Origin of the sequence: Actinacidiphila acididurans (genome assembly GCF_016918855.1) — a bacterium.
In the GTDB taxonomy this organism is placed as follows: Bacteria; Actinomycetota; Actinomycetes; order Streptomycetales; family Streptomycetaceae; genus Actinacidiphila; species Actinacidiphila acididurans.
Genome location: NZ_JADKYB010000013.1, coordinates 226,284 through 283,954, shown reverse-complemented (window position 1 = coordinate 283,954; position 57,671 = coordinate 226,284). Strand labels below are relative to the sequence as shown.

The 57,671-nt window shown below is 72.1% G+C and carries 47 protein-coding genes (2 of these 47 cut by a window edge); 23 read left to right on the top strand and 24 right to left on the bottom strand.

All coding sequences use genetic code 11. The features are described from left to right. Both ITX44_RS24450 and ITX44_RS24445 read left to right on the top strand, forming a co-directional pair. On the top strand, nucleotides 1-53 hold the 3' portion of the coding sequence (locus ITX44_RS24450) for a sialidase family protein (protein WP_205359491.1). Its footprint begins 1,126 nt before the window's first position; only the last 53 of its 1,179 coding nucleotides appear in the window; the start codon falls outside the window, past its left edge; its stop codon occupies nucleotides 51-53. A gap of 332 nt (nucleotides 54-385) precedes the next feature. Then, nucleotides 386-2,761, top strand: coding sequence for a chitobiase/beta-hexosaminidase C-terminal domain-containing protein (locus ITX44_RS24445; RefSeq protein WP_236061430.1), 2,376 nt, complete (start codon nucleotides 386-388; stop codon nucleotides 2,759-2,761). 118 nt (nucleotides 2,762-2,879) lie between these two features. Here ITX44_RS24445 and ITX44_RS24440 read toward each other — a convergent pair whose 3' ends face one another. The 6 genes from ITX44_RS24440 to ITX44_RS24415 form a co-directional block, all read right to left on the bottom strand. After that, complete coding sequence (locus ITX44_RS24440; protein ID WP_205359490.1) at nucleotides 2,880-4,007, bottom strand: sugar ABC transporter substrate-binding protein; 1,128 nt, start codon at nucleotides 4,005-4,007, stop codon at nucleotides 2,880-2,882. Between the two features lie 362 nt (nucleotides 4,008-4,369). Next, nucleotides 4,370-5,200: a M55 family metallopeptidase gene (locus tag ITX44_RS24435; protein ID WP_205359489.1), complete on the bottom strand. Its 831-nt coding sequence runs from the start codon at nucleotides 5,198-5,200 to the stop codon at nucleotides 4,370-4,372. Then, complete coding sequence (locus ITX44_RS24430; RefSeq protein WP_205359488.1) at nucleotides 5,197-6,144, bottom strand: glycosylasparaginase; 948 nt, start codon at nucleotides 6,142-6,144, stop codon at nucleotides 5,197-5,199. Before ITX44_RS24430 ends, ITX44_RS24435 begins: the two co-directional genes overlap by 4 nt. Nucleotides 6,145-6,381: 237 nt before the next feature. Next, complete coding sequence (gene glpK / locus ITX44_RS24425) at nucleotides 6,382-7,899, bottom strand: glycerol kinase GlpK (protein WP_205359487.1); 1,518 nt, start codon at nucleotides 7,897-7,899, stop codon at nucleotides 6,382-6,384. 117 nt (nucleotides 7,900-8,016) lie between these two features. Continuing rightward, nucleotides 8,017-8,883, bottom strand: a complete 867-nt coding sequence (locus ITX44_RS24420; protein WP_205359486.1) for an MIP/aquaporin family protein — start codon at nucleotides 8,881-8,883, stop codon at nucleotides 8,017-8,019. A 223-nt stretch (nucleotides 8,884-9,106) separates the two neighbouring features. After that, nucleotides 9,107-9,634: a GNAT family N-acetyltransferase gene (locus tag ITX44_RS24415; RefSeq protein WP_205359485.1), complete on the bottom strand. Its 528-nt coding sequence runs from the start codon at nucleotides 9,632-9,634 to the stop codon at nucleotides 9,107-9,109. A 345-nt stretch (nucleotides 9,635-9,979) separates the two neighbouring features. Between ITX44_RS24415 and ITX44_RS24410 the strand changes: the two genes are divergently transcribed. The 6 genes from ITX44_RS24410 to ITX44_RS24385 all read left to right on the top strand — a co-directional run bounded on the left by ITX44_RS24410 (nucleotide 9,980) and on the right by ITX44_RS24385 (nucleotide 16,573). Then, on the top strand, nucleotides 9,980-10,792 hold the full coding sequence (locus ITX44_RS24410) for an SCO2525 family SAM-dependent methyltransferase (RefSeq protein WP_205359484.1): 813 nt from the start codon (nucleotides 9,980-9,982) through the stop codon (nucleotides 10,790-10,792). 103 nt (nucleotides 10,793-10,895) lie between these two features. Beyond that, nucleotides 10,896-12,737, top strand: a complete 1,842-nt coding sequence (locus ITX44_RS24405; RefSeq protein WP_205359483.1) for an SCO2524 family protein — start codon at nucleotides 10,896-10,898, stop codon at nucleotides 12,735-12,737. 4 nt (nucleotides 12,738-12,741) lie between these two features. Further along, nucleotides 12,742-13,659 (top strand): SCO2523 family variant P-loop protein, encoded by a 918-nt coding sequence (locus ITX44_RS24400; protein WP_205359482.1) that lies wholly within the window; start codon nucleotides 12,742-12,744, stop codon nucleotides 13,657-13,659. Beyond that, the gene (locus ITX44_RS24395; protein ID WP_205359481.1) at nucleotides 13,656-14,618 is read left to right on the top strand and encodes an SCO2522 family protein; all 963 of its coding nucleotides are present in this window, start codon (nucleotides 13,656-13,658) and stop codon (nucleotides 14,616-14,618) included. Before ITX44_RS24400 ends, ITX44_RS24395 begins: the two co-directional genes overlap by 4 nt. 1 nt (nucleotide 14,619) lies before the next feature. Then, nucleotides 14,620-15,591, top strand: coding sequence for an SCO2521 family protein (locus ITX44_RS24390; RefSeq protein ID WP_205359480.1), 972 nt, complete (start codon nucleotides 14,620-14,622; stop codon nucleotides 15,589-15,591). Nucleotides 15,592-15,631: 40 nt separating this feature from the next. Then, the gene (locus ITX44_RS24385; RefSeq protein WP_205359479.1) at nucleotides 15,632-16,573 is read left to right on the top strand and encodes a hypothetical protein; all 942 of its coding nucleotides are present in this window, start codon (nucleotides 15,632-15,634) and stop codon (nucleotides 16,571-16,573) included. Nucleotides 16,574-16,687: 114 nt separating this feature from the next. On the opposite strand, the gene pntB is transcribed toward ITX44_RS24385, so the two are convergent. Together pntB and ITX44_RS24375 are read right to left on the bottom strand one after the other, a co-directional pair. Beyond that, a complete protein-coding gene (pntB, locus tag ITX44_RS24380; RefSeq protein WP_205359478.1) occupies nucleotides 16,688-18,160 on the bottom strand; it encodes a Re/Si-specific NAD(P)(+) transhydrogenase subunit beta in 1,473 nt (490 codons plus the stop codon). 6 nt (nucleotides 18,161-18,166) lie between these two features. After that, nucleotides 18,167-19,729, bottom strand: coding sequence for a Re/Si-specific NAD(P)(+) transhydrogenase subunit alpha (locus ITX44_RS24375; RefSeq protein WP_205359477.1), 1,563 nt, complete (start codon nucleotides 19,727-19,729; stop codon nucleotides 18,167-18,169). A 291-nt stretch (nucleotides 19,730-20,020) separates the two neighbouring features. Between ITX44_RS24375 and ITX44_RS24370 the strand changes: the two genes are divergently transcribed. Continuing rightward, nucleotides 20,021-22,240, top strand: a complete 2,220-nt coding sequence (locus tag ITX44_RS24370; RefSeq protein WP_205359476.1) for an NADP-dependent isocitrate dehydrogenase — start codon at nucleotides 20,021-20,023, stop codon at nucleotides 22,238-22,240. A gap of 143 nt (nucleotides 22,241-22,383) precedes the next feature. After that, a complete protein-coding gene (locus tag ITX44_RS24365) occupies nucleotides 22,384-23,217 on the top strand; it encodes a slipin family protein (RefSeq protein ID WP_236061500.1) in 834 nt (277 codons plus the stop codon). Nucleotides 23,218-23,311: 94 nt separating this feature from the next. Here ITX44_RS24365 and ITX44_RS41395 read toward each other — a convergent pair whose 3' ends face one another. Continuing rightward, a complete protein-coding gene (locus ITX44_RS41395) occupies nucleotides 23,312-24,538 on the bottom strand; it encodes a DUF5947 family protein (RefSeq protein ID WP_236061429.1) in 1,227 nt (408 codons plus the stop codon). A gap of 517 nt (nucleotides 24,539-25,055) precedes the next feature. On the opposite strand from ITX44_RS41395, the gene ITX44_RS24355 reads away from it, so the two are divergent. After that, nucleotides 25,056-25,538 carry a hypothetical protein gene (locus ITX44_RS24355; RefSeq protein WP_205359473.1) on the top strand — a complete coding sequence of 161 codons (483 nt, stop codon included), beginning with the start codon at nucleotides 25,056-25,058 and terminating at the stop codon, nucleotides 25,536-25,538. A gap of 52 nt (nucleotides 25,539-25,590) precedes the next feature. Further along, nucleotides 25,591-26,016 carry a CBS domain-containing protein gene (locus tag ITX44_RS24350; RefSeq protein WP_205359472.1) on the top strand — a complete coding sequence of 142 codons (426 nt, stop codon included), beginning with the start codon at nucleotides 25,591-25,593 and terminating at the stop codon, nucleotides 26,014-26,016. Nucleotides 26,017-26,052: 36 nt separating this feature from the next. Here ITX44_RS24350 and ITX44_RS24345 read toward each other — a convergent pair whose 3' ends face one another. After that, complete coding sequence (locus ITX44_RS24345) at nucleotides 26,053-26,772, bottom strand: GntR family transcriptional regulator (protein WP_205359471.1); 720 nt, start codon at nucleotides 26,770-26,772, stop codon at nucleotides 26,053-26,055. A gap of 122 nt (nucleotides 26,773-26,894) precedes the next feature. Between ITX44_RS24345 and ITX44_RS24340 the strand changes: the two genes are divergently transcribed. The 5 genes from ITX44_RS24340 to ITX44_RS24320 are packed head-to-tail and all read left to right on the top strand — an operon-like array spanning nucleotide 26,895 to nucleotide 31,848. Continuing rightward, nucleotides 26,895-28,352, top strand: coding sequence for an MmgE/PrpD family protein (locus ITX44_RS24340; RefSeq protein ID WP_205359470.1), 1,458 nt, complete (start codon nucleotides 26,895-26,897; stop codon nucleotides 28,350-28,352). Nucleotides 28,353-28,375: 23 nt separating this feature from the next. Next, the gene (locus ITX44_RS24335; RefSeq protein WP_205359469.1) at nucleotides 28,376-29,359 is read left to right on the top strand and encodes an isocitrate lyase/PEP mutase family protein; all 984 of its coding nucleotides are present in this window, start codon (nucleotides 28,376-28,378) and stop codon (nucleotides 29,357-29,359) included. Continuing rightward, nucleotides 29,350-30,615: a 3-isopropylmalate dehydratase large subunit gene (locus ITX44_RS24330; protein WP_205359468.1), complete on the top strand. Its 1,266-nt coding sequence runs from the start codon at nucleotides 29,350-29,352 to the stop codon at nucleotides 30,613-30,615. The genes ITX44_RS24335 and ITX44_RS24330 overlap by 10 nt, the downstream gene beginning before the upstream one ends. Next, complete coding sequence (locus tag ITX44_RS24325; protein ID WP_205359467.1) at nucleotides 30,603-31,151, top strand: LeuD/DmdB family oxidoreductase small subunit; 549 nt, start codon at nucleotides 30,603-30,605, stop codon at nucleotides 31,149-31,151. The genes ITX44_RS24330 and ITX44_RS24325 overlap by 13 nt, the downstream gene beginning before the upstream one ends. A 4-nt stretch (nucleotides 31,152-31,155) precedes the next feature. Next, nucleotides 31,156-31,848, top strand: a complete 693-nt coding sequence (locus tag ITX44_RS24320) for an MBL fold metallo-hydrolase (protein WP_205359466.1) — start codon at nucleotides 31,156-31,158, stop codon at nucleotides 31,846-31,848. Between the two features lie 59 nt (nucleotides 31,849-31,907). On the opposite strand, the gene ITX44_RS24315 is transcribed toward ITX44_RS24320, so the two are convergent. Next, nucleotides 31,908-32,342: a hypothetical protein gene (locus ITX44_RS24315; protein ID WP_205359465.1), complete on the bottom strand. Its 435-nt coding sequence runs from the start codon at nucleotides 32,340-32,342 to the stop codon at nucleotides 31,908-31,910. 23 nt (nucleotides 32,343-32,365) lie between these two features. Between ITX44_RS24315 and ITX44_RS24310 the strand changes: the two genes are divergently transcribed. Next, the gene (locus tag ITX44_RS24310; RefSeq protein ID WP_205359464.1) at nucleotides 32,366-33,589 is read left to right on the top strand and encodes an RNA-guided endonuclease InsQ/TnpB family protein; all 1,224 of its coding nucleotides are present in this window, start codon (nucleotides 32,366-32,368) and stop codon (nucleotides 33,587-33,589) included. 150 nt (nucleotides 33,590-33,739) lie between these two features. Here the strand turns inward: ITX44_RS24310 and ITX44_RS24305 are convergent, their stop codons facing one another. The 6 genes from ITX44_RS24305 to ITX44_RS24280 all read right to left on the bottom strand — a co-directional run bounded on the left by ITX44_RS24305 (nucleotide 33,740) and on the right by ITX44_RS24280 (nucleotide 42,056). Next, nucleotides 33,740-34,675: a DUF6895 family protein gene (locus ITX44_RS24305; protein WP_205359463.1), complete on the bottom strand. Its 936-nt coding sequence runs from the start codon at nucleotides 34,673-34,675 to the stop codon at nucleotides 33,740-33,742. Nucleotides 34,676-35,031: 356 nt separating this feature from the next. Continuing rightward, nucleotides 35,032-35,544 (bottom strand): metallophosphoesterase family protein, encoded by a 513-nt coding sequence (locus ITX44_RS24300; RefSeq protein ID WP_205359462.1) that lies wholly within the window; start codon nucleotides 35,542-35,544, stop codon nucleotides 35,032-35,034. A gap of 33 nt (nucleotides 35,545-35,577) precedes the next feature. After that, nucleotides 35,578-38,433: an NHLP bacteriocin export ABC transporter permease/ATPase subunit gene (locus ITX44_RS24295; RefSeq protein ID WP_236061488.1), complete on the bottom strand. Its 2,856-nt coding sequence runs from the start codon at nucleotides 38,431-38,433 to the stop codon at nucleotides 35,578-35,580. 145 nt (nucleotides 38,434-38,578) lie between these two features. Beyond that, nucleotides 38,579-40,699 carry an NHLP family bacteriocin export ABC transporter peptidase/permease/ATPase subunit gene (locus ITX44_RS24290; protein ID WP_236061428.1) on the bottom strand — a complete coding sequence of 707 codons (2,121 nt, stop codon included), beginning with the start codon at nucleotides 40,697-40,699 and terminating at the stop codon, nucleotides 38,579-38,581. Nucleotides 40,700-40,812: 113 nt separating this feature from the next. Further along, nucleotides 40,813-41,613, bottom strand: coding sequence for an HlyD family efflux transporter periplasmic adaptor subunit (locus ITX44_RS24285; RefSeq protein WP_205359460.1), 801 nt, complete (start codon nucleotides 41,611-41,613; stop codon nucleotides 40,813-40,815). Between the two features lie 218 nt (nucleotides 41,614-41,831). Continuing rightward, nucleotides 41,832-42,056: a type A2 lantipeptide gene (locus tag ITX44_RS24280; protein WP_205359459.1), complete on the bottom strand. Its 225-nt coding sequence runs from the start codon at nucleotides 42,054-42,056 to the stop codon at nucleotides 41,832-41,834. Nucleotides 42,057-42,690: 634 nt separating this feature from the next. On the opposite strand from ITX44_RS24280, the gene ITX44_RS24275 reads away from it, so the two are divergent. Next, complete coding sequence (locus tag ITX44_RS24275) at nucleotides 42,691-44,088, top strand: cellulose binding domain-containing protein (RefSeq protein ID WP_205359458.1); 1,398 nt, start codon at nucleotides 42,691-42,693, stop codon at nucleotides 44,086-44,088. Between the two features lie 105 nt (nucleotides 44,089-44,193). Here ITX44_RS24275 and ITX44_RS24270 read toward each other — a convergent pair whose 3' ends face one another. From ITX44_RS24270 to ITX44_RS24250, 5 genes are all read right to left on the bottom strand, one after another. Continuing rightward, nucleotides 44,194-45,345, bottom strand: coding sequence for a cellulose binding domain-containing protein (locus ITX44_RS24270; protein ID WP_372440981.1), 1,152 nt, complete (start codon nucleotides 45,343-45,345; stop codon nucleotides 44,194-44,196). A gap of 236 nt (nucleotides 45,346-45,581) precedes the next feature. Beyond that, nucleotides 45,582-46,508, bottom strand: a complete 927-nt coding sequence (locus tag ITX44_RS24265) for a carbohydrate ABC transporter permease (protein WP_205359456.1) — start codon at nucleotides 46,506-46,508, stop codon at nucleotides 45,582-45,584. Beyond that, nucleotides 46,505-47,425, bottom strand: a complete 921-nt coding sequence (locus tag ITX44_RS24260; protein ID WP_236061427.1) for a carbohydrate ABC transporter permease — start codon at nucleotides 47,423-47,425, stop codon at nucleotides 46,505-46,507. The genes ITX44_RS24265 and ITX44_RS24260 overlap by 4 nt, the downstream gene beginning before the upstream one ends. A gap of 92 nt (nucleotides 47,426-47,517) precedes the next feature. After that, on the bottom strand, nucleotides 47,518-48,822 hold the full coding sequence (locus tag ITX44_RS24255) for an ABC transporter substrate-binding protein (protein WP_205359525.1): 1,305 nt from the start codon (nucleotides 48,820-48,822) through the stop codon (nucleotides 47,518-47,520). 655 nt (nucleotides 48,823-49,477) lie between these two features. Then, nucleotides 49,478-49,948, bottom strand: a complete 471-nt coding sequence (locus ITX44_RS24250; RefSeq protein WP_205359454.1) for a hypothetical protein — start codon at nucleotides 49,946-49,948, stop codon at nucleotides 49,478-49,480. Nucleotides 49,949-50,434: 486 nt separating this feature from the next. On the opposite strand from ITX44_RS24250, the gene ITX44_RS24245 reads away from it, so the two are divergent. Continuing rightward, nucleotides 50,435-51,436, top strand: coding sequence for a beta-ketoacyl-ACP synthase III (locus ITX44_RS24245; protein ID WP_205359453.1), 1,002 nt, complete (start codon nucleotides 50,435-50,437; stop codon nucleotides 51,434-51,436). A gap of 187 nt (nucleotides 51,437-51,623) precedes the next feature. On the opposite strand, the gene ITX44_RS24240 is transcribed toward ITX44_RS24245, so the two are convergent. After that, nucleotides 51,624-52,241 carry a TetR-like C-terminal domain-containing protein gene (locus ITX44_RS24240; RefSeq protein ID WP_205359452.1) on the bottom strand — a complete coding sequence of 206 codons (618 nt, stop codon included), beginning with the start codon at nucleotides 52,239-52,241 and terminating at the stop codon, nucleotides 51,624-51,626. Between the two features lie 851 nt (nucleotides 52,242-53,092). On the opposite strand from ITX44_RS24240, the gene ITX44_RS24235 reads away from it, so the two are divergent. The 3 genes from ITX44_RS24235 (at nucleotide 53,093) to ITX44_RS24225 (ending at nucleotide 56,585) form a co-directional block, all read left to right on the top strand. Beyond that, the gene (locus ITX44_RS24235; protein ID WP_205359451.1) at nucleotides 53,093-54,388 is read left to right on the top strand and encodes a phosphodiester glycosidase family protein; all 1,296 of its coding nucleotides are present in this window, start codon (nucleotides 53,093-53,095) and stop codon (nucleotides 54,386-54,388) included. A 73-nt stretch (nucleotides 54,389-54,461) separates the two neighbouring features. Further along, nucleotides 54,462-54,908 carry an RNA-binding S4 domain-containing protein gene (locus ITX44_RS24230; RefSeq protein ID WP_205359450.1) on the top strand — a complete coding sequence of 149 codons (447 nt, stop codon included), beginning with the start codon at nucleotides 54,462-54,464 and terminating at the stop codon, nucleotides 54,906-54,908. Nucleotides 54,909-55,397: 489 nt separating this feature from the next. Next, nucleotides 55,398-56,585 (top strand): thiolase family protein, encoded by a 1,188-nt coding sequence (locus tag ITX44_RS24225; RefSeq protein WP_205359449.1) that lies wholly within the window; start codon nucleotides 55,398-55,400, stop codon nucleotides 56,583-56,585. 102 nt (nucleotides 56,586-56,687) lie between these two features. Here the strand turns inward: ITX44_RS24225 and ITX44_RS24220 are convergent, their stop codons facing one another. Next, a protein-coding gene (locus ITX44_RS24220) for a nucleotidyl transferase AbiEii/AbiGii toxin family protein (protein ID WP_205359448.1) crosses the window boundary here: on the bottom strand, nucleotides 56,688-57,671 show its 3' portion. 321 nt of this gene lie beyond the right edge of the window; only the last 984 of its 1,305 coding nucleotides appear in the window; its start codon lies off the right edge, out of view; it ends in the stop codon at nucleotides 56,688-56,690.

The window sequence follows — 57,671 nt, the reverse complement described above, 5'->3', positions numbered from 1 at the left end:
CGTACCAGCGCATCGACTTCCGCACGGTGCCGCTGGGCTGCGCCCGCCGCTGACCCCTTCCCGGCACCGGTCCCGTGGCCCGAGCGGCCCGCGTGAGGTGACAACGTACGCCCTGCGGCGGGGCAATTGTGTTCACAGGATGAATCCGGCACAGCTTCTTGACGTGTCGCCGGGCCCACTTGAGACTGCCATACGGACCGGGGAGCCCCTTGATCCGCAGAGTGAGAGCGTTTTCAGCAAGCTGAATCCAAGGGGTTGACACCCTGACGGTTGCCGTATGCCCCGGTCCACCCACAGTTGCCCAGAGCAGCACCGAGCGCGTCCACCCCCACATCCGCGCGAGCCCGGCGTTCACTTCACGAAGCCGGGTGAAAGGACCCCCCACATGATCAGAGACCTCTCCCGGGGCGCGGGTCCCGGGCAGCGCCGGTCGCGGCGCGGCCTGGCCGTACTCGCCGCGCTGGCCATGGCGCTGGCCGCCCTGGTCGGCCTGACGGGCACGTTCTCCGCTTCCGCCGACTCCTCCGACTACACCCAGAGCGTCGCCTCGTCCGGCACCAGCGCGGCGACGGTGACGTTCACCCCGACGACCACGTCCTCGTACGTGATCATCCACTACCAGATCAACGGCACCAACCAGCAGAACGTCCAGATGACCGCCTCCGGCGCCGCCTGGACGTACACGGTGCAGAACCTGACCAGCGGGCAGGTGCTGTCGTACTCGTTCACGTACACCAAGAACGGGCCGCAGTACGACACCCCGTGGTTCACCTTCACCCAGGGCGGCGGTGGCACCACCACCCCGCCCCCGCCGGGCTCGGTGGCCACGCCGACCTTCAGCCCCGCGGGCGGCACCTTCACCACCGCGCAGAGCGTGACCATAGCCGACGCCACCTCCGGCGCGACCATCCACTACACCCTCGACGGCTCGACGCCGACGGCGAGTTCGCCCACCTACACCGGGGCGCTCACCATCTCGGCGACCACCACCGTCAAGGCGTACGCGGTCGCCTCCGGCCTCACCGACTCGGCCGTGGCCACCGCCAGTTTCACCATCAGCACCAGCACGGGCGGCGTCTGCCCGACCCAGTCGGACACGCCGGACTTCGGGCCGAACGTGCACGTCTTCGACCCGTCCATGGGCAACGCGGCCATCCAGTCGCAGCTCGACGCCCAGTTCAACCAGATGAAGGACACCAACACCGCCCAGTTCAGCGAGAACCGGGTGGCCGACCTGTACAAGCCGGGCACGTACAACGTCGAGGACAACGTCGGCTTCTACACCTCGGTGGCGGGTCTGGGCCAGAACCCGGACGACGTGACCATCAACGGTGACGTCACGGTGGACGCCTTCAACGCCTCCGACGCGGGCAACGCCACCCAGAACTTCTGGCGGTCCGCGGAGAACCTGGCGATCAACCCGTCCAGCGGCACCGACCGGTGGGCCGTGGCGCAGGCCGCGCCCTTCCGCCGGATCGACGTCCACGGCGGGCTCGCCCTCTACCCGGCCAGCTACGGCTACGCCAGTGGCGGCTACATCGCCGACACCAAGGTCAGCGGCCAGGCCGCCTCGGTCTCCCAGCAGCAGTGGTACACCCGGGACAGCAACCTCGGGAGCTGGGCCGGCGGCGTGTGGAACATGGTCTTCTCCGGCGTCAACGGCGCCCCGGCGAACACCTTCCCCAACCCGCCCGAGACCACCCTCGGCACCACCCCGGTCTCCCGCGACGTGCCGTACCTGTACCTGGACAACACCGGCAAGTACCGGGTCTTCCTGCCGTCCCTGCGCACCAACGCCTCCGGGCCGAGCTGGGCCAACGGCAGCACCCCGGGCAGCTCGCTGCCGATGAGCCAGTTCTACGTGGTCAAGGCCGGTGACACCGCCGCGACCATCAACAACGCGCTGTCCCAGGGCTGCAACCTGTTCGTCACCCCGGGCGTGTACCACCTCAGCCAGACCCTGAACATCACCAAGGCCAACACCGTCGTCCTGGGCATCGGTTACCCGACCTTCGTCCCGGACAACGGCGTCAACGCGATGCAGGTGGCCGACGTGGACGGGGTGCGGCTGAAGGGCCTGCTGTTCGACGCCGGCACCACCAACTCGGCGGCGCTGCTGACGATCGGCCAGTCCGGTGCCTCGGCGGACCACTCCGCCAACCCCACCTCGATCCAGGACGTGTTCTTCCGGATCGGCGGTGAGCGGGCCGGCAAGGCCACCACCAGCCTGGTGGTCAACAGCAACAACACGCTCATCGACCACATCTGGGCCTGGCGCGCCGACCACGGCAACGCGGGCACCGTCGGCTGGACCACCAACACCGCCGACACCGGCCTGCTGGTCAACGGCAACAACGTCCAGGCCACCGGCCTGTTCGTCGAGCACTACCAGAAGTACGAGGTGGTGTGGAACGGCCAGGGCGGCAAGACCATCTTCTTCCAGAACGAGATGCCCTACGACCCGCCGAACCAGGCCGCGTGGATGAGCTCGGCGAACGTCAACGGTTACGCCGCCTACAAGGTCGGCGCGAACGTGACCAGCCACGAGGCATGGGGTCTGGGCAGTTACTGCTACTTCAACGTCAACCCGGCGGTGAACAGCTACCACGCCTTCGAGGTACCGAACAACGCCGGCGTGAAGTTCCACGACGCGCTGACGGTCTCGCTCGGCGGGGTGGGCACCATCACCCACGTCATCAACGACACCGGGGCGGTCACCGCGTCCAACACCACGCCCAGCAACGTCGTCAACTACCCGTGACGCGACGCCCGCTGAGGCACGCATCGATGTGATGTGAGACGAGACGACGCCGGCCGGATCCGCGTGACCCGGCCGGCGTCGGCTGTTTCGGCTCGGCTCCGAGAGCCGCAGGAGCCGGCTACTGGATGCCGTTGTCCTTGCAGAGCTGGGCGTACTGGCCGGTGCAGACCTGCCCGACGCTGTACATGCCGTCCTTGATGACGGTGTCCTTGATGTTGGACTTGGTCACCGAGATGGCGGTGAGCAGCTTGGCGGGCACCTGCTGACCGGAGCCGCTGGTGGCGGAGTTGGTCGCGACCGACGTGAAGTCCTTGCCCTGGAGCAGGTCCACCGCGATCTCGGCGGTGGCGTCGGCCTCCGGCTTGTACGCCTTGTAGACCGTGGCGGTCTGCTGGCCGGCCAGGATCCGCTGGATCGCCGCCAGTTCCGCGTCCTGTCCGGTCAGCGGCACGTTGATGCCCGCGCCCTTCAGGGCGGTGGCGATACCGCCGGCCATGGTGTCGTTGGCCGAGTACACCGCCGCGATGTTGTTCTTGCCCAGCTGGGTGATCGCCGCGGTCACCTTCTGGTTGGCGACGGTGTCCTTCCACAGCCCGGACTGCTCGTAGGCGATCTTCACCTTGCCGTCCAGCACCTTGTGCGCACCGGCCTTGAACTGCGCCGCGTTGGGGTCGGCGTCGTCACCGTTGATCATGACGATCTTCGCGTTCGGGTTGGCCTTCGCGCCGAGCGCGTCCAGCAGCGCCTGCCCCTGGAGCTCGCCGACCTTCTCGTTGTCGTAGCTCACGTACGCCGAGACCGGGCCCTGCGCGAGACGGTCGTACGCGACGACCTTGATGCCCTTGTCGACCGCCGCCTGCACGGAGGACTTGATGCCGACCGCGTCCTGCGCGTCCAGGATCAGGACCTTCACGCCCTTGGTGATCATGCTGTTGACCTGCTGGGCCTGCTTGGAGGCGTCACCGGCGGCGTTGTCGTAGGTCACCGTGCAGCTGGGGCACAGTTCCTTGATCTTCGCCTCCATCAGCGGCTTGTCGAACTGCTCGTACCGGGCGGTGACCGTGTCGGGCAGCAGCAGACCGATGCTCTGGTTGCCCCCGCCGCCGCCGGAGTTGCTGCTGGAGCTGGTACCGGAGCTCGGGGAGCTGTCCGATTTCGAGCCGCCGGTCTTTCCGCACGCGCCCATCGTGAGTGCCAAGGACACCACGGCAGTTCCCACGAGCAACCCGCGCTTGATCCCGTTCATGGAACGTCGCCTCCCGGACAGGGCCGCCACACCGCGGCCCAGGTGCCGGTGAGTCAACCGGCCACCATGACGGTTCGTCAATAAGTGAACGCAAATTGACAGTTGAAGCGAGACCATCCGGTGCGAGCCGCCCAGAGCGCGCTTTCAGTCCGCCCGCGCGGTGGTGCTCACCCGGCTCATCGTCAACATGTGAACTCCGGATCCGAGTATCGGGCGCGCCTTTTCGCCAAAGACGGACGAAGGGCGGGCGAGTTTTGCGGCATACGAAAGCCGGGCGCGGCACAAAGGCCGCGCCCGGCTTCAGGGCTCGTCGCTCGGGGCGGTGTTCCCGTGGGGGTAACGGTGTTCCCCGCCGGGTACGCCTACTCGGCGATGCCCCGGGTGAGGATCACCATGGTGACGAACGTGCGGTACAGCCGGATCGGATCGGTGTCCGTGATGCGGACGGTCACCGGGTCGTCCGGGTCGGCCTCGACCCCGCTGATCCAGGTGGCCATCTCCGCCAGATCCGGGTTGCGCAGCCGTACGGTCAGCGTGGCCGGCAGCTCGATCGCCGGCAGGGCCGCCGACGGCAGCGACTCCACCGCCCGGCGGGCCGCCTCCCGGATCACCTCCCGGGCCTGGAACGGGTGCATGCTGTCGGCGGCGAACCGCGACACCGACGACTTCACCACCGCCGGCACCACCGCCGGGCAGAACGGCTCGGCCTCCGCGGCCGTCGTCTCGTCCCCGGTGATCAGCAGCACCGGCACCCCGTGACCCAGCGCCACCAGCGCGTTGATCCCGCTCTCCCCGGCCGGCACGCCGTTCAGCCGTACCTCCGCGATCGCCACCGGGTTGTACGTGTGCGACAGCGTGGCCCGCGGACCGGCCATCGAGCCGTGATAGGAGACGTAGAAGATGCCGTCGAAGGACGAGTCCAGGCCCTGCATCATGTAGAGCGGCTTGTGCCGCCCGGACAAGTAGCGGGCCCGGCCCGCCAGTTCGGCCGGGCGCAGGTTGGCCATCGTGGAGTGCGAGTCGTTGACCAGGAACTCGTCCGCGCCGCCCGCGATCGCGCCCTCGATCGCCGCGTTGACCTCGGCCTGGAGCAGCGTGCGGTAGTGCTCGTACTCGCTCTGGCCGGGGCGGCACTGCGCCCAGTCCACCACACCCGCCGTGCCCTCCATGTCGGAGGAGAGGAAGATCTTCACAGCACCACCCGGGGACGGAACTCGGGCTCCGTGGACGACTCCGTCATCAGCGCGTACACGCTTCCCTCCTGGCCGGCCGCGCCGCCGTGCCGCCCGTCCGGGGTGAGCGCCAGCGCCCGCAGTTCGGAGCGGTAGTCGTCGGGCAGGGTGGCCGCGTCGGCCAGCGCCGCCCGGCACGCCTGCGCCGGATCCTGCCCGGCGGCCATCAGGTCGACCACGGTCCGCGCCGTGCCGCCGCGCATGCTCAGCTCGCCCCGGCCGGTGCAGGCCGCGCCCCCGGCCCGCAGGTCGCACCAGTTGCCCGCGCCCGGCAGCGCCGAATCGCCCACCCGGCCCGGGTACTTGTACGGGAAGCCCGAGGTGGACACGCCCACGCACATCTCGCCCGAGGCGTCCAGCGCGATGATGTTGATGGTGCCCCACGGCCCGTCGTGCGGGGCGAGCCGGCGGATGAGCTCCAGCGCGCTGCTACGGTAGCGCCGGTCGCCCTCGGTGGCCCCGGTGTTCTCGCCCTCCACCGCCTCGCGGGAGTCGGCGACCTGCTTGCGCCACTGCTCGCGGGAGGCGTCGGTGAGCAGGTCGGCGGTGGTGAAGCCGCACTCCTTGGCGAACAGCGCCGCGCCCTCGCCGACCAGCAGGCTGTGCTGCGGCAGCTTCTCCAGCACCGCGCGGGCCACCGATATCGGGTTGGGGTAGTCGCGCAGCGCGGCCACCGCGCCGAACTGCCGCCCCGAGCCGAGCATCAGCGACGCGTCCAGCTCCACCACGCCCTGCGCGTTGGGCAGGCCCGCGGTCCCGACGTAATGGTCGGCCGGATTGTCCTCGCAGCGGCGCATCGCCGCCTCCACCGCGTCCAGTGCCGAGCCGCCGCGGCGCAGGATGTCCATCCCCGCCGGAAGACCTATTTCACTGCGCTCACTGCCGATGATCACCGCGCCCGGCATGCCGCTCCCGTCCTCGTCGCCCGTCCCCGCCTGCGGTATCCGGACACGGGTGTCCGAATACGTGTATGGCGCAGTCTGGCACTCGGACCCCCTCCACGGATACCCCCGCCCCCTCCCGCGGGGTGCGGAAGGGGGCGGGGGCGGTGGCGTACGGGGTGGAGGAGCGGCGTACGGGGCCGGTCCGCGGTCGGTCCGCGGGCGGTCCGCGAACGGCGGGGGCGGCGTGGCCGGGTGCGGCTAGTCGACCTCCACCCAGTTCAAGGTGCGCTCCACCGCCTTCTTCCAGCCGGCGAAGCCGTGGTCGCGCTGCTCGTCGGACCACTGCGGCTCCCAGCGGCGCGACTCGTGCCAGTGCTCGCGCAGCTCGTCGGTGTCCGCCCAGAAGCCGACCGCCAGGCCCGCCGCGTAGGCCGCGCCGAGCGCGGTGGTCTCGGCCACCACCGGGCGGCTGACCGGGACGCCGAGGATGTCGGCCTGCGTCTGCATGCACAGGTCGTTGGCGGTGACCCCGCCGTCCACCTTGAGCACGTCCAGGTGGACCCCGGAGTCCTGCTCCATGGCCTCCACCACGTCCTTGCTCTGGTAGCAGATCGACTCCAGCGTCGCCCGCGCCAGGTGGCCGTTGGTGTGGTAGCGGGCCAGGCCCACGATCGCGCCGCGGGCGTCGGACCGCCAGTAGGGCGCGAACAGGCCGGAGAAGGCCGGCACGAAGTAGACGCCCTCGCTGCCCTCCACCGTACGGGCCAGCCGTTCGCTCTCCGCCGCGTCGGTGATGGCGTGCATCTGGTCGCGCAGCCACTGCACCGCCGCGCCGGTGACGGCGATCGACCCCTCCAGGGCGTAGATCGCCGGCGCGTCGCCGAACTTGTAGGCGACCGTGGTGATCAGCCCGTGCTCGGAACGCACGGCCTCCTCACCGGTGTTCAGCAGCAGGAAGTTGCCGGTGCCGTAGGTGTTCTTCGCCTCGCCGACGGCGAAGCAGACCTGGCCGACGGTGGCCGCCTGCTGGTCGCCCAGCACCCCGGTGATGGGCACTTCGGTGCGGGTCGGCCGGGTGGTGCGGCTGCGGCCGAACGCCTCCGGGTCGGAGGAGGGGTGGATCGTCGGCAGCATCGCCCGCGGGATGCCGAAGATCTCCAGGAGCTCGTCGTCCCAGTCCAGCGTCTCCAGGTCCATCAGCATGGTGCGGCTGGCGTTGGTGACGTCGGTGGCGTGAATGCCGCCGTTGGGGCCGCCGGTGAGGTTCCACAGCACCCACGAGTCGGTGGTGCCGAACACCGCGTTGCCCTGCTCGGCGGCCTCCCGTACCCCGTCGACGTTCTCCAGGATCCACTTGATCTTGCCCCCGGAGAAGTACGTGGCCGGCGGCAGGCCGGCCCGGCGGCGGATCAGGTCGCCGTGGCCGTCGCGCTCCAGCGCCGAGGCGATCCGGTCGGTGCGGGTGTCCTGCCAGACGATCGCGTTGCCGTACGGCTGCCCGTTGCGCGGGTCCCACACCACCGTGGTCTCCCGCTGGTTGGTGATGCCGATGGCCGCGAGGTCGGCGGCGGAGATGCCGGCCGAGCGGATCGCGTTCTGGATGGCCACGTTGGTCCGCTCCCAGATCTCCACCGGGTCGTGCTCCACCCAGCCGGGACGCGGCAGGTACTGGGTGTGCTCCAGTTGGTGCTTGGCCACTTCGTTGCCGTCGTGGTCGAAGATCATGAAACGGCTGCTGGTGGTCCCCTGGTCCACCGCGCCGACGAAGTCCGGCATGGCTTCCTGCCTCTCGTGGGGGACTGTCCTCTCGGCTGGGGGGACGGTCGGTGTCGGTGCCGGACCGCCCGGGCGGGCGGTCCGGCCTCCTCGCGTCGTCAGACTCGTCAGGGGGTGTCAGGCCTCTTCCGGGGCCGGTACGCGACCGGGCGGCTCGGGTTCGGCTCGGGGCAGGAAGTTGCCGACGAACAGCTTGTACAGGGCCGCTCCGACCAGGCCGCCGAGCAGCGGCGCGACAACCGGCACCCACCAGTAGAGATTGCCCCATTGATCTCGCCAGGCGGTGTTGTAGCCGGTGGCGTAACTGGCCAGCCGCGGCCCGAAGTCACGGGCCGGGTTGATCGCGTACCCGGCGTCGGTGCCCCACGCCATGCCGATCGCCACCACGACCAGGCCGATGATCCAGGGCGCCAGGTTGGCCCGCGGCGGGTTGTTCAGCACATCGGTGAGGGCGAAGATCAGCAGCATCAGGATCGCGGTACCGATGATCTGGTCGCGGAAGGCGCCCCATTCGTGCACCCCGGCCGCCGGGTTGCCGTTGCCGGGCAGGGTGGAGAACACGAACTGCGTCTTGATGGTGTGCCCCGGGTCGGCGTGCCCCAGCACCTCGGTGTAGTTCCAGCGCACGAGCAGGGCGGCCACGAAGGCGCCGAGGAACTGGGCGATCCAGTACGGCAGGACCTTTCGCCAGGAGAACCCCTTGAACGCCGCCAGCGCCAGGGTCACCGCGGGGTTGAGATGGCCACCGCTGAGCCGGGCAGCCGTGTACACGCCGAGCGTGACGCCGATGCCCCAGGCCCAGGCGATGGAGTCGTGGTTGCCCAGTCCGCCGGGGGGACTGGTCAGCGCGCCGCCGGCCACCACCTGGGCGACCACGCCGACGCCGAACAGGATGAGGATCATCGTCCCCGCGAACTCGGCCGAGAGTTCGCCGATCAGTCCGCCGAATCTGGGCTCGGACCTTCGGTCTCGTTCCTCCGCCATGAGTACCCGCTTCCCGCCGGCCGTCCTCCGGCCGGCTGAGGCTGTTTCGGCTGCACTGCTCCTTCCCACGGAACCATGCACAAAGGGGCAATGCCCGTGCGGTTACTCCGATGGAGGGAAGGAACAAGAAGGTGGCCCGGGAAGGGGAATCCGGGCCGCAGGGGGCCGGGAGGGGAGGCCCGGGGAGCCCGTGGGCACGGACCCGGGCACACGGCCCCGCGACTCAGACCAGCGTCAGTTCCATGACCAGCCGGTCCGCGTCCGGGCCGAAGTAGCCCTTGCGGTGCCCGACGGGCCGGAAGCCCAGTGACGCGTACAGATCGATGGCGGTGGCGTTGCCCGGCTCGACGGTCAGGCAGACCGCCGGTACGCCGTGCGCGCGCAGCCGCCGCAGCGACTCCGCCATCAGCCGGCGGCCCAGGCCCTGCCCGCGCCGTCGCGGATCGATGGCCAGGCCCAGGATCCAGCCCTCGCGGTCGGCGTTCACCCCGGCCATCACGTAGCCGTGGAAGCCGCGGCCGTCGTCCAGCACGAACAGGTCGGCGTGGAAGAGGTCGTAGAGCTGGCGGAGGGCGAAATAGGGATAGGCGTGCTCCTTGAAGATCTCACGGTCCAGCCGGTGCAATTCCGGCAGGTCCTCCTCGCCGGCCGGTCTCAGCCGCAGCGGCAGTCCGTCCGCGGTGACGAACAGCGGGGCTGCGACGGGCAGACCGGCCGGACGGCCGCCGGTGCCGGGAAGGGGAGTAGTCATGCCGTTGATTCCGCTCCTTCCGTTCGGTTCGGACAGGTGGCTCGCAGTGGATATGCCATCGGCAATGCGATCCGTTCGAGTGAATTCGCGGTACGGTGTCGTAGCGCGGTGGTACGTGAACTGGTGGCGCAGTTGTGCCTTCCGATCCTGCTGTACCCTGGCAGTCACGGATCAGAACAGCATCACCCCGTGCGAACACGTCCTTCAAGGCAGGATCCGCACTCAATCGGGCAGACGCCCCAGCGCGCCCCTCGTGCGCCCTGCGAACCCGTGACGCGCAGTTGTGCTCCCCGCCCCTTGTGCCAGTGGGTCCGAAGGACCCCTTCCAGGCTCTATCCTTGGACGATGGATCAGAGATCGCATGATGTCGCCCTTGGCGACCCACCCCGGACCAGGCACGAGTTGAATGCGGACGCGCCCTGGGACTCATTCGACCCGGCCGCTTATGTCGATCACAATTACCGGCTCCTGCGGTCGGACGACGAAGAGATCCTGATCGCCGTCCGGGATCATTTCAGCGATCACTTCCGCTCCGCCTCCACTGCTTCCGCGGGCCCCCGCCGCGGAATCGACGTGGGAGCGGGCGCGAACCTCTACCCCGCCCTCGCCATGCTCCCGTGGTGCGACGAGATCACCCTCCTCGAGCGCTCGGCCGCCAATGTGCAGTACCTGCACGCCCAGCGCTCGGACTACGACAGCAACTGGAATCCGTTCTGGGACGTCCTCACGAAGGAGGGCGCGTACCGCGATCTCGCCGAGGACCCGCGCGCCCGCTTCAAAAGGACCGTCGAGATCAGGGAGGGAAATCTCTTCGATCTCGACCCGGACCGGGAACAGTGGTCGATGGGGACGATGTTCTTCGTCGCGGAGTCGATGTCCACTTCGTACGAGGAGTTCCGGACAGGTGTGGAGCGCTTTTTGCGCGCCCTCGAGCCGGGGGCTCCCTATGCGGCCGCCTTCATGGAAGGATCGGTCGGATACGAGGTCGGCAGTCACCGTTTCCCGGCGTGCAGTGTCGGGGAGACCGAAGTAGGGGAGGCATTGACTCCGTTGTCCGAGGGAAAGATCGTACTGCGTTCCATCGGCATGCCGGACGGACCGCTCCGCCCGGGTTACGAGGGAATGATCGTCGCCTGCGGACGCCGCAGTTCCGAATAACCCGGTCGCGGTGCCCCGTTCGCCCCGGGCCGCCGATTCGCCGGACACCGACCAATGATTCACGAGTTCGTCGCACGAGCACCTGACCGAGAGGTGTGGGGGGATGCAGATCAAGCCGCGGCAACACCTGCTGGAAGTGTGGCAGGCGATATCACGCCATTCCTTCACGGACGGTGAATGGGAATGGGGCCGCACCGGCGGCCTCAGCAGCGTGGCCGACGCCGAACGACTGCTGTGCCTGATGTATCCGGCCACCGAAATCCCGGCGTTCCGGCTCGACGAGCCGGACACCACCGAACGCGATGTGCAGACCGCGCTGAAGAACGCCGGCGGGCGGCTGGAGATCCCGGCCAAGATCGTCGGCATCCTCGCCGATTTCATGCGCACCCACACCACGGACGACAAGCGGCCCAGCTTCTCCGGCGGCCACTACTTCAGCCCGCGCGACCCGGAGCACGTCCTGACCGAGGAACAGCGCGCCCTGGGCGTCGTGGACTCCTTCTCCATGTCGATCACGCTGTCGCTGGCCACCCTCGGCTTCCTCAAGGTCTACGAGACCAAGACCCGCCGGGGCGAGATCCGCGCCCTGATCGACGAACTCAGGGCCGCCACCGAGACCCGGCTGACCGCCGCCATGGTGAGCATGCTGCGCTCCTTCTCGGTCAACGTCTTCGACCCGGAGGAGCCGCAGGGCCGCACCCTGTGCAAGCTGCTCGGCCAGGGCCAGGCCTCCGACCGGGTGGTCCTGCAGCAGTTCCAGCGCCGCTTCCGGTCACTGCGCTCCATCATCGGCGACAGCCTGGTGCTCGGCGTCGACGTCGCCGACCGGCTGCGCGACGAGAACCAGCTCTTCGAGTGCGGCTGGTCCTGGAGCCTGGTCAAGGACGCCCCGCTGGTGGAGACCACCGCGGACATCGGACCGCAGCCCGACGGCATCGCCCGGTCCGTCCCCTATCTCTACTTCACGGTGGTCGCCCTCGACGGCATCCAGGACCTGTTCTCCGACCGGACCCTGACCCTGGGCCTGCTCAATGCCGAACAGCAGCGGCTGGCCGACGCGTTACGCCTGCGGTGGGAGATCACCCAGCAGTACTGGTCCGGCATCGCCCGGTTCGGGGACGGCGCCTGGCCGCTGGAGGACATCCCCTGGCGCACCACCGGACAGCGGCAGGAATCGGAGTACTTCTCCCTGTCGGTGGCCGCCATCCTCGTGCAGGACCTGGTCCGCCGGCGGGCCACCGACGACGACCTCACCCGTACCGTCGCCGTCATGGAACGGCTGGCCGAACGCGCCCGCGTCACCAGCCGGATGACGCTGCGGGACGGCGCCGTCCAGTTGCACAGCCCCGGCATCAAGCTCCCCCTCCAGGGCAGCGACGCCGCCGGCCCGCCCATGATGTGGACGATGGGCGACTTCTCGGCCCAGTTGCTCAAACGCACCATCCAGCTGTGCGCGCTGTCCCGGAACCCGTCCTCGCACGACCGGCTGCTGCGGCTGGCCGAGGACATCTTCGACCACGTCTGGCGGCGCCGCATCCGCGAGGGCGAGGGCACCGGCCTGTGGGACAACCCGGGCGCCCTGTACCCCGACACGACGATGGGGGACGCCAGGCTGACCTGGAGCACGACCGAGCGCGTCACCGAGTGCATGGTGGCCGCCCGCGGGCTCTACATCCAGCCGCCCATCCGCAGCGCCGAACTCGCCTCCCTGGCCTCCGCACTGCTCAGCGAGGCCACCCACCTGCTGGGCAGCGAACAGCTCGAACCCACCTCGCACCAGGAGGGATCGCGCGGCACCACCCTCACCGGCGTGGAGGTGAAGCTGCGCCGGGCCCGCGAGATCATCGACCGCCAGCCCGGCACCGCCGCCGCGCTCACCCTGGAGATCCTCGGCGAGCTCGACACCCTGGCGCTGGCCCGGCAGACCGCCTCCCGGGGGGTGTGAGCACGTGCTCGTCTTCGCCGCCTCCGACAAGGGAGGCACCGGCCGCTCGGTCACCAGCGCCAACGTCGCCTTTCGCCGCGCCCTCGCCGGTGACGACGTGGCCTACGTCGACTTCGACTTCGGCTCACCGACCGCCGCCGCGGTCTTCGACGTGCCCGAGGCCATGGGCGGCGTCGAGTCCGGCGGCCTCCACACCTACCTGCGGGGCAAGGCCGCCGAGCCGGTCCGGGTCGACGTGTGGGCCGAGACCGAGCACGAGGTACTGCGCGACCGGCCCACCGGCGCCGGCAACCTGGTGCTGCTGCCGGGCGACCGCAGCGGCGGCGAGTTCGCCGTCGGCAAGGACGTCCTGCGCCGCTGCACCGACCTCTTCCTGCGGCTGAACTCCGAGTTCGACATAGTGGTGGTCGACCTCAGCGCGGGGCGCAGCTTCGCGATGGACATGGCGCTGGAGGTCACCTCCCTGCCGGAGCTGCGCGGGGTCGGCTCCCGCTGGCTGGTCTACCACCGCTGGACCCGGCAGCACGTGATCGCCGCCTCCGGGCTGGTCTTCGGCAGCCGCGGCATCCTCGCCGGCGGTGTGGCCCGCGGCCACGACGAGGAGGACCTGGCCAACCGGATCCGCTTCGTGCGCGCCGCGGTGCCCGACCCCGAGGCCGCGCCCTGGGCGATGGTGCCGCCCGCCCAGTCGGCGTGGATGCGCAAGTGCGACCAGGACCTCAACGAACTGGCCGCGCAGCGCAACGTCGGCTACACCCGCATGCTCGGCTCCATCCCGCTCGAACCCGTCCTGCAATGGCGCGAGCAGCTCATCACCGACGAGGACGTGCTCTCCAGCCGGGTCGCCAACATGGAGACACTCCAGGCGCTCAAGGACCTGGCGCAGGCGCTGGACGACGACGAGGCATGGGGGCCGGCATGACCGACGCCGCCGTCTACCGCGAGACCACCGCCCAGCCGCGCACCCAGTCCGTTCCGCTCGCCCATGTCTCCCTGGAACTCGGCCACTTGTACATGGAGGACTTCGAGGGCGGCGCGGACCGGCTGGCCGAGCACTTCGCCCGGGTCCGGCCGTGGGCCGACGCGGTGCACGCCATGGCCGCGGTCGAGGCGCGCCGGCCCCGGGTGAGCACCTGTTTCCTCATCGACGACTACTTCACCCGCTTCTCCACCCCCGCCGAACTCGTGCCGATGGTGCTGGCCCAGGCAGAGAAGGCCGGGCTCACCATCGACTACCTGGCCCGCGAGTCGGCCTGCGCGGTCGCCGACGGCACCGCGGTCGCCGAGGCCGTCGAGAGCCGGCTGGTCGACTCGCCGGCCCCGGGCAGCGACGGCTCCCGCCCGCCGGCCCGGGAGACCGGCTGGCTGGCCAACGGCGAACGCGCCCCGGGCCTGGAGACCGCACTCGAGGCGATGGCCCACGTGGCGCCCTGGCAGCCGCCGCGCGAGACCGGCGCCCGCCGCCACTCGGTCTTCCTGGACGTCGAGCTGTGGGACGAGAAGGACGGCCGGCGCACCTGGTCCTGCCCTTTCCTGGCCGCGGTGTGGCAGCTGGCCCGGCTCGGCCTGCTCCGCCACCTCGGCGAGCCGGTGCTCAGCCCCCGCAGCTGGCCGGAGGCGCCTTTTCCCCGGGACTGGGACGACCTGCCGCCGGTGATCCAGCTCAACCCGGCAGCCGCGCCCTTCGCCGCGTACCGCACCTGGTCCGCGCTGCCCACCCGCTTCCTGCCGATCGAGCACGCCGTCCGCGTCCTGCTCGACCAGATCGAGGCCGACCCGCAGGCGATGCGGCAGGCCGCCGACCGCGCGGCCGGCGAGGGCCTGCCGCTGCCGGACGAGATCCCCGAGCGCATCTCCTACGTCTTCTACCCGGGGACCTGAGATGACCGCGTGGGGGCGGGCCGCGGATCCGGTGCTGATCTGCGGCGAGGTCCGCACCGGCCTGCTGCAGCACAGCGAGTCCCTGCCCGCCCGCGCCGTCGCGGACCTGCTGCGGTTACGCCCCGACGAGCGGGTACGGATCTCCGAGCGCCCCAACGGCTACGCGGTCTCGCCCGAGGTGCTGACCGGCGTGGACTGCCGGCTCCCGGCGGCCGGCGGCGCCCGTACCCGCGTGGTCGGCACCGTCGCCGCCCGGGCGGTCGTCACCGAGGGACGGATGCTCCAGGCCACCGCGAGCATCGTGGTGGCCGGCCCCGGCCCCGACGTCCGCCACCCCTGGAGCCACTACCTGGCCCGTCCCGGCGTGGTCGAACCCCTCGGGAAACTGCCCGAGCGCGCCGTCGCGGACGGCCTGCTCGCCGGCCGGGCCCGCCCCGGCGAACTCGACCTCGGGGCGGTCGCCGAACGCCTGCTGGCCCGGGTGGCCCGGCACCGCGCCCTGGACCAGCGGGCCCCCTTCAAGTCCCGGCGCACCCGGCTGCGCTGGGTGGCCCTGCGCGCACTGGACGGCGAGGGCCCCTCCCTCGACAGCTTCACCCTCGCCGAGGACGGCCTGCGCACCGTCGAACTGCGGCTGCCCGCCCGGGTGTCACCGGCGGCCGCCGCGGCACTGTGCGAGGACCTCGCCCTGCACGACTGGCTGCTGACCACCCTGGTCCGGATGGTCGAACGCAGCCGGCTCGGCTCGGCCGACGCACCCGAGGCCGTACTGTCCCTGCGGCCCGCCGTCGACCATCTGCTGCATCTGTGGATGCCGACCGCACATGTGGACCGGACCCTGGCCCCGCTGTGGGACGTACTGGAGCGGGAACCGGGATTCACCCGGCAATGGCAGACCCTGGTCCAGCGCATCCGGGACCAACTGGCTCTGCAGGCCATCACCTTGCGCCGGGACGCCCTGACCGCCCACTGACGGGCGTACCCGCGTGATCCCATCGGGGGGAGAAGACACCATGGAAGGAACGTCAACCGGGGGGATTCCCGCGGCTGTTCACCCCACGCCGCCGCGTTTTCCGCCGTTCCTGCTCAAGACCCTCTTCACAGCGGTCGTCGGCGGCGTCACCTACGCCCTGACCAACATCGCCAACCAGCCCGAGGTGTGGAAGCTGACCGCCTCCATCTTCCTGGGCGGCGCGGCCCTCATCGTCCAGTACATGGTCGACTTCGAGGGCCGTCTCGGCTCCGTCGAGGACACCCTCGCGGAGCACAACGCCGAGATGAAGGAACTCGTCGCCCGCGGCTTCGCCCGGATCAACGAGGTCACCGAACTCTTCGGCCTGGTCGACCGGTCCACGCTGCAGACCGAGAAGGTCACCAAGCTGCTGCTCAGCGCAACCGAGGCGGGGTCGGGGGCGCCGCCGATCATGCAGTCGTTCATCAGCAAGCAGATCACCGGCCTCACCGACCTGATGGAGGCCCTGACCCGCAAGCTCGTCGACTACGAGGGCGAGGACCACGACTGGATCGTGGCTCTGACCCAATGCGCCAACAACACCATCGACGCCACCAGCACACCCGTGGACCGCGGCTTCTGGACCAGCGAACTGGGTCAGCGCTATCTGCGGGCCCAGCGCGACGCCATCAAGGAGCGCCAGGTGCGCATCCGCCGGCTGTTCATCGTGCGCACCCCGGAGGACAACGGGCCGGAGCTGGGGCAGCTCTGCGACGACCAGCAGAGTCTGGGCATCGAGGTCCGGGTGCTGGTGCTGTCGGAACTGTCGCCCATCGTGCGGATGGACGAGACCCTCGACTTCATCGTCTTCGACGACTCGATGTCCTACGAGATCGCCGCGGACCTGCGGGACGTCAACACCAGAACGGTGATGGACTGGCGGCCGGACCGGGTGGCCCGGCGCGCCCAGCGGTTCGCGGCCCTGTGGGAGGCGGGGGAGTAGGCCGGCGGGCGCGCCATAGGAAGCCCCGTACGAAGCCCCGTACGAAGGCCGTACGGAGATGCGTAGGCCCCCGCCCGGGCCGGGCGGGGGCCTACGCACGTGCGAGGAGCCGGCTCAGGCCGGTGTCGGCTGCTGGGAGGGGCGGGCGCCCTGGCCGACGGCGGAGGGGGTGCCCGGGGCGGTCAGGGAGCGCAGGATCGCCTCTACGCTCTGCTTGGCGTCGCCGAAGAGCATGCGGCTGTTGTCCCGGAAGAACAGCGGGTTCTGCACGCCGGCGTAGCCCGAGGCCATGGACCGCTTGAAGACGATGACGTTCTCCGCCTCCCAGACCCGCAGCACCGGCATGCCGGCGATGGGGCTGGTGGGGTCCTCGGTAGCGGCCGGGTTGACCGTGTCGTTGGCGCCGATGACCAGGACCACCGAGGTGTCGCCGAAGTCGTCGTTGATCTCGTCCATCTCCAGGACGATGTCGTACGGCACCTTCGCCTCGGCCAGCAGCACGTTCATGTGGCCGGGCAGCCGGCCGGCCACCGGGTGCACGCCGAACCGGACCTCCACGCCGCGCTCGCGCAGTGTCCGGGTCAGTTCGGCCACCGGGTGCTGGGCCTGCGCGACCGCCATCCCGTACCCGGGGGTGATGATCACCGACCGCGCCTCGCCGAGCAGTTCGGCCACCTCGTCCGCGCTCGCCTCGCGGTGCTCGCCCTGCTCGGTGTCGCCGCCGGACGGCGCCTCGATGCCGAAGCCGCCGGCGATCACCGAGATGAAGGAGCGGTTCATCGCCTTGCACATGATGTACGACAGGTACGCACCCGAGGAGCCCACCAGCGCGCCGGTGACGATGAGCAGGTTGTTGTTGAGCAGGAAGCCGGCCGCCGCCGCTGCCCAGCCGGAGTAGCTGTTGAGCATCGAGACCACGACCGGCATGTCGCCGCCGCCGATGGAGGCGACCAGGTGCCAGCCGAGGGCCAGCGCCAGCACGGTGACCGCGATCATCAGCGCCAGGTTCGGGCTGACCGTGAACCACACGGTCAGGGCGACGAATGCGGCCAGTGCGCCCAGGTTCAGCGCGTTCTTGCCGGGCAGCATCAGCGGCCGCGACTTGATCCGGGCCGACAGCTTCAGGAAGGCGATGATCGAGCCGGTGAAGGTGACCGCGCCGATGAAGATGCCGATGAACACCTCGGCGTGGTGGATGCGCAGCAGGTCGTGGGCGATCCGGGTCTGCGCCGCGCCGTGCGACTCGACCTCGTAGTAGCTGTTCCAGCCGACCAGCACCGCCGCCAGGCCGACGAAGCTGTGCAGGACGGCGATGAGTTCGGGCATCTGCGTCATCTCGACCTGGCGGGCCCGCCACAGGCCGGCCGCACCGCCGATCACCATCATGACGACGATCAGGGCGACGGAGCCGCCCGAGATGTCCCGGCCCGCCACGATGACGGTGGCGACCAGCGCCAGTGCCATGCCGCCGATCCCGTAGACCACCCCCGCGCGCGAGGTGCGGTGCTGGGACAGCCCGGCGAGGCTGAAGATGAACAGCAGGGCCGCGACGATGTCGGCGGCCTGCGTGGCCGTGGTAGACGTCATCGGACCTCAGCCTTTCGAGAACATGCCGAGCATGCGGCGGGTGACGGCGAATCCTCCGAAGATGTTCACGCTGGTCAGCAGGATCGCGATGGACGACAGCACGGTCACCGCCACCCGGTCGTGGCCGATCTGCAGCAGCGCGCCGATCACCACGATCCCGGAGATCGCGTTGGTGACCGACATCAGCGGGGTGTGCAGGGCGTGGTGCACCTTGCCGATGACGTAGTAGCCGATCACCACGGCCAGCGCGAACACCGTGAAGTTCTCGGCGAGTTGTGTGGGGGAGAAGGCGATCAGCAGGAACATCGCGGCCATGCCCAGCCCGATCAGGCCGAGTCGGGCGGCGGGGCTCAGCCGCGGCTTCTTCGGCTCCGGGGGCGCGGCCGGCACGGCGGCCGGCTGCTGGGCGGGCGCCGCCGAGACCTGTACGGGCGGCGGCGGCCAGGTCGTCTCGCCGTCGCGCACGACCGTCACCGAGCGCTGCACCACGTCGTCGAAGTCCAGCGTGAGCCGCCCGTCGTTGCCGGGCGTGAGCAGCTTCAGCAGGTTGACCAGATTGGTGCCGTAGAGCTGGGACGCCTGGGCCGGCAGCCGGCCGGCCAGGTCGGTGTAGCCGATGATCGTCACCCCGTTGTCGGTGACGACGGCCTTGCCGGTGACCGTGCCCTCGACGTTGCCGCCCTGGGCCGCGGCCATGTCCACGATCACGCTGCCCGGCTTCATGGACGCCACGTCGGCCGCGGTGACCAGCCGGGGCGCCGGGCGGCCCGGGATCAGCGCGGTGGTGACGATGATGTCCACGTCCGCGGCCTGCTCGGTGTAGATCTCCGCGGCGCGCCGGTCGTAGGCCTCCGAGGTGGCCCGGGCGTAGCCGTCGGTGCTGGCCTCCTGCTCGACCTCGACGGCCAGGAACTCCCCGCCGAGCGAGCGCACCTGGTCGGCGACCTCGGCCCGCGGGTCGGTGGCCCGTACCACCGCGCCCAGGCTGCTGGCCGCGCCGATGGCCGCGAGGCCGGCCACGCCCGCACCGGCCACCAGCACCTTGGCCGGCGGCACCTTGCCGGCCGCGGTGACCTGGCCGGTGAAGAAGCGGCCGAAGACGTGGGCGGCCTCGATCACCGCCCGGTAGCCGGCGATGTTGGCCATGGAGCTGAGCACGTCCATCGACTGGGCGCGCGAGATGCGGGGCACCGCGTCCATGGCCAGTACGGTGATCGGCCGGGTCGACAGTTCGGCCACCAGCTCCGGGTTGAGCGCCGGGGCGATCAGGCCGATCAGGGTGGCGCCCTCGGGCAGCCGGATGATCTCCTCGGTGGACGGCGCGTTCACTTTCAGTACGACGTCCGCCTGCCAGGCGTCGCCGATCAGTGCGCCGGCCTGCGCGTACGCCTCGTCCGTGAAGCCCGACGCGGCGCCCGCCTCGGACTCCACGACGACTTCGTAGCCGAGTTTCCGCAGCTGGCGGACGGTGGCCGGGGTGGCCGCGACCCGGGTCTCGCCGACCGCGGACTCCGCGACCACGCCGATCCGCTGTGCCGCGCGGACGGTCTGTGGCGGTGATTCAGACATCGCTCTCCCTCTCACCCGATGACGGCGGACCGCACGGGGGGACGGGACGGTTAGCGCGGTCCTGGGCGCATGCGCACGACATTGCTGGAGCCTGTCCCGAGAAACAAGACCATTCACCCCCGTGGCCTGTTGTTACCCCCAGGTATTGCCGGTGATCAGGACCTGTGCGTGGCCCCTCGTGGCCCCTGCACAGTGGCCCAGGTCACTCCCGGGCGGGTGCCGGGTCGGGGCGTGCCGCGGACGAGATATCTTGATGTCGAGCAAAGTTACGAGACTGGAGCGGAGTGACCGGTGGCTGACTCGACCATCATCTACACGCACACCGACGAGGCGCCGGCCCTGGCGACGTACTCGTTCCTGCCAGTGATCGAGGCGTACGCGTCCACCGCGGGTGTCGGGGTCGAGACCCGGGACATCTCGCTGTCCGGCCGCCTCGTCGCCGCCTTCCCGGAGCACCTGACCGAGGCGCAGCGCATCCCGGACGCCCTGGCCGAGCTGGGCGAGCTGTCCAAGCGGCCGGAAGCCAACATCATCAAGCTGCCGAACATCTCGGCGTCGCTCCCGCAGCTCAAGGCGGCCATCGCCGAGCTGCGCGAGCAGGGCTACGACCTGCCGGACTACCCGGACGACCCCAAGAGCGACGAGGAGCGGGAGGTGCGCGCCCGCTACGACAAGGTCAAGGGCAGCGCGGTCAACCCGGTGCTGCGCCAGGGCAACTCCGACCGGCGCGCGCCCGCCTCGGTGAAGAACTACGCCAAGGCCCACCCGCACCGCATGGGTGCCTGGAGCGCCGACTCCAAGACCAACGTGGCCACCATGGACGCCGACGACTTCCGCTCCACCGAGAAGTCCGCCGTGATCGCCGAGGCCGGCAGCCTGCGCATCGAACTGCACGGCGACGACGGCAGCACCACGGTGCTGCGCGAGTCCGTGCCCGTGCTGGCCGGCGAGGTCGTGGACGCCTCCGTGCTGCGGGTGACCGCGCTGCGCGAGTTCCTGACCGCCCAGGTGGCCCGGGCCAAGGCCGAGGACGTGCTGTTCTCGGTGCACCTGAAGGCCACCATGATGAAGGTCTCCGACCCGATCGTCTTCGGCCACGTGGTGCGCGCCTTCTTCCCGCGGACCTTCGCCGAGTACGGCGAGGTGTTCGCCGCCGCGGGCCTGACCCCCAACGACGGCCTCGGCGGCATCCTCAAGGGCATCGAGTCGCTGCCCGAGGGCGAGGCCATCAAGGCGTCCATCGAGGCCGAGCTCGCGCAGGGCCCGGCGCTGGCCATGGTCGACTCCGACCGCGGCATCACCAACCTGCACGTGCCCAGCGACGTCATCGTCGACGCCTCCATGCCGGCCATGATCCGCACCTCCGGCCACATGTGGGGCCCGGACGGCCAGGAGGCCGACACCCTCGCCGTCATCCCCGACAGCTCCTACGCCGCCGTCTACCAGACGGTGCTCGACGACTGCCGGGCGCACGGCGCCTTCGACCCGGCCACCATGGGCTCGGTGCCCAACGTCGGCCTGATGGCGCAGGCCGCCGAGGAGTACGGCAGCCACGACAAGACCTTCGAGATCCCGGTCACCGGCACCGTCCGGGTGGTCGACGGGGCCGGCAACGCCGTCCTGGAGCAGACCGTCGGCGCCGGCGACATCTTCCGGATGTGCCAGACCAAGGACCTGCCGATCCGCGACTGGGTCAAGCTCGCCGTCACCCGGGCCCGCGTCAGCGGCGACCCGGCGGTCTTCTGGCTGGACGCGACCCGCGCCCACGACGCCAACCTGATCGAGAAGGTCCGCGCGTACCTGCCCGAGCACGACACCGAGGGCCTCACGATCGAGATCCTCGACCCGGCCGCCGCAACCGCGTTCTCGCTGGAGCGGATCCGCCGCGGCGAGAACACCATCTCGGTCACCGGCAACGTGCTGCGCGACTACCTGACCGACCTGTTCCCGATCCTGGAGCTGGGCACCAGCGCCAAGATGCTGTCCGTGGTGCCGCTGCTCGGCGGCGGCGGGCTGTTCGAGACCGGCGCCGGCGGCTCCGCGCCCAAGCACGTCCAGCAGCTCGTCAAGGAGAACTACCTGCGCTGGGACAGCCTCGGCGAGTTCTTCGCGCTCGCGGCCAGCTTCGAGCACCTGGCCCGCACCACCGGCAACGCCCGCGCCCAGATCCTGGCCGACACCCTGGACCGGGCCACCGGCACCTTCCTCAACGAGGACAAGTCGCCCAGCCGGCGGCTCGGCGGCATCGACAACCGCGGCAGCCACTTCTACCTGGCCCTGTACTGGGCCCAGGAGCTGGCCGGCCAGAGCGAGGACCCGCAGCTCGCCACCGCCTTCGAGGGCCTGGCCAAGACCCTCGCCGAGCAGGAGACGACCATCGTCGACGAGCTGATCGCGGTGCAGGGCTCCCCGGCCGACATCGGCGGCTACTACCGGCCCGACGCGCAGAAGGCGGCGGCCGTGATGCGCCCGTCGGCGGCCTTCAACCAGGCGCTCGCCACCCTCGGCTGACCCGCCCGGGTTCCACCGGGAGCTTTCCCGCATCCGCTTTCCCGTATCCGCCCCGGTCGGCCTCGCGCCGGCCGGGGCGAATCGCGTCCGGGCGAGCGATGCTGGAAGAGGGGCCACCGGAGGAGGTGGAGACCGTGTCGAATATGGGAGCCGCCATCGTGCGGCAGTACGAGCGCGGAGTGGTGCTGCGGTTGGGCCGCCTGCACGGGGTGCGCAAACCCGGCTTCCACTTCATGATCCCGTTGTCCGACCGGATGGTGAAGGTCAGCCTGCGCACGGTCACCATGCCGGTGCCTTCGCAGCAGATCATCACCCAGGACAACGTGTCGATCCACGTGGCGGCGGTCGCGTACTTCCGCCGGGTGGACGCGGTGAAGTCCATCGTCGAGATCGAGGACGTCTCGGCCGCGGTCGGCCAGATCGCGCAGACCACCGTCCGCAATGTCGTCGGCCGCTCGATGCTCGACCAGGTGCTCACCGACACCCAGACGCTCAACCTGGCGATCCGGGAGATCCTGGACCGGACCACGCAGCAGTGGGGCGTGTACGTCTTCCTGGTCGAGCTCAAGGACATCGAACTGCCGGTGTCCATGCAGCGCGCGATGGCCCGCCAGGCCGAGGCCGAACGGGAGAAGCGGGCGAAGATCATCGCGGCCGAGGGCGAGGCACTGAGCGCCGGACGGCTCGCCGAGGCCGCGGACGTCATCGCCGATCACCCGGTCGCCCTCCAGTTGCGGAACCTCCAGATCCTGGCCGAGATCGCCGGGGACAAGAACAGCACGATCGTCTTCCCGTCCCAGTTCATGGAGAGCGCGAAGGCCGTGGCCCGGTACATCGCCCAGGACAAGGGATCGGCCGCGACCGACGGCGAGTCCCGTACCGACGGCGAACCGGGCGCGGTCTCCCCGCCCCCGGTCCCGAGCGAGCTGACCGCACGCGCCCAGGCGGCGGTCGGACAGCGGGGCGACTCGACCTGACCCGAGCCCCGGTCCTCGGGGGGCGGCTCGGGTCCCATGACCCCGGGCACCTGGCGGCCTCCGGGTGCCCGGGCCCTTTGTGCCTTTTGAGCGGTCAGGCGGGGGTGCCCCACCGGGCGGTCGCGGGTACGGGGACGGCCCGGCGGTCGAGGTCCGCGAGGAAGGCGGTGACCCGGGCGCGGGCGGCCGGACCGCCGTCGGGCTCCCGCCACAGCGGACGCAGCGCGGCCAGCAGGGCAAAGGCGGCGTCCAGCGGTACGAGCGCGCAGCGGGCCCGGCCGGTGTCCGACCACAGCAGCAGCGCCTCCACGTCGTCCACCAGCAGCCGGGCCGGCGCGGCACCGGCGAACGCGGCCTGCCACAGCCCCGGCTCGACCTCGCTCTCCACCGGCCCGGCCGGCCCCGGCCGCACCGCCAGCACCTGCCCGGCGCCGCACCTGCGCACGAAGAACGCCAGCCCGCCCCGTACGTCCAGCGCCGCCAGCGCCTTGCCCGCCTCCGGCGCCGGCCGCCACTGCGGATCCCCCACATACCGCTCCGGCACCGTCCGGAACCGCCCCCCGCACGCCCCCTCCCGGTCGAACAACGTCGCACACGCCCCACACGCACACGCCAGCACCCGCTGCTCCAGATCCACCAGATGCCGGTGCTCGACCCCCACCGCCCCCGTACACAACTCACACCGCTCCCCGACATCCGGCCGCCCCCCGTCCAGCCCTCTCAGCGCTGATCCAGCGCCCGAGGCGTGCGGTGAGCAGGTGGCGGGGGTGACGTCCGAGGCCCGTCCGGGGGCCGCCCCCCGGGCTGCGCCACCTGCGGCGGGGGGTGGTCCCGGCTGGGCCGGTCCGTGGGTGGTGGGGCCGGTGTCCGTGCCGTCGGGTGGGGCCCCGATCGGCCTTCGTGCTGCGCCACCTTCGGCGGGGGGTGTTTCCGGCTGGGCCCGTCCGTGGGTGGTGGGGCTGGTGTCCGTGCTGTCGGGTGGGCCCCCGATCGGTCTTCGTGCTGCGCCACCTGCGGCGGGGGGTGTTTCCGGCTGGGCCCGTCCGTAGGTGCGGGGGCCGGCATTCGATGGCCGATCGGGGGCCGACTCCTGCGCCGTGGAACCGCCAGGTACTGGGTCGCCCGAGGCAGGGTGGCCTCCGGCTTGTCCTTCCGTCGCGGAGTCACCCGCGGCGGAGCGCGGTGCCGGTTCGGCGGGGTCGGATTCGGAGTCGTCAGGGCGTTCCTCCGTTGCTCCTCGCCCCGCGGAGCCGTCCGAGGCGGGGCGTGGTCCCGGTTCGGCGGGGTCGTCCTGGGCGGCGGAAGGGCCGGCGTCCGTCATGGGATCGCTCCAAGGCACGCGTGCCTGCCGCCGGCGGGCGGCGACGCCGGCAACCACCGGCGTCCCCTCCTGCATACGCCGCCCTGCCCCGCCCCGCTCACCTGACACCACCCGTCGGGGTGACACTCGCCCCAGACTCAGCCCGCGCCCCCTTCGCGCTGCTATGGGCGGCGGGTACGCCCTCACCAAGCGCCCCCGCTCAGGCGCCGCCGCCCGCGCGTGCGCCCCTTGCGTACCCCCGGATGAGCTCCGCCGGGCCTGCGGCGTCGTCGGAGATTCCCCCCGCGCCCCCTCCGTACCCACCCCTCGCGCAAGCCCTTCCGCTCCCCGGGCGGGAGCCCAGGAGCCCTCGGCAAATCTCCCGGCAGCGGGGGCGCCGCCCCCCCACCCGCGCGCCCCCTCCGTACCACCCCTCGCACAAGCCCTGCCGGGCCCCTCCACAGGCGCCGGCCGCAAAGGGCATTGTCGGAGATTCCCACCGCGGGGAGCGGGGCGCACACTGGGGGAGGGAGGCGAGATGCTGAAGCCGGTCCAACTGCTGCTCCTGGCATCGATCCTGGACGAGGCGGCCGCGGCTCAGGGGCCGGCGGACGGGGCTGTGGCGGCGTGCGGTGCGCCGGTGCTGGACTTGACGCCGGCGGTGCGCAGTGCCGGGCAGCAGAGCCGGGTGTACGTGGGGCTCACCGCGCGGCTGCACGCGCTGGAGTTGGACGACGAGGTCGCGCCGTTGCGCGACCGGGCGGCGGCGCTGCTGGCGTACCACGAATTGCTGCTGCGCGAGGCGATGACGCTGGCCGTTGACGCTCGGGCCGACCCGCGGGTGGAGAAGGTCCGGCTGAAGCTGAACGGCATCGGCGCCCCGGGTGACGCGCTGGGCCGGCTGCGCCGGGAGGTGCGGGCGCTGGCCGACGAGGCGGTCGCGGCGGCGCCGGTCCCGGCGGGCGCCACGCCGTCGGGGTTTGGCGGGAGCCGGCGCGGCAAGGCTCGTGGCGGGCGCTGAGCCCACTCGGGGGGCCACGTATCGGGGGAGACCACCGATCCGGGAGGCTGCCATGACGCGGGTGGTACGCGAGGTGATGTCGGCCGGTGCCGCGGCCGTCGAGCCGATGGCGTCGCTGGACGACGCGGCGCGGCTGATGAGCGAGCGCGATGTCGGCGAGGTGCTGGTGACGTACGACTGCGACCTGTTCGGGGTGCTCACCGACCGGGACATCGTGGTGCGCGCGCTCGGCCACGGCTTGGACCCCGCGACCACCACCGCGGGCCGGGTCTGCACCCACCCGCCGTTGGTCACGGTGTCGGCCGACGACACCACCGAGCACGCCGCGGCCCTGATGCGCGAGCACGCGGTGCGCCGGATCCCGGTGGTGGAACGCGGCGGCTGCCCGGTCGGCGTCCTCTCGCTCGGCGACCTCGCCCTGCTCGACGAACCGCAGTCCGCGCTCGCCGACATCACCCGGGCCGCACCGGACCACTGACCCGGCGACGGGCAGCGTACGGCCGGCGCGCCGCGCTCAGCCCGCGTCCACGTCCGCGCGCGCCCCGTCGTCTGCCGCCGCACCCGGCAGCAAGTGGTGGAAGTCACCCTGCCCGCCGGCCCGGTGGGCGGCCAGCAGTTCCAGCGCCCGGGCGGTGTCGCCCGCCTCGAAGGCGTCGGCCACGCCCGCGTGCTCGTCCAGGATCGCGGTCGCCCGCGCCGCGTCGCCGGCCAGCGCGATGCGGCGGTAGGCCACCGCCCGGTGCGGTTCGAGGGCGTCCCAGAGCTGTCGGGTGAACCGCAGCAGCCATTCGTTGCCGCACCGGTCCAGCAGGGCGAAGTGGAAGGCCCGGTTGGCCAGGATCGCCGCGTGCGCGTCACCCGCGGCCACCGCCGCACGCTGCGCGCCCAGCGCCTCCCGCATCGCCGTCACGTCCTGCGGGCGCAGCCGGGCCGCGGCCTCCGCCTCGGCCGCCGACTCCAGCAGGGCCCGCACCTTGAACACGCCGTCCACGCTCTGCGGGAGCAACTGCGCGACGGTGTAACCGCGTTGCGCCTGGTACGTGACGATGCCCTCGCCCGCCAGCGTCTTGAGCGCCTCGCGCACCGGGATCACGCTCAGCCCCAACTGCTCGGCCGCGGCGCCCTGCCGGATCGGGGTGCCCGGCGGCAGGTCGCCGCGCACGATGGCGTCCCGCAGCTCGGCGAGCGCCACCGCCTCGGCGGTACGGGGCAGGTTCGTACGTTTCAGGACCACGGCCACCAGCCTAGCGGGGTACTGGACAGAAGTAGATGTTATAAATTCTAATATCGAGCAAGCCGCCGGGCACCCCCGGCGGTCCTGGACGACCCCGCGACCCCCCCCTGGAGGTGAGCGCGGTGCCCGCACCGACGCCCCCGGCCCCCCGCACCGGTCCGCACGGGCCCACCGATCCCGACGGCCCCACCGGCACCCTCGCCGCCTGGCTGGCCGGCACCCCGCTGGAGGCGATCCCGCCGCAGGTCCGCGAACGCGCCCGCCACCTGGTCCTGGACGGCCTGGGCTGCGCCCTGATCGGCGCCCGCCTGCCGTGGTCGCGCACCGCGACCGAGGCGGTGCTGGCCATGGAGGGCGGCGGCGACGTCCCGCTCATCGGCTGGGGCCGCACCACCAGCGCGCCCGCCGCCGCGGTCCTCGGCGGCACCTTCGTCCAGGGCTTCGAACTCGACGACTACTTCCCGCCCGCGCCCCTGCACACCATGTCCCTGGTGCTGCCCGCGCTGCTGGCCACCGCCGCCGGCAAGGACCCGGTGAGCGGCGCGGACCTGCTGCGCGCCACCATGCTCGGCGTCGAGACCGGGGCCCGGGTGGGCCTGGCCCTGCACGGCCCGCAGATGCTGCTGCGCGGCTGGCACTCCGGACCGGTCTTCGGCACCCACGCCGCCGCGGCCGCCTGCGGGGCACTGCGCGGCCTGGACGCCGCCGCCTTCGAGGACGCGCTCGGTCTGGCCGCCACCCAGTCCGCCGGGCTGATGGCCGCCCAGTACGAGGCGATGTCCAAGCGCATGCACCACGGCCTGGCCGCCCGCAACGGCTACTACGCCGCCGGCCTCGCCCAGGCCGGCTACACCGGCATCAAGCGGGTGTACGAGCGGCCCTACGGCGGTTTCCTGGCCGTCTTCGGCGAGGGCCACGAACCCGACCCGGACGCGATCACCGCCGGCCTCGGCACGCAGTGGCACACCGAGGGCGTCACCGTGAAGATCCACGCGGCCATGGGCGGCCTGCACCCGGCCATCGACCTCGTCCTCGCGCTGGCCGCCGAGCACCGGCTCACCGCCGAGGCCGTCGCCCGGATCCGCATCGAGGTGCCCGCCACCATCCACGACCACGGCTGGTGGCCGCCGCAGCGCCCGCTGACCGCCATCGGCGCCCAGATGAACATCGGCTACGCGGTGGCCGTCGCACTGCTCGACGGTCATGTGCGGCCCGAGCAGTTCACCTCCGACCGGCTCGACGCCGACGACGTGTGGGACCTGCTGGCCCGTACCGAGGTCGCCCGGGTCGACACCCCGCAGGACCCCGCCTGGGACGAACCCGGCTACAACACCCGGATCACCCTGGAGCTGCGCGACGGCGCCGCCGTGACCGCCGCCGCCCGCCGCCCGCACGGCGGCCCCGGCGACCCGCTCACCGATCAGGAGATCCGCGCCAAATTCCGCGCGCTCACCGGCCGGGTCACCGACGACCGCCGGGCCGCCGCCATCGAGGAGGCCGTCCTCGGCCTGGAGGACCTGCCCGACCTCGCCCCGCTGGTCGCCCTGCTCGCCGCCCCCGTACGCGGCGCCCTCGACTGACCCCCACTCCGGGAGGAACCACCGTGCCAGCTCTCTCACCCGGCGCGCGGCTGCGCGCCCTGCTCGACGCCGGCGGCCTGATCACCGCGCCCGGCGTGTACGACGGCCTGTCGGCCGCCCTGGTGGCCCGTACCGGATTCGGCGCCGCCTACCTGACCGGGGCGGGCGTGGCCGTGGCCGGCTTCGGGGTGCCCGACATCGGCCTGCTGACCGCCACCGAGATGACCGAACGGGCCCGGATCGTCGCCGAGTCACTGGCCGGCCTGCCGCTGATCGCCGACGCCGACACCGGCTACGGCGCCCCGCTGAACGTGACCCGTACCGTCCGCGGCTACGAGCGGGCCGGGGTCGCCGCCGTGCAACTGGAGGACCAGGCGTTCCCCAAGAAGTGCGGCCACCTGCCGGACAAGGAACTGGTCCCGGCCGCCGGGTTCGAGGCCCGGCTGCGGGCCGCGCTCGACGCCCGCGACGACCCGGACCTGGTGATCGTCGCCCGCACCGACGCCCGCGCCCCGCTGGGCCTTTCCGCCGCCATCGAGCGCGCCAACCGGTACGCGGCGGCCGGCGCCGACATGATCTTCGTGGAAGCCCCGCAGAGCGCGGCCGAGATCGAGCGGATCGCCGCCGAGGTCGAGGCGCCGCTGCTGATCAACATGGTGCAGGGCGGCCTCACCCCCGACACGGCCCCCGAGCGCCTGGCCGCGCTCGGCTACCGCATCGCCATCCACCCCGGCGCTCTGCTCGCCCCCTACGTCCTGCACGGCCTGGACGCCCTGACCCGGCTCGGCGGCACCCTGCCGGAGGTCGCCCCCGGCCCGCGCGGCCTGTTCGAACTGGTCGGCCTGCGCGAGTGGTCGGCGATCGGCGACCGCCACCGTACGGACCGGGCGCCCGCGGAAACGTACGACCGGAACGACGACCGCACGCCCGACGGGGACGACGACCGCGAGCGCGCCGATCACGACCGCCCCGGCGCCCGCGGCAAGGAGGCCGCCCGATGGGCATGACCGCGATCGAGCGCATCCTCGCCCGCAAGGCGGGCCTGGCCCGGGTGCGGCCCGGCGACACCGTGGTCTGCGAGGTGGACCTGACGGTCCTGATCGACCTGCAGTTCGCCACGAGCTGGGTGCGGCCGCTGCGCATCCACGACCCCGACAAGGTCGCCGTGATCATGGACCACGCGGTCCCGGCGCCCTCCGTGCACGACGCGGCCGGCGGCACCCACGCCCGCGCGTTCGTCCGCGACTTCGGCGTCGAGAAGTTCTACGACGTGGGCCGGCACGGCATCTGCCACCAGGTCATCGCCGAGAACGGCCTGGCCCGGCCCGGCGAGGTGCTGGCCTGCACCGACTCCCACACCTGCGCGGCCGGCGCCTACAACACCGCCGCCCGGGGCCTGGGCCCGGCCGAGGTCTACGCGATCCTGTGCACCGGGGCCACCTGGTTCCAGGTCGCCCCGACCATCCGCTACGAGCTGACCGGCGCCCTGCCGGCCGGCGTGTCCGGCAAGGACGTCTTCCTGCACATCGCCGGCACCTGGGGCGACGCCACCAACCACAACCTGGAGTACGGCGGGCCGGGCCTGGCCTCCGTCCCCATGAACGACCGCCGCACCATCGCCACCCAGGGCGCCGAGGTCTCCGCGGACTTCTCCACCTTCCCCGTCGACGACCTGGCCCGCGACTTCCTGGCCGCCCGCGGCGCGCCGCCGGACAGCTACGAGGCCGCCGACCCGGACCCGGACGCCGAGTACGCGGCCGTGCGCACCGTCGACCTGTCCGGCCTGGAACCGTACGTGGCGCGCCCCGGCACGGTCAGCCACAACGCCCTGCCGGTCTCGGCGATCGAACGCCGGCCGGTGCAGCAGTGCTTCATCGGCTCGTGCGCCAACGGCCAGCTGGAGGACCTGGCCGTCGCCGCGCGGGTGGTGCGCGGCCACAAGGTCGCCCCCGGCGTGCGGCTGCTGGTCACCCCCGCCTCGCAGGCCGTCTACCGGGAGGCGCTGCGGGCCGGCTACCTCCAGGACCTCGCCGACGCCGGGGCGGTGGTCACCAACTCCACCTGCGGCGCCTGCTTCGGCTACCACATGGGCCTGCTCGCCCCCGGCGAGGTGTGCCTGACCTCCTCCACCCGCAACTTCACCGGCCGCATGGGCAGTCCGGACGCCGAGATCTACATGGCCTCCCCGGCCACGGTGGCCGCCTCCGCGCTCACCGGCCGGGTCACCGATCCCCGGGAGGAACTCGCCCGATGGACACCCTGATCACCGGCCGGGCCTGGGTGGTGGGCGACTCGGTCACCACCGACGCGATGTACCCGGCCTTCGCCATGAAGCTGCCGCTGCCCGAGGCGGCCCGGCACGTCTTCTACGAACTGCGGCCCGGCTGGACCGGCCTGGTACGGCCCGGCGACATCGTGGTGGCCGGGCGCAACTTCGGCCTGGGCTCCTCCCGCCCGGTCGCCGCCCTGTTCCGCGAACTCGGTGTGGCCGCGCTGGTCGCCGAGGAGTTCAACTCCCTGTTCCTGCGCAACGCCGTCAACCACGGCCTGCCCGCGCTGACCGTGCCCGGCGTCACCGCCGCGTTCGCCGACGGCGACACCCTGCGCATGGACATCGCCGAGGGCTGGGCGGAGAACCCCGCCACCGGCACCCGCCTGCCCGGCGGCGCCCTGCCGCCGCTGGTCCTGGACATCCTCGCGGCCGGCGGCATCCTGCCCAAGCTGGCCCGCGAGGGATACGTGCCCGTACCGGGGACAAGCGGTCGGCCGGGCCACCCGCAACCTTCCGGAAAGAGCTGACACCGTGCAACTGGCCCCCGCGGTCACCCTCGTGGCCACCACGCCCCGTGACAACGCCTTCCTGGTGGCGGGCGACGACGGCCTCACCCTGGTCGACGTCGGCTGGGCGAAGGCGCCGCACACCCTGCTGGCCGCCGTCGCCGACGTGGGCCGCCGGCCCGCGGACATCCGCCGGGTGGTGCTCACCCACGCCCACCCCGACCATGTGCAGGGCGCCGCCGAACTGCGGCGGCGCACCGGCGCCCGCATCCTCGTCCACCACGCCGACGCACCCTGGCTGACGGCCGGCCGGGTGCCACCCGAGGGCCGCTCCGGCGCCGCCGGCCGGCTGCTGGACCGGCTGCCGAAACTGCACTGGACCCCGTTCGAGCCCGACGCCACCCTCACCGACGGCGACGTGGTCGACGCCGGCCTCCGGGTGCTGCACACCCCGGGCCACAGCCCCGGGCACATCGTGCTCCTCCACGAGCCGAGCGGCACCCTGCTCGCCGGGGACGCCCTCTTCCACCGCGGCGGCCGGCTCGCCCTCGGCCCCGCCGCCCTGGCCGCCGCCCCCGGCACCAGGGCCGCCGCCCTGGCCCGGATCCCCGAAACCGTCACCGCGGTCGGCTTCGCCCACGGCGTCCCGCTCACCGGCGCGGACACCGCTCACTTCCACCGGTGGCTGGCCGCGCTGCCCGGCGCCGCGCAGGCCTGACGGCCGGGAACGGGCCCGGCCGCCCCCGCCGATCGCGGGAGCGGCCGGGCCGGCGCGGTTCAGCGCACGGTGATGCGTACGGTGGCGGTGCGCACCGGGTCGTTCAGCCTGGTGGTGTCGATCGCCAGGTACTCCCCGTCGTCCTGCCGGCCGTTCGGCAGGATCTTGGCGTGGATCGCGAAGGGCGGCGTGTCGCCGATGGTGCCGTCCACCCCGAAGTCGCTGTCGTTGCTGACCACGACGGTCCTGCCGCCGTCGGTGCTGGCCACGCCCTCGACCTTGTCGTGGCCGAAGAAGCCGCCGGTCGGGTCCAGCGAGGTCACCAGGGCGCCGAGGTCGAGGTACGGCTCCTTGGCGACCGGGGTGATCCCGGCGGCCAGCAGCGCCTGCTTCGCGTCGGCGGTGCCCGCGTCGCCCACGTAGGCGTCGATCGACTGGTGGCCGGCGCCCACCAGCAGGCCGCCCCTTCGTCCTCCTTCATGGTCTGTGGGCATGGATCGAATGCTAGGGTGATCACGTGCAGCTTCGCTTCAATTACCGTGTGTATCCCGAGCCTGGTCAGTGTGCCGCGCTGGCGAGGGCGTTCGGGTGCGCCCGGGTGGTTTTCAACGACGGGTTGCGTGCCCGCCGGGAGGCCCATGGGGCGGGGCTGCCGTACATCCGCGACACCGATCTTCAGAAGTTGGTGATCACCGCCGCGAAGCGCACCGGGGAGCGGGCCTGGCTGGCGGAGGTGTCGTCGGTGGTGCTGGTGCAGTCCCTGCGTGACCTGCACACCGCCTACCGGAACTTCTTCGCCTCGGTCACCGGCAAGCGCAGGGGCCCGAGGGTCGCAGAGCCCCGGTTCAAGTCCAAGCGCGACAATCGGCAGTCGATCCGGCTGACGGCCAACGGGTTCTCCCTGCGGGACAACGGGCGCCTGTATGTGGCCAAGGTCGGTGACCTTGCGGTGCGCTGGTCTCGCCCGCTCCCGGCGGTTCCGACCAGCGTCACCATCACCCTTGACGCCGCTGGCCGGTACTGGGCTTCCTTCGTCGTCGAGACCCAGCCGGACATTCTCCCCCACGTCAGCACCGAGGTCGGCCTGGACCTGGGACTGAGCCACTTTGCGGTCCTGTCCGACGGCCGCAGGATTGCGGCGCCGAAGTTCCTGCGCCGCGTGGAGAAGAAGCTGCGGCGCCTGCAGAAGGCACTCAGTCGCTGTCAGAAGGGGTCGAGGAACCGGGACAAGGCACGCAGGAAGGTCGCGCGTCAGCACGCGAAGGTCGCGGACCGGCGCCGGGACTGGCACCACAAGGAATCCACGAGGATCATCCGCGAGAACCAAGCGGTGTACGTGGAAGACCTCGCGGTGTCCGGCCTCGCACGCACCCGCCTGGCCAAGTCCGTGCACGACGCGGGATGGTCCCAGTTCGTCACCATGCTGGAGTACAAGGCCGCCAAGCACGGCCGGTACTTCGGCCGTATCGGAAGGTTCGAGCCGACCTCCCAGGTCTGCTCGGCCTGCGGCGTCAAGGACGGCCCCAAGCCCCTGCACGTCCGTACCTGGACCTGCCGGGGCTGCAGGGCCGTCCACGACCGTGACCACAACGCCGCCAAGAACACCCTGGCCGCCGGACGGGCGGACAGGCTAAACGCCTGCGGAGCGCAGATAAGACCGGGAGCGATCCCGGCACAGCGCCGCGAAACAGGAACCCACCCAGACGGCCACACAGCCGTGGAAGGAAACCCCGTCCTCTAGGCGGGGAGGACGTCAAGTCTCATCAAATCTCCTCCTTCGACTGTGCGCTGCTGCCCCGCTGTGCAGCGCACAGTCTGCGCACGCCGGCATGGCCGGATACGGCCGCCCGGATGACGGCCGCATGACCGGCGGGCGTCCGGCGGGTGCCGCTCAGGTGTGCGCAGTGGGTGACATGAGACCCAGGGCCCGCGAGGTGGCCATCGCCGAGGCGAACGCGGCCACCAGGGTGGGGTGGTGGACCTGGTCGAAGAGCGCGCCCGGGTCGTCCTCGGGGGGCATGGCGTACTGGGCCGGCATCGCGCCGGAGCCGGCCTGGGCCGCCGCGTACCGGGCCCACAGGTCGGCGTCGAGGGTCGGCGCGGGCAGGCAGGCGTCCACGACGAGGAGTTCGCCCAGCAGGTCCCAGTGGCCGTGGTCCGCCCAGTCGTCCAGCCAGGCCGGCAGATACGACGTCAGGTACTCCGCGATCGGCGGCGGGATGCGGCCGGGCGCCTCGCCCCAGTTGGTGAGGTGGAACACGGTGCGGGTGAGGTCGTACGCGATGTGGTACTGCACCGTCCACGGCTCGGGGGTGCGGCCCAGCCAGGTGGCGGCCAGTGCCTCGCCGAAGTCGCCGGTGGGCGGCAGCCCGATGCGGCGCTCGGCGTTCAGCACGCCCAGGCGGCGGTTGGGCAGCATCTCCAGGGCCCGCCAACTGGCCGTGGACCGGGCCAGTTCGATGCCCTCCTCCACGCCGGGGTGGCGGTGGCCCAGTTCGTGGAAGGAGGCGTACACCTCCAGCGGCACCGGGGACAGCGGCTCGTGGAACTGGACCTCGGCCAGCACGTCGCCGTCGTCGAGCAGTTCCCGCCAGGCGAAGTCCAGCAGCCGCGCGGAGCGTTCGTGCTGCCGCGAGCCCGCCACGCCCTCGCGGGCCAGCACCCCCATGTTGCCGGCCAGTTCCCCGATCGGCCGGACCCGCTCCAGCACCGACCGCGGCCTGGCCAGCTCCTCCTCGCTCAGCCGGAAGTACTCCCGGTTGTCGTCCAGCCAGGCCACGGCGCGCTCGCCGACCTGGTGCAGCAATGGGGTGGGTGCGGCGCTCACGGCGTCACCTCGCTTTCCCTCGCGGGGGCGGGCCTCACGCCCCGGCCTCGGGGCGCGTCGCGGACACGGCACGGGGCGGCCGCGGCCGGAGAAACCGACGACGGGGCTCAGCGGACCGTCCCCACGCGTCCACTCGGACCGGACGTCCGGAAAGGGCCGATGAGCTGCGATGCCATGGCACCATCTCCCTCACCTCACGACCGCCCCTCGAATGCCCCTTCAGGCTGACAGCGACCGCAGAACCCCGCAAACGGGATCAGCTCCCGCCGTTGTACGGCGAACAGGAGGCCCCTCGTGCCCCTATAGCCGGGGCCCGTCACTCGAACGGCCGTACCCGACGCACGCCGCGCGTGTCGTCAGGTGCCGGGCGTGCGGGCCGGCAGGCAGTGCAGCAGGACCTCGGTGAGCAGGGCGTCGCGGATTGTCACCGTCAGGTAGGTGTGGTGGGGCTGGCGGCGGCGGTCGGTGGGGGAGCCCGGGTTGAGCAGGCGCAGGCCGCCGGGGGCGACGGAGTCCCAGGGGATGTGGCTGTGGCCGAAGACCAGCACGTCGGTGTCGGGGAAGCGGCGGGCGCAGCGGGCTTCGCGGCCCTTGGCGTCGCCGGTCTCGTGCACCACCGCGAAGCGCAGCCCGCCCAGCTCGGCCCGCGCGATCTCCGGCAGCCGCGCCCGCAGCCGCGGGCCGTCGTTGTTGCCGTACACCCCGATCAGGCGGCGGGACCGGCGCTCCAGCAGGTCCAGGGTCGCCACGTCCACCCAGTCCCCGGCGTGCAGCACGACGTCGGCCCGGTCCACCTCGGCGAGCACCTGCTCCGGCAGGGCCCTGGCCCGCTTGGGCAGGTGGGTGTCGGAGATCAGCAGCAGGCGCATGCCTCATTGTGCACGCGGGCGTACGGCACGTGCTCAGCCGATCTGCCGGTGCACCAGCTCGTGGAAGAGGCCGCCGGTGTCGGCGAGCAGGTCCGCGGGCGGGCCCTGCTGGACGACCTGCCCGGCGGCCATGACGATCACCCGGTCGGCGTCCATGATGGTGGAGAGCCGGTGCGCGATGACGATCCGGGTCGTCTTCATCGCCCGGGTGCTGTCGATGACGATCCGCTGTGTGCCGTTGTCCAGGGCGCTGGTCGCCTCGTCCAGGAACAGCACCCGCGGCCGGCGGATCAGCGCGGCGGCGATCATCAGCCGCTGCCGCTGGCCGCCCGAGACCGCGCCGCCGCCGTCGGAGATCACCGTGTGCATCCCCATCGGCATCGCCTTGATGTCCTCGGCCAGCCCGGCCAGCGCCGCGGCCTGCCAGGCCTCCTCCAGCGTGAACTCCCCGTCGGCGCCGCGTATGCAGTCCAGGATCGACCCGGTGAAGGGCCGCGCGTTCTGCAGCACCACCCCGCACTGCCGGCGCACCGCGGCCTGGTCGAGGGCGCCCAGGTCCTGGCCGTCGTAGAGCACGCTGCCCGCGACCGGCCGGTCGAAGCCGATCAGCAGCCGCAGCAGTGTGGACTTGCCGCAGCCGCTGGCCCCCACCACCGCCACGAACTCCCCGGGCGCGACCCGGAAGGACACGTCGTCCAGCACGAGCGGCCCGTCCTCGGCGTAACGGAAGGACAGCCCCTGCGCCTCGATCCCGCCGGTCAGCTCGCCCGGCTGCGCGCTGCCCTCGCGCACCTCGGGCGGTTCCCGCAGCAGCGGGGCGACCTGCTCGAACACCGGCAGCACCGACACCGCCTGGACCAGCGCTCCGGTCACCTGGGTGACCGAGGTCAGCATCATGGTCACCGCCGTGCTGAAGGTCAGGAAGCCGCTCGCCGACAGGCTGCCGCGGGCCGGCCCGGCCAGCAGCAGGAACAGGATCAGCATGCTCAGCGGCAGGTAGACCGCGTTGAGCACGGTGGTCAGGTTGCGGATCCGGCCCACCCGCTGCTGGAGTTCACGGCTGCGGGCGAACCGGGTGGCCCAGGCCGCGTAGGCGAAGCTCTCCGCGGCCGCCACTCGCAGCTTCGGCAGCCCGCGCAGGGTCTGGAACGCCTGGTTGTTGAGCTTGTTGCCCAGTTCGACCAGCCGCCGCTGCCAGCGCACCTGCCACAGCCCCATGGCCAGGAAAAGCGCGGCCACCACCACCAGCAGGCCCAGCGCCACCAGCGCCAGCGGCACGCTGAAGCACAACAGCAGCACCAGGTTGACCACCGCGACCGTGCCGGACTGCACCGCCACCGAACTGACCCCGGACAGCACCCGGCGGATCGCGCTGATGCCCATCGCCGCGCTGGCCAGTTCCCCGGTGGAACGGCCGGCGAAGAAGGCGGTCGGCAGGCGCAGCAGCCTGTCCCACACGGCAGGCTGGAGGGTCGCCTCGATCCGGCCCTCCAGCCGCAGGATCGCCAGGTTCTGCAGCAGCATGAAGAACGCCGCGACCACCGAGGCCACCACGATCGCCACCGCCGCCTGCGTGATCAGCCCGCTCTCGCCGTTCGGCACGTAGGAGCCGAGCACCTGCCCGGTGGCGAGCGGCACCAGCGCGCCCAGCCCCACCGCGACCAGGCTGCCGATGACCAGGTTGCGCAGGTCAGCGGCCGTGCCGCGCAGGCCGAACCGCAGCATCCGGCGCAGCGTCAGCGGGCCCGGCGGCAGCGGCCGGTAGAACATCACGGCCCGCTCCTCGAACTGGCCGCCGTTCGCGCCGTCCACGACCGTGCGCCGGCCGCGCGCGTCCACCGCCTCGTACCGGCCGCGCCGCCACAGCAGCGCCACCGGCGTGCCGGTGCCGGCCCGGTGGCCGACCAGCGGGCCGCTGTCCTCGCGCCACCAGCGACCGCCGAGCCGGACCGTACGGCTGCGGAAACCCGAGGCAAGAGCGACGCGTTCGACCGCGGAAACCCGCTCGTCGGCGCTTCCCGTCGGTGCGGTCACCTCGATGCCGGCCGCCGCGCCCACCAGCCGGCACACCGCCACGGTCGCGTCGTCCGCGCCGGCGCCGCGCGCCCCGGTCCGCCCGGTCCGCCCGATGGACGCCAGCAGCGCCCGGTCGGCCTGCTCGCCGGCCGCCTCGCCGGCCCGCATCCCGGCCGCGGCGCGCTCCTCGTGCGCCTGCTCCAGCTTCTCGATCCAGCGGCCCAGCGAGGTCAGCAGCCGGGACTGCTGAGTGACCATGCGCTGCCACATCGCGCCGTCGATCAGCAGGTCACCGGCGCTGTCCGCGCCGAAGGCGGCGCCGTACTGCACACTGCCGGGGTCCACCGGCAGCCACAGGATGTCGTCGTCGGCCGTCGCGTCGGCCACCGCCGGGCGGCCGTCCACCCGCGCCTCGAACAGCACCCGCAGGCCCCGCCCGAGCCCGCGGGCGAAGGCGTCCTCCAGCAGCGGATCGGGCGGGTAGCCGTACGGGGCCTGCGCCGGGTACGCGCCCTGCTCGCCGTATCCGTACGGGTCGGCCTGACCGCCGTAGCCGTCCGGGACCCCGTAGCCGTACTCCTGCCCCGGCCAGGCGGCCGGCGGGTACAGCTCGCGCAGCGCGATCCGCCGCACCGCGCAGCCCTGGAGCGGGCGGCTGACCAGCGTGTGGTGCGGGCCCTGCACCGGGCCGAGCAGCAGGGTGCCGCTGCCCAGCCGGCCCAGGAAGTGCCAGGTGCCCACGCCCGCCGGGTCCACCGCGAACAGGTCCATCTCGCCCGCCGTCACCAGCCACAGCACCTGCGGCCCCTCCAGCGGCAGGCTGCGCAGCCCGGAGCAGTCCACGCCGGTGCCGAGTTCGCCGAGCGCGGCCAGGACGACGTCCTCGTAGCCGGAGCTGTGACCGGCGCCGTAACCGGAACCGTAGCCCGGGTCCGGTTCCGCGCCCGGGCCGTGGCCCCCGGGGCCGCCCGCCGCCGCGCCCGGGTACGACGCCGCCTCGTCGCGGTACGACGTCACCTCAGCGCTCCCTGACCAGTTCGGCGTACGCGCCGCCGGCCGCGAGCAGTTCCTCGTGCCGGCCGCGCTCCACCACCGTGCCCCGGTCCAGCACCACGATCTCGTCGCTGTCCCGGACCGTGCTCAGCCGGTGCGCGATCACCACGCAGGCGCAGCCGCGGCGGCGCAGGTTGTCGATGATCGTCTGCTCGGTCTCCGCGTCGAGCGCGCTGGTCACCTCGTCCAGCACCAGCACGCTGGGCCGGCGCACCAGGGCGCGGGCGATCTCCAGGCGCTGCCGCTGCCCGCCGGAGAAGTTGCGGCCGTCCTGCTCCACCCGGCAGCGGATGCCGCCCGGCCGGCGGGCCACCACGTCGTACACCGCCGCGTCCCGCAGCGCCTCGGTCACGTCCTCGTCGGGGATCGAGGGGTCCCACAGCGCCACGTTGTCCCGGACCGTGCCCTCGAACAGGAACACGTCCTGGTCCACGAAGGACACCGAGGCCGCCAGCGCGCCGCGCGAAATGTCCTCCAGGCGCTGCCCGTCGATCCGGATCACGCCCTCCCACGGCCGGTACAGCCCCGAAATGAGCCGCGAGACCGTGGACTTGCCGCTGCCCGAGCCGCCCACCAGTGCCACCTGCAGGCCCGGGCCCACCGACAGCGAGAAGCCGGTCAGCAGCGGCCGGTCCAGCGGGCTGTAGCCGAAGGTGACGTTCTCCAGCGTGACATGGCCGTTCAGCCGGCGCGTGCCCGCCTCGGGGCGGCCGCGCGGGTGACCGGTGTCCGCCGGAAAACTCTCCACGTCCTTGAGCCGGGTGACGTCGGCCGCGAAGTCCTGCACCCGGCCGGCCACTGCGTTCAGCCGGGTGACCGGCGCGGTGAAACTGGTCACCAGCGCCTGGAAGGCGACCAGCAGGCCGATCGAGATCCGCCCCTCCACCGCCCGCTGACCGCCGATCAGCAGGATCAGCGCGCTGTTGAGGGTCGCCAGCGTCGGCGCCACCACCGCGAGCACCGCGCTCGGCACCCCGAGCCGCTGCTGGGTGTCCAGCGTGGCCGCGTGCTGCCCGGCCCAGCGGCGGAACCAGCCGTTCTCCCCGCCGGTCGCCTTCATCGTCTCGATCGACTGCAGCCCGGAGTACGCGGTGTTGGTCAGCCGGGCGGTGTCCGCGCGCAGCTTGTGCGTGCCCGTCGCCCTGATCCGTACCACGATCCGCATCGCCACCACGTTCAGCAGCGCCACCGCCACGCCCACCACGGTCAGTTGCGGGTCGTAGGTCCACAGCAGCACCGCGTACAGCAGCACCACCACCGCGTCCACGCCGGCCGCCGCGAGGTCGCGGGCCAGCGTCTCGGCCACCGAGTCGTTGGACTGAAGCCGCTGCACCAGATCGGCCGGATTGCGCTGGGCGAAGAACTGCACCGGCAGCCGCAGCAGATGACGCATGAAGCGGGCACTGGTCAGCGTCGAGGAAATGATCCGGCCGCGCAGCAGATTCGCCTGCTGCACCGCGGTCAGCCCGGCCGTGAGCGCCAGCATCACGCCCAGGGACGCGAACAGCACGCCCAGCAGCGAGGTCTGCCCGCCGATCAGGAACATGTCGATGTAGGCCCGGCTCAGCGCCGGGGTTGCCGCCCCGACCAGCACCAGCAGGAAGCTGGCGAGCACGGCGGCCAGCATGGTGCCGGAGGTGCCGCGCAGCCGGGCCGGCAGGGCGCCCAGCACCCCCGGCCGGCGGCCGCCGCGGCGGAAGCCCTCGGCCCGCTCGAAGGTCAGCACCACACCGGTGAAGCTGGTGTCGAAGTCCTCGGTCCGCACGAACCGCCGCCCGCGCGCCGGGTCGTTGATGTGCACCCCGCGCCGGCCGAACCTTCGTCCGGTGCCGTCGTAGACGACGTAGTGGTTGAACTCCCAGAACAGCACGGCCGGCGCGCTCACCTCGGTGGCCAGCGCGGCCGGTTCCATCTGCATGCCCTTGGCGGCCAGACCGTAACCGCGGGCCGCCTTCAGCAGGTTGCTGGCCCGCGAGCCGTCCCGGGAGACCCCGCAGGCGATCCGCAGTTCCTCCAGCGGCACGTACTTGCGGTAGTGCGCGAGCACCATGGCCAGGCACGCCGCGCCGCACTCCACAGCCTCCATCTGCAGCACCGAGGGCGTACGCACGGTCCTCCGGCGCCCGCGGGCCGGGGCCGGTGCGGGGGCGGGCCGGTGCCGCCCGGGCCTGGCCTCCTGCGGGGCGCCGCGCCGGGCGCTCACGGCAGCAGCCAGTCGAGCGGACGCTGCGCGGACAGCCGTACGGAGCCGCTGACGCCGGCCAGCGAGGCCATCGGGTACGGCGGGCCGCCCGCCTTCGACCAGCGGTAGCCGGACGCGGTGTGCGCGGTGGCCAGCTTGACCAGCACCGCCACCGGCGGGCCGGACGCCGAGAAGGCGTCGGCCAGTTGCCCGTCTCCCAGGAACTCGGTGAGCTGCTGCCTGGTCTGCGGCTGGCGGCCGACCGCCGTGACGCTGCCGTGCAGGCGGCCGTAGCGGCCGGGCACGGACTGGACGGTCAGCTCGACCGGCGCGCCGGCCGGGATCGAGGCGGCGTGCGCGGCGGACACGTACAGCATCGCCACCAGCGGATCGGCGGAGGTGCGCACCCGCTCCAGGGTCGCCACGTCGGCGCCGGTGTTCACCACCGCGCCGATGCCGGCCGGCAGCGTGATCACCCGGCCGCCGGCGACCGAGCGCACCTGCTGCACGCCCCGGGCGGTGCGCAGGTCGAGCACGGGCGCGCCGGCCGCCAGCGTGTCGCCCTCCTTGACCCGCACCGCGACCACCTGCCCGGCCAGCGGGCTCTGCAGCACGTAACTGCCCTCGGCGTGGGTGAGGACGCCGGGCACGCCGATCCGCGAGGACACCGTGCCCGCCACCGCCCACACGCCCGCGGCGGCCAGCACCACCACGGCGACGGCCAGCACCAGCCAGCCCTGCGGCCGGGCGAACCGCACCGGCAGGTCCAGTTCCTCCGGCGACTGGAGCTTGGCCAGCGCCTTCTGCCGGAACTCCACGGGCGGCTTCCTCTGCGGATCGGGTACGGAGCGGGTGCTCCGCGGATCGGGGTACGGATCAGGTGCTTTGCGGATCGGTACGTAACGGGTGCGGGCCGTGCCCGCCGTCGCGCGGCGGAACGGCCCCCAACCCCCATGGACCCCGGACCGTCCTGGCTCCGGGGTTCATGGGCACTGCCTGGTGCCCCGTCAGGGGCCGAGACCGGTGCTCGGAGGGCTCAGAGGCCCGCGAGACCCGTCACGCCGGACAGGGTGCCGGTGGCACCGGAGACCAGACCCACGACCTGCCCGACGGGCAGCGAGGGGAGCGCGTAGGTGGCCTCGGACACCAGGGTGTCCAGGCCGTCGACGCTGACGCCGCCGGAAACGCTCACACCGCCGGAGACGGTGTCCAGGTCGGCGTCCGCGATCTCGCGGGTCTCGATCTGCGAGTCCTTGCGCATTGTTGGGCTTTCCCTTCCTCGTTCTGGAATCCTTCACACAGCCGCCGGCCGGATTCGGCAATGCATTCGACAACTGGCCGGGGCAACGGTTGTCCTGACGTCCGGTGAACCGGAATTGCGTTGTCGGACTCCCGCTTGGCGCCCGATACAAGCACGTCCGGCACCCGCCCGGCCACCCGGCCTACCGGCCGCAACGTCCCGTCTGCCTGCGGTGGGACACATCCGCGCACGGGATGCCGACGCTTTCTTCACATGCCGTACCGGCGGGTAGGGCGCCGATTGCCGTGCGCGTCAATTCGCTCGAACATCTCTGCGTCCGGGCCGGCCCGAGTGCCGGGAAAACACCGCCGAATCGACGACCGTGCGGGGGAGTGTGCAGCTTCTGCAACCGTGATGTGCGGTCCGGCGGAAAGCGGTATTCGTGCCCGCACGTCGGCAGACAACACGGTGATTCGGGCATGTGGGGCGATGTCACGGCATTCGGTGAGCCCTGCCGGGTGCGAGGGTTGCGGGGGTTCGCCGGAGCCGCACGCTCCCGTCCGGCCCCGTCCGGCGGGTGGACACGCCCGGCCCGCGGGGACACTATGGGAGCGCTCCCATGGACGCTCCTCCCCCCACATCCCGGAGATGCCTCATGCGCAGGTACGCATCCGTCCGACCGCCCTCCCGGCGGCTGACGGCGGTCCTGGCCGCCGTGTTCGGCGCCGCGCTGCTCTACGCGGCCACCTTGCTGCCGGCCGGCGCGGTCGCCCCCACGGCGGCACCCGCGGCGGCGCCCGCCGCCGCCCAGGCCGACCTGGTCGGCAACGCCACCCACTTCGACGGCCTCGGCCAGCCCTACGGCGGCTGCGGCGTGCCCCAATCGGTGCTGGAGAGCCAGGACTTCGTCGCCCTGAACGTCTTCAACACCCCCGGCGACTACGGCAACCACACCCGCCCGGTGCCGGCCTCCCAGAGCTCGATCATGGGCGCCTGGGACAACGGCCTCAACTGCGGGCGCTGGGTGAAGGTCACCATCGGCGACTACTGCACCGGCACCAACGACGGCGCCCCCGGTCAGCCGTTCTGCCGAAACGGCTCCTGGACGCCGGACACGTACAACGGCGCCACCCTCGACATGCTGGTCGCCGACAGCTGCGCCGACGCCAACGCCTGGTGCCGCGACGACCCGAACCACCTGGACCTGGTGACCTCCTCGCTCGGCCGCTTCCAGAAGAACGGCGCCGCGGTGACGGGCCTGGCCGACCACTGGAACAACCGCCACATCTCCTGGAGCTACGAGTCGGCCCCCGGCTACAGCGGCGACGTCAGGATCGGCTTCCTCCAGGGCGCCCAGCGCTACTGGCCGGCCGTCGCGGTCTCGCACCTGCCCAACGGCCTGCACGGCATCGAGTATTTGGCCGACGGGACCTGGCACGCCGCCCAGATGGACAGCGACATGGGCCAGGCGTACATCCTGGCGCCGACCACGTCCGGCGGCACCGACTTCACCATCCGGCTGCGCGACGTCTCGGACGCCTACGTGTTCGGCGGCCGCACCTACTCCTTCTCGCTGCCGGCCTCCTGCGGCAGCTCCTGCCCGGCGGCCTACACCGGCGTGAACTACACGACCCAGGACGGCGGCACCACGCCCCCGACCACACCTCCCGCTACGCCGCCCACCACTCCGCCGACCACTCCGCCCACGACGCCTCCCACGACCCCGCCGACCACGCCCCCGACCGGCCCGGCGGGCGCCTGCACGGCCGACTACCAGGTCACCAACTCCTGGTCCGGCGGCTTCCAGGTGAACGTCAACGTGCACAACTCCGGCACGCAGGCGCTGAGCGGCTGGGCGGTCAGGCTGACGCTGCCGGCGGGCGTACAGATCTCCAGCGCGTGGAATGCCACGGTGGATTCCGCCGCGCCGGCCACGACCTTGCGCAACGCGGCCTGGAACGGCGCCCTCGCGCCCGGCGCCGGCACCTCCTGGGGCATGACGCTGAACGGCTCCGGCCAGAACCTGGGCACGGCGGTCTGCACCGGCTCCTGACACCCGCGCCTGACCCTCTGACAACCCCGACAGCCCCTGACGACACGGCGAACGGCCGGCCCGCCGGGAGATCCCGGCGGGCCGGCCGTCCGTGGTCCCGGGCGCTCAGCAGCCGATCGGGGACGAGCCGACCGCCACGTCGTCGAACCAGAGCGTGTCGTCACCGGTGCCGTAGCTCTCCCAGCCCAGCCGCAGCGCGGTCGGCCGCGGCGGGGTGGTCCTGCTCAGCCACTGCCGGTCCACGTCGGGCGTCGGCGTGCCGTCCACGTGCAGCCCGGCCACCTCCTGGTCGTCCACCCAGGTCTGCAGGTCGGGGGCGGTGGTGTTGATCTTGAACCGCAGGCAGACCCAGCGGCCGGTGGGCAGCGGGACGCTCTGCGCCACCCCGGCCGGGCTCTGCTCGGGCAGGGTCGCGTCGTCGGTCTCGCGGTTCCACTGCAGCGCGCTGTTCTGCCCGCCGATCCGCAGCGCCTTGCCGCCCTGCGAGGAGTCCGGCATCGACACGAAGGTGACGTGCGCCTGCGGCAGCGCGGTGGTGTGCCGCACCCGCATCCGTACGTACATCACCGGGCCGAGCGAGCTCAGGTCCTTCGTGGACGCCACGAAGGCGTGGTTGCAGTAGCCCGCCTTGCCGTCCACCCGCAGCGAGTGCGTACCGCTGTAGGCGACCGAGGTGTCCACCGACACCGTCCCGCTGCCCGAGCAGTCGGGCGCGACCTGCTGCCACTGGCCGGAGGGCACAGTGCCGGTCTGGTCCTCGAAGTCCGTGCAGATCACCGCGCCCTGGCAGTTGGCGGGCGGCGGGGGAGTGGTCGGCGGGGTCGTGGGAGGCGTGGTGGGGGGTGTCGTCGGCGGCGTGGTGGGCGGCGGGTTGCCGGTGCCGCCGCACGCCGTGCCGTTGAGGGTGAACGCGGTGGGCGCCGGATCGGCGGCGCGCCAGGTGCCCTGCACGCCGAAACCGGTGGCGGCGCCGGTCGCCAGGGACCCGTTGTAGGCGGCGTTGACGGCCGTGACCGCCTGGCCGGTCTGGGTCACCTGGGCACTCCAGGCCGACGTGATCTGCTGGTCGCCGCCGTACGTCCACTGCAGTTGCCAACCGCTCAGCGCCGGGCCGAGGTTCGTGACCTGGATCTGCGCGGTGTAGCCGCCGGACCACTCGTTGACGGTGTACTGCACCGAGCAGCCGGCCGAGGCGCCGTGCGCGGGCAGCGCGGCCACGGCGGGCAGCAGCAGCGCGACCGCGGCCAGCGGCCACAGCCAGGGCCTGCGGCCGAACCGGCCGCGGGAGGTGCGAGGCGACGACCGGCGGGCCGCCGGGCGCGGCAGGAAGCGTAAGGATCGCAAGGTGCTCCTCCTGAGGTGGGGGGTGTGGGAGCGCTCCCACATATACGAAAGGGCGCGCCCCGTGTCAATGCGCCCCGCACCGGGCCTCCACAGGGGAAAGCCCGCTCTCCCCGTCGCCTCGGGGGAGCGGGCTTTCCGGCCCGGGAGGTTCAGCCCTTGCTGGAGCCCAGCGACAGGCCGGCGATGAACTGCTTCTGCAGCAGGACGTAGACCACCAGGGTCGGGATCGCCGCGATCATGGCCGCGGCCGCGATCAGGTTCTGGTTGCTGACGAACTGGCCCTGGAGGTTGGCCAGCGCGGAGGTGACCGGCCGCTTGTCACCGGACGACATCAGGGTGATGGCCCAGAAGAAGTCGTTGTAGATCCAGGTGGTGAGCAAGGTGGCCAGCGCCGCCAGGGCGGGCCGGCACAGCGGCACCGTCAGCCGCCAGAAGCGGGTCCACAGCGAGGCGCCGTCCACGAGTGCGGCCTCGTACATCTCGCCGGGGATCGACTTCATGTAGTTGCTCAGCACGAAGACGCAGAAGCCGAGCTGGAAGGCGACGTTGATGGCGACCAGGCCGAAGATCGAGTTGTACATCAGGCCGCTGCCGGCCAGGAAGTGCGGCAGGTGGATCTTCAGGTAGATCCGGTACAGCGGGGTGATGATCACCTGCTGCGGCAGCAGGTTGCCGGCCGTGAACAGGATCAGCAGCGAGATGTTGATCTTGAGGTTCACCCGGGTCAGCACGAAGGCCACCCCGGAGGCCAGGCACAGCACGATGATGACCGCGGGTACCGTGATCAGCGCCGAGTTCCAGAAGAAGTGCAGCATGTCCGACTGCGTCCACGCGTCCCGGAAGTTCTGGAACGTGATGTGGTGCGGCATGGACACGTAGCCGTACTTGCGGGTGTCCGAGTACGGCCGGACCGCCACGTACAGCGCGAACGCGATCGGCAGCAGCCACAGGACGGACGCGACGATCAGGAACACCTGGGAGGCGATCTGGCCCCAGGGCCGGGGCCTGGCGGGGCCGGCGCCACGGGGCGTCTCGGCGACGGCGGGCCGTCCGGGGAGGGTTTCGGCGGCGCTCACTGCGACTCCTCCCGTCGGAAGGTCTGGTAGAGGAAGATCGAGATGGGCACCAGGGAGATCACCAGCAGCACCACGCCCAGCGCCGAGCCGAAGCCGACCCGCTGGGTCTCGCCCACGATGTTCGAGGTGACGAGCACCGACAGCAACTCCAGGCCGTTGATGCCCTTGTTGGTGATGTACACCAGGTCGAAGGCGCGCAGACTCTCGATGACGGTGACCACCATGATGACGATGTTGATCGGCCGCATCACCGGGAAGATCACCCGCCAGAACGTCTGCCAGGCGTTGGCGCCGTCCATCAGCGCGGCCTCGCGCAGCGTCGGGTCGACCGCCTTGAGGCCGGCCAGGTAGAGCACCATCACGTAACCGGCCTGCCGCCAGGTCGCCTCGACCAGCACCGCCCACAGGTTCAGATGCGGATTGCCGAGCCAGTCGATGGCATTGCTGTTGCCGTTGCGGCCGATGACCGTGTTGATCAGGCCGTAGTTCTGGGAGTAGACGAACTCCCAGACGATGCCGACCAGCGCCAGCGAGAGCATCACCGGCAGGAACAGGATGCTCTGGTACATCCTGCTGCCGCGGATGCCGCGGTCGATGACCACCGCGAAGAGCATGCCCAGCGGGGTGGCGATCACCACGAAGACGGCCAGCCAGATCAGGTTGTGCCGGACCGCGGGCCAGAACTCCGGGTAAATGGTGGCCGCTTGATGGTAGTTCTGCACACCGTAGACACAGCCGTTGTTCAGAATCGACGGCATGTTGGGCTTGCAGGAATGGGTGTGCAGGCTGCCCACGCCGTTCCACTTGGTGAACGACAGCAGCACCGTGCCGATCGCGGGGAACCACACGAACGCCAGGTCGAGCAGCAGCGGAATACCGAGCAGCAGCGCGACCACAATCCGGTCGCGATTCGTCATACGGCGCACATGCCGGCGGCGGCGGGCCGGCCGGTCCTTTTCGGACCGGCCGGCCTCCGCCGCCGGGGTGTGCACCTGGGAGACAGAGCTCATCAGGAGTAGATCGCCTTCGCCTGGGATTCCGCGCTCTTCTGCAGCGACGCGATGTTGCTCGTGCTCGGGTCGTCGATGAACTTCTGGATGATCGAGATCATCGCGGTGGCCATCGCCGGGTCGGCGTCGCGGTCCATGAACTGCGCGACCGCCTTGCACTTGGCGATCTCGGCGACCGACTTCTTCTGGATCGCGTCGTACGTGGGCGCCTGCAGGCCGGTGACCAGGCCGACGTCCCACTGGTCGGTCTTCAGGTACTCGGACTCTGCGGCGCCGGAGCCGATGTACTCCAGGATCGCCTTGGCGGCGTCCACGTTCTTGGCCTTCTTGCTGAGCATGAAGCCGTCGGTGGGCGCGTCCATGTAGTCCTGGCCCCACTTGGGGTTGACCGCCGGGAAGACGAAGAAGTCCAGGTCGGGCAGATTCGCCTTGTCCGTCACGTACTGGGCGGCGACCTGGTTGGTGCCCTGGAACATCATGCCGGCCTGCTTGCCCTCCAGCGCCTTCGCCGCGTCCTGCCAGATGCGTCCGTTGGCGCCGCTCTGCATGTAGGGCATGATCTCGGCCCAGTGCTGGAACACGGTGTTGACGCCCTGGTCGGTCCAGGGAATCTCGTGCTTCATCAGCTTGATGTGGTAGTCGTAGCCGTTGATCCGCATGTTCAGGATGTCGAACGTGCCGAGCGCCGGCCAGCCGTCCTTGTCGGCGAACGCGATCGGGATCAGGCCGTCGGACTTCATCTTCTTGGCGAGCGTCACGTACTCGTCCCAGGTGGTCGGGATCGAGTAATTGCGCTTGGCGAACTCGCTCTTGTTGTAGAAGACGACCCACGGGTAGTTGTAGATCGGCACCAGGTACTGGTGGCCGTCCAGGCCCGTGGACAGCTGCTTGGCGGCGGGACCGAAGTTGCCGCCGATCTTCTCCCAGACGTCGTCGATCGGCTGGGCCAGGCCCTGCGCCGCGAAGTACTGCATGCGGTAGCCGGCGAACCAGGTGAACAGGTCGTCCGGGGTGCCCTGCAGATAACTGGTGATGTTCTGCTGGAACGTGTTGTGGTCAACCGTGTTGATCTTGATGTTCACCTTGGTCGACGCGGTCGCGGCGGCGGTCAGCGCGGCGAAGGCGGTCTTGGCCGCCGGGTCGGAGTAGTTGGACCCGAAGGTGACCGAAGAACCCGCCACGGACGCCGGGCTGCTGCCGGAGCCGCTGTCCTTCTTCTTGCTGTCCGACGAGCTCGAACAGGCCGAAAGCAGTCCGCCGGAAACAACGGCGAGACCCGCCGCACCCGTCACGCCCTTGAGCAGGTTCCTGCGGCTGGGCGTCACGCTGCTGACGCTGCTGTCCGACGAGCTTCCCGACGACTCGACGTCCGACATGGTGCCTCCATGTGTGTGTGGGCGTATCCAGGGAGCTGAAGGCGAAATGTGCTGGCGGGAGCGGAGGTCTGAGGTCCCTCTCACACCGATCCGTTTCCAACAGAAGTCACCAAGATGAAACGCCATCGCAACTGCAGGCTAGTTCTACGCCACTCGCCCTATACCGTCAACGTTCTCTTCGTGATGCGTTGCCGGACCGTGATCTCTTATGCGTGTTGGAACGTGTTCGCTTCCGTTCGGAGCCGGACGTACCACGGCCGCCTCCCCCGCAACTGCTGTGGGGAGGCGGCCGGGTGGGACCTGACGGTGCCGCGGACCGCTGTGATTGCGCCGATACCGCTGGGTAGGCCCACGGACCGGCGCGAGTGCCGCCAGACTGGTTCCCTTCGAGAGCCCCCGGGCGTACGCCCGCGGGCGCGGGGCGTGGCAAAGATCGCGGAACGAGCGGAAGAACTCCGGGCACACTATGGGGACTTGGGCGGCTGTCGGGGCCACGACGCCCTGGACGAGGCCGTGCACGCGGGCGGCGCAAGCCCCCCGCGACGGGGCCAACGGCCCTGCGCCGTGGCCGAAAACCGCTGCCCTAGCCGGCGGTCGGCTGAATGATCGCCAGGTCGGCCGTCCGCTCCTCGAGCACGGTCCCGCCCTGGGCGATCCGCACCGTCAGCCGCAGCGCGTCCGCCGTGCAGCCCGGGAAGACGAGATACGTGGTGGTGGTTGCCACCCTCTGATAGGGCGTGAAGGTGACCGAGCGGGGGAGCGGATCGATGACCGGACAGCCGCTCGGCAGCCCGCCGGTCGAGGACGACACCCACGTCCCCAGCCAGGTCTCGGAGACCGTCTGGGTCTGCCCGGTGCAGTTGACGGCGCTCAGCGTCGCCGCGGACGACTGGCCGGGGGCCACCGCCGGGGGAGTGAAGGCCAGGCCGTCGGCGCGGATCACGCCCTGGCAGGTGGTCGGGGGAGTGTCGGCGGTGGCGACACCCGGCGCCAGGAGCGCCGCGGCGCCCGCGGCAGCGGCGGCGGTCAGGGCCGTGAGGACTCTGCGTGGCACGGGGGGATTCCCTTCTGCGGGCGGCACGGGCGAGCGCCCGCGCGCGAGGACCGGGGACCTGCCCAACGTGACCGCGGCGCCGCCGCACTGGCAATGCCGCGGACGGCAACTGCCGGTCGCCGCCGAACGGTTCCGGACGGCCCGCGCGCAGCCCCGCGCCGTCGCCGGCCGGCCCGGCGGCGCGCCCGCGGATCCGGCCCCTGCGCTGCCCGCCTCCCGCCCCGCGGCGCCCGGCGGACCCCGTGCCCGGCAGACTCCGCGCCGCCCCGGACGGGCGGATCGTTTCCCCTCTTCCGCAGGCGCTTGCGGGGACTCTTCCGGGGACCTTTCCGGGACCTCTTCCCGGGACCGGACGCGGACCGGCAATCACGGGGACCCGATCGGCGGGGCAGGGCGTGCCGAGAGATGATCGTGAGGACTCCGTGCACTCCTGCGGTCACGGGCCCGTCGGAGACAAGGATCGGCTGATGGACGTGAAAGGCTCGCATGAAGACTGAGTTCGCCACCCCGGCAGGGGCCAAGCACGCGCGCATGCTCGGCGTCGGCGCGTACCGCCCGCGGCGGGTGGTCGACAACGCGGAGATCTGCCGGCACATCGACTCCTCGGACGAGTGGATCCGGGCGAGGACCGGCATCGTCACGCGCCGCTGGGCGGCGCCCGACGAGACGCTCGGCGCCATGGCCGAACAGGCCGCCAGCAAGGCGATCGCGGCCGCCGGCATCACCCCCGCCGACATCACCTGCGTCATCGCGGCCACCTTCACCCACCTGATGCAGACCCCCGCCGTCGCCACCGAGATCGCCCACCGCATCGGCGCCGACGGCGCGGCCGGCTTCGACATCTCCGCCGGCTGCGCCGGCTTCGTGCACGGCCTGGTGCTCGCCTCCGACTCGGTCCGGGCCCGCGGCGGCCACGTCCTGGTGGTCGGCGTCGAGCGGATGTCCGACATCCTCGACCTGACCGACCGCTCCACCGCGTTCATCTTCGGCGACGGCGCGGGCGCGGTCGTCGTCGGCCCCTCCGACACCCCGGGTATCGGCCCCGCGGTGTGGGGCGCCGACGGCTCCCAGGCCGACGCCATCCGGCAGAGCGTGCCCTGGGACACCCTGCGCACCGACCCCGGCCACCCCTTCCCCGCCCTGCGCCAGGACGGCCAGCGGGTCTTCCGCTGGGCGGTCTACGAGATGTCCAAGGTCGCCGTGCAGGCCCTCGACGCGGCCGGGGTCGCCCCCGGCGAACTCGACGCCTTCATCCCGCACCAGGCCAACGAGCGCATCATCGACAGCATGACCCGCTCCATGGGCCTGCCCGACACCGTCACCGTCGCCAAGGACATCGTCACCTCCGGCAACACCTCCGGCGCGTCCATCCCGCTGGCCATGGACGCCGTCCTCGCCTCCGGCGCCGCGGTCTCCGGCGACACCGCGCTGCTCCTCGGCTACGGAGCCGGCCTGTCCTACGCGGCGCTGGTGGCCACCCTGCCGTAGGCCGGCAGCCGTCATCGGGGGCGGGACCGGACCCCGGATGCGGCGCGAGGGCGGCGGGCCGGGCCCGCCGCCCCGGCGGTGCGAGCGGCCGCAGGCGTACGGTGGCGCGACGAGCCCCGGCCGTTACGGCTGCGCTACGAGCCCCGGCCGTACGGCGGGTGCGCGGCCGGCGGCCGGATGCGCGGGCTCAGCGCACCTGATGGGCGGCGAGGAAGTCGTCCACGATACGGCGGACGAACGACACCCCGAAGGTGCGCCCGGCCAGCAGGCGGCGGAAGACCAGCGGCCCGGCCAGCTCGTCCACGGCCGTACTGGTGTCCAGGTCGGCGGGCAGCTCGCCGCGGGACTTGGCCGCCTCGACGACCTCGCGGAGCACCAGCGACCCCTCTTGATACAAGGTCACCTTCAGCCCGGCGAAGGACGGATCGACCCCGGCGCGGTCGATCACCGCGCGCATCCCGATCTCGCTCACCGGGTCGTGCAGCACCTCGCGCAGGCCGTTGAGCCCGCGGACCAGGTCGCCGTGCAGGTCGCCGGTCGGCACGGCGCGGGCGTTGCAGATCCGGTCCACGATGGCGTCTCTGATCAGCCCCGCTGCCTCCGGCCAGTGCCGGTACAAAGTGGTCCGGCCCACCCCGCTGCGGGCGGCCACCGCTACGTGGGTCACCGCCGCCCAGCCCTGCTCGGCGAGGAGTTCCTGTGCGGCCTGCATGGCCGCGGCCCGGCTGCGTGCCGCGCGGGGGTCGGTGGGACGGGGGGCGGCGGCCTGCTGGCGGTCCGCGGCCTCGGCGATAGTCGGCGTCAAGGGCTTTCCCTCCCTGCTGCTTGCCCGCGCCGCTGCCGCCGTGTCCGGCGGACCGTCGGGGCGCGGGGGACCTGCCCCCACGGTGGCTGGTCCGGCTCCGTGGGGCGCCTCTGCTTACGGTAGAGGAAGGGGATCGTCCACGGCGTGGTAGCGGACAGCTTGTGGTCCATCTCGCGTACCCCCGAAAGGGGTTGGGCCGGAGCGCGGACGGCTCGGCGTGTCTTTCGCGGACCGCCGCGTATCCGGACGAGGTTGCGGCGGCGAAGGAGATTCGGGCCCGGACGGGGGCGCGGGCGAAGCAGACCGTACGCGAGTGGCGGCGGACCGCGGCCCGCCGCCACTCGCGTCTGCTGCCCCCGCCCCACGGGCACTGGCGGCCGCGCCGGCCCTGTCAGGTGGGCCGGCGGACCGATCCGTCAGGCGGGGAGCGTCACGGTGAGCACGCGCCGCCCCCGGGGGGAAGCACCGGGGCACCGCCGGGGCGGACCCCGGGGATCCCGGCGCACCCGATTCCGGGCGGCCGGCGATACGGGCCGGGCATGCGATCACCGCACGCGCATCCTTTCAGGGCCCGCCCGCCCTGCCATCGCATTCCGGCCACCCCCGCGAGCGCCCCGCCTGCCCCATCCGCACCGGCCGCCCGCCCCGCCGGACCTGCGCCGACCGCCGTTTCCCGGCTTCGGCACGGCCCGTGGCACCGGATGGGGTCGGCCGGATTCTTGTCCCGGGCCGCGCCATCCGTCCGTCGAACGGGCGGTTCGCGGCCCCCGCGCGATTAGCACGCCCGCACTTCGGTCTATACGTCATTAAGTATGACAATCGGGTCGAGTTGAGGTCGGACAAGGAGCACCATGAGCCAGGGCGAGCAGCTCGCGGGGCGCCCCGCCGACCCCACCCCGGACCCGCCGGGCTCCCCGGGCACCCCGCCCGCCGGCCGCGGCAGGCGCCGCCGCTTCCCCGTTCCGTGGCGAGCCCGTACCCACCGCCTGCTCCCCTGGAAGCACAAACGCGACCTGACCCCGCCCCAGCGCCGCCGCCGTACCCTGACCGTCCGCACCACCCTGGCCCTGCTCGCCCTGTTCACCGGCCTGCTCGGCTGGTCGATCGGCAAGGCGCTGACCTACCCCGGCAAGGACAGCACCATGGCCCGCCTCGCGGAGTGGGCCCGCGACCACGAACTCGGCTTCGTCGTCGACAAGCTGGAGGACCTGCAGTACCAGATGCATCCGCCCAAGGTCGGCGGCACCCTGCCGGCCTCCGCCCTCGCCCGGATGCGGGCCACCGCCCCCGCCGGCACCCAGAGCGGCACCGCGTCCCCGCTCGTCCCGCTGCACGCCCCCATGCCGCCCATGGTCTCCCCGGCGCTCCCCGGCGAAGGCGTCTACCGCACCCTGGTCACCGCCCACGGCCGCCCCCTGGTCCAGGGCACGTACGTGCGCCCCGACGCCGAGCACACTTCCTACGAGGCCGCCGTCGCCTGGATCAGCGAGAAATACGCCCGCTTCCAGCTCCACCCCGGCTTCCGCGAGCCCGGCGGCACCTTCGACGTACCCCCCACCATCCCGGAGGGGCAGCGCACCGGCCTCGTCGCCACCTGGAACGGCGGCTTCCGGATCACCGACGGCGGCTCCCGCGGCGGCTTCTACCTCGACGGCAAGCTCGACGGCAGCCTGCGCGACGGCGCCGCCTCCGAGGTCTTCTACCGCGACGGCTCGCTGCGCATCGGCGTCTGGGGCCGCGACGTGACCATGACCAAGGACGTGGTCGGGGTCCGCCAGTGCCTGGAGCTCATGGTCGACGGCGGCCGGGTCGTGCCCGACATCGGCGACGACAGCAAGTGGGGCGTCAGCGACCAGAGCCGGATGTTCGTCCCGCGTTCGGGTGTCGGCGTCACCGCCCGCGGCGACATCGTCATGGTCGTCGGCCAGGCCCTGTCCGCCCGCAGCCTGGCCGAACTCATGCAGCGCGCCGGCGCCGTACGGGCCATGCCGCTCGACATGAATCGTGCCTGGCCCTCCTTCATGTCCTACGACGCCACCCACGACCCGGCCAACCCCAAACCCGCCAACATCCTCGACTTCGAGGACCCGCCGGACCGCTACTACGTCCAGGCCACCCGGGACTTCGTCGCCGTCTACGCCCGTTGATCCGCCCCCCTGATCCGCACCTTCGGGCCGCGAGCGGAAAAACCCGCTGGACGCACGGCATAAGCTCGAGAACATGGCAGAAGGTCACCACGAACCGCACGGCCACGACGTCTCCCAGGGCGGCGCTCCCCAGGGCAGCGTCCGCGTCGACAGCTGGATCTGGTGCGTACGGCTGACGAAGACCCGTTCCCTGGCCGCCGCCGCGGCCAAGGCCGGCCATGTCCGGGTCAACGGGGAACGCGTCAAGCCCGCCCAGTCGGTGAAGGTCGGCGACGAGGTACGGCTCTTCCACGCCGGCCGCGAGCGCGTCGTCATCGTCTCCCGCCTGCTCAACAAGCGGGTCGGCGCGCCCCTGGCCGTCCAGGCGTACGTCGACAACAGCCCGCCGCCGCCCCCGCGCACCGAGGCCCTGGCCATGGGCGTCCGCGACCGCGGCGCCGGCCGCCCCACCAAGCGCGACCGCCGCGAACTGGAACGCCTGCGCCTGCTCGGCCCCGACTTCCGCCGCAACACGGACTGACCGGTCGGGTGTCTCCCCGGGCCGGCCCGGGCGCCCGTGAGGGTGGCGGGGCCGGCGTCGGTACGCCCCGGGCACGGCCTCGGCGGGACCTCAGCGGGACTGGACGCCAACGGATTCCACTCCGGGTCCCGCGGGTGGGCGGTGCGGAGCCCGGAATTCCACTGCGGGCGCGGCGGACGCGGCGCTGTGCGCAAGGCCGGGGCACCTTCACCGACGCCGGCCGCGCGGCTCCGGCCCGGCTCGACGAGCGCGGCCGGACAGTCCGGGACCGCCTGGCCTCGCTTATCCCGGCCGAGCGCGACCAGCTCCATGCCCTGCTGCTCCGGCGCAACCAGGTGAGCATCGTGGCGCCCGGCGGCATACCCTCGCCCCCGTAAACTTGCGGTGCTAGTTTACGGGAGGCGGCACACCCCGTCGCCGCAGCCCGAGCCGGGCGAGCCGCGGTGATACGGCGCGCGGCCCACCCCGTATCACCGCGAGGAGCCCGCGATGCGCACCGTCCACTTCGCCGCCGCCCGCCGCACTCCCATCGGGAAACTTCGTGGAGCGCTCTCCGGCGTACGGCCGGACGACCTCGCCGCCGGGGCGCTGGGCGGAATGCTCGCGGACGTACCCGCCCTGGACCCGGCCCGTATCGACGACGTCTACTGGGGCGCGGCCAACCAGGCCGGCGAGGACAACCGCAATGTCGCGCGCATGGCCGTACTCCTGGCCGGCCTGCCGGAGAGCGTTCCCGGGGTCACCGTCAACCGGCTGTGCGCCTCCGGCATGGAAGCCGTCACCAGCGCGGCCCGTGCGATCGCCGCGGGCGAGGCCGACGTCGTGGTCGCCGGCGGCTCCGAATCCATGAGCCGGGCCCCCTTCGTCCTGGCCCGCCCCGAGGAAGCCCTGCCGCGCGGCATCGAGACCCACGACACCCGGCTCGGCTGGCGGCTGACCAACCCCCGCATGCACGACCTGCACGGCGTGCTCTCCATGGGCGAGACCGCCGAGGAGGTCGCCGACCGCTACCGCGTCAGCCGCGCCGACCAGGACGCCTTCGCCCTGCGCAGCCACCGCAACGCCACCGCGGCCCGCAAGAATGGCCTCTTCGACGCCGAGATCCTTCCCGTCACCCGCCCCGACGGCGTGGTCGTCGACCAGGACGAGTGCATCCGCGAGGACACCACCGCCGAACGCCTGGCCGGCCTCAAGCCGGTCTTCCGGGCCGGCGGCACCGTCACCGCCGGCAACTCCTCACCCATGAACGACGGCGCCGCCGCCCTCCTCCTGGTCAGCGAGGACGTCCTCGACGAACTCGGCCTCGAATCCCTCGGCCGTTACGCCGCCGGCGCCAGCGCCGGCGTCCACCCCGACGTCATGGGCATGGGCCCGGTCCCCGCCACCCGCCGCGCCCTCGCCCGCCTCGGCCGCGACATCTCCTCCGTGGAGGCGGCCGAATTCAACGAGGCCTTCGCCGCCCAGGCCCTCGCCTGCGTCCGCGAACTCGCCATCGACCCCGACCTCGTCAACCCCGACGGCGGCGCCATCGCCCTCGGCCACCCCCTCGGCTGCTCCGGCGCCCGCATCCTCACCACCCTCCTCCACCGCATGCGCCGCACCGGCGCTCACCGCGGGCTGGCCACCATGTGCGTGGGCGTCGGCCAGGGCGCGGCCGTCCTGGTCGACCGCGACTGACAAGGGCCGTAAAGGGGTGGGAAGGGGTGGGGAGAGGTGGGGAGAGGTGGGGAGAGCGCTCTCCCCACCCCTTCGCGGCGCCGGGCGCATGCGGTGCGCGTGTCACGCGCCGATGTCCATGGCGGCGACCGCCTCGATCAGCTTCTCGGCGGATCCGGGCGGCAGGCGCCGGGCGTAGAGATCCGCGGAGGAGGACCAGGCCGGGTGCTCGTGGACCAGGCCGACCGCCCGTGCGGGGTCGCAGGTGTCCGGGCCGAGAAATTCGCGGACCACGGCGGCTGCCACCGCAGCGGGCGCCCGCTGCGCCGCCAGATCCGTGAGCAGACCGTCGAGACCGCCCGCGGCGTGGACCGCTCGGCAGGCGTCCAGCCACTGGGCGGACCACCAGCGGTGCGGGCCGCGGGGTGCCTCCAGGGCGGCCCGGAACGTGGGCGCCAGCGCGGAACGCAGCCGGTCGAGCAACTCCGCCGGGTCGCCCGCCAGATGCGGATACTCGGCGGCGAAATGGCGCCACTCCCAGTCGGGAGACATCTCGGCCGTCACCTCGGGCGTCACCGGGCGTGCGGCGTAATAGGGGTCGGCCGCGATGAACACCGAGCCCAGGAGCCCGTAGTCCACCCGGCAGTGCTCGGCCAGGAGCACCGCGTCGTACAGATCCTTGCCCTGGGGGTGCATGTCGGTGGCCAGCCACAGGAGCTTCCAGGCGAGCGAGAGTTCGGGGGTGGCCCCGAGCAGGCGTGAGCCGCCGACGGTCTCCTCCCGCGGCGGCACCGGCAGCGGCTCGCCGAAGACGAAGTCGAGCTGGACGACGCCGTCGGTGGAGCCGCAGGTCCACGGCAGGACGAGCCGTCGGCCCTGGGCGCGCTCGTAGGTCCAGATGTCCTCGCTCACCGCGTCCCGCGCATCGAAACGCACGGCCTGATCCGGCGCGGAGGACGCCGTGGACGCCGACGCCGCCCGCTCGGCGCCCCGCGCGATGCCGTCCAGCATCGCCGCGGTCCGGTCCTCCTCGAGCCGCCACTGCGCGGGCACGACCACGAAGTCCAGGTCACCGGGCTCACGCGCGGCGTCGCCGAACCACTGGGC

Excerpts from the sequence above, each read along its gene's own strand:
- ITX44_RS24260 (WP_236061427.1), bottom strand. The coding sequence starts at position 47,425 with ATGACGAATCGCGACCGGATTGTGGTCGCGCTGCTGCTCGGTATTCCG.
- ITX44_RS24385 (WP_205359479.1), top strand. The coding sequence starts at position 15,632 with ATGGAAGGAACGTCAACCGGGGGGATTCCCGCGGCTGTTCACCCCACG.
- ITX44_RS24235 (WP_205359451.1), top strand. The coding sequence starts at position 53,093 with ATGAGCCAGGGCGAGCAGCTCGCGGGGCGCCCCGCCGACCCCACCCCG.
- ITX44_RS24395 (WP_205359481.1), top strand. The coding sequence starts at position 13,656 with ATGACCGACGCCGCCGTCTACCGCGAGACCACCGCCCAGCCGCGCACC.
- ITX44_RS24440 (WP_205359490.1), bottom strand. The coding sequence starts at position 4,007 with ATGAACGGGATCAAGCGCGGGTTGCTCGTGGGAACTGCCGTGGTGTCC.
- ITX44_RS24365 (WP_236061500.1), top strand. The coding sequence starts at position 22,384 with ATGGGAGCCGCCATCGTGCGGCAGTACGAGCGCGGAGTGGTGCTGCGG.
- ITX44_RS24290 (WP_236061428.1), bottom strand. The coding sequence starts at position 40,699 with ATGGAGGCTGTGGAGTGCGGCGCGGCGTGCCTGGCCATGGTGCTCGCG.
- ITX44_RS24245 (WP_205359453.1), top strand. The coding sequence starts at position 50,435 with ATGAAGACTGAGTTCGCCACCCCGGCAGGGGCCAAGCACGCGCGCATG.
- ITX44_RS24375 (WP_205359477.1), bottom strand. The coding sequence starts at position 19,729 with ATGTCTGAATCACCGCCACAGACCGTCCGCGCGGCACAGCGGATCGGC.
- ITX44_RS24390 (WP_205359480.1), top strand. The coding sequence starts at position 14,620 with ATGACCGCGTGGGGGCGGGCCGCGGATCCGGTGCTGATCTGCGGCGAG.
- ITX44_RS24300 (WP_205359462.1), bottom strand. The coding sequence starts at position 35,544 with ATGCGCCTGCTGCTGATCTCCGACACCCACCTGCCCAAGCGGGCCAGG.
- ITX44_RS41395 (WP_236061429.1), bottom strand. The coding sequence starts at position 24,538 with ATGACGGACGCCGGCCCTTCCGCCGCCCAGGACGACCCCGCCGAACCG.
- ITX44_RS24350 (WP_205359472.1), top strand. The coding sequence starts at position 25,591 with ATGACGCGGGTGGTACGCGAGGTGATGTCGGCCGGTGCCGCGGCCGTC.
- ITX44_RS24410 (WP_205359484.1), top strand. The coding sequence starts at position 9,980 with ATGGATCAGAGATCGCATGATGTCGCCCTTGGCGACCCACCCCGGACC.
- glpK (WP_205359487.1), bottom strand. The coding sequence starts at position 7,899 with ATGCCGGACTTCGTCGGCGCGGTGGACCAGGGGACCACCAGCAGCCGT.
- ITX44_RS24275 (WP_205359458.1), top strand. The coding sequence starts at position 42,691 with ATGCGCAGGTACGCATCCGTCCGACCGCCCTCCCGGCGGCTGACGGCG.
- ITX44_RS24355 (WP_205359473.1), top strand. The coding sequence starts at position 25,056 with ATGCTGAAGCCGGTCCAACTGCTGCTCCTGGCATCGATCCTGGACGAG.
- ITX44_RS24430 (WP_205359488.1), bottom strand. The coding sequence starts at position 6,144 with ATGCCGGGCGCGGTGATCATCGGCAGTGAGCGCAGTGAAATAGGTCTT.
- ITX44_RS24445 (WP_236061430.1), top strand. The coding sequence starts at position 386 with ATGATCAGAGACCTCTCCCGGGGCGCGGGTCCCGGGCAGCGCCGGTCG.
- ITX44_RS24330 (WP_205359468.1), top strand. The coding sequence starts at position 29,350 with ATGGGCATGACCGCGATCGAGCGCATCCTCGCCCGCAAGGCGGGCCTG.
- ITX44_RS24315 (WP_205359465.1), bottom strand. The coding sequence starts at position 32,342 with ATGCCCACAGACCATGAAGGAGGACGAAGGGGCGGCCTGCTGGTGGGC.
- ITX44_RS24415 (WP_205359485.1), bottom strand. The coding sequence starts at position 9,634 with ATGACTACTCCCCTTCCCGGCACCGGCGGCCGTCCGGCCGGTCTGCCC.
- ITX44_RS24225 (WP_205359449.1), top strand. The coding sequence starts at position 55,398 with ATGCGCACCGTCCACTTCGCCGCCGCCCGCCGCACTCCCATCGGGAAA.
- ITX44_RS24405 (WP_205359483.1), top strand. The coding sequence starts at position 10,896 with ATGCAGATCAAGCCGCGGCAACACCTGCTGGAAGTGTGGCAGGCGATA.
- ITX44_RS24280 (WP_205359459.1), bottom strand. The coding sequence starts at position 42,056 with ATGCGCAAGGACTCGCAGATCGAGACCCGCGAGATCGCGGACGCCGAC.
- ITX44_RS24230 (WP_205359450.1), top strand. The coding sequence starts at position 54,462 with ATGGCAGAAGGTCACCACGAACCGCACGGCCACGACGTCTCCCAGGGC.
- pntB (WP_205359478.1), bottom strand. The coding sequence starts at position 18,160 with ATGACGTCTACCACGGCCACGCAGGCCGCCGACATCGTCGCGGCCCTG.
- ITX44_RS24420 (WP_205359486.1), bottom strand. The coding sequence starts at position 8,883 with ATGGCGGAGGAACGAGACCGAAGGTCCGAGCCCAGATTCGGCGGACTG.
- ITX44_RS24325 (WP_205359467.1), top strand. The coding sequence starts at position 30,603 with ATGGACACCCTGATCACCGGCCGGGCCTGGGTGGTGGGCGACTCGGTC.